We start from the raw sequence: 54,157 nt of genomic DNA on the forward strand, positions 1-54,157 counted from the left end.
GGCCTGGCGCCCGGCGTGGGCATTGCGCGGTCCGGCCTGGCGCCCGGCGTGGGCATTGCGCGGTCCGGCCTGGCGCCCGGCGTGGGCATTGCGCGCGGCCCGACCCGGTGATCGGCTCCTCGTCCGGCCCTGGTTGGCTGCCCGCATGACCATGACCAGGGGCAGATCCGCGCGGGTGTGGGGTGGCGGCGCCGGGCACCGGTTCTACAGCGTCGTGGTCTTCGTGCTGCTCGCCTCGCTGGACAACGTGGCGATTGGTCTGGTGCCGCCGCTCTACGGCGCGATCGCCGACTCCTTCGCGGTGCCGCAGCGCCTGCTCGGCCTGGTCACCGCAGTCAGCTTCCTGGTCAGCGCGGTGGCAGCGGTCGGCTGGGCATACTTCGGTGACCGCACCAACCGCAAGCCGCTGCTCATGATCGGCACGTTGATCTGGGCGGCCGGCACCGGTGGCAGCGGCCTGGCCGGAAACTATTCCACGTTCCTCGCCGCGCAGTTGCTGGCGGCGATCGGGCTCGGCGCGGTCGGGTCGGTCGGCTTCTCGGTCGTCACCGACCTGATCTCGCCCCGCCGTCGGGGCCTGGTGATGAGCTTCTGGGGGCTCTCTCAGGGCATCGGCACCCTGGCCGGCACGCTGGTCGGCGGGCTGCTCGGCGCGACCGACTGGCGCCGGCCGTTCCTGCTGCTCACCGTCGTCGGCCTGGCCGCCACTGCGGCGTACCTGTTCACGTACGACATCCGGCGCGGGCAGAGCGAACCGGAACTGGCCGATGCGCTCGCCACCGGCGCCGAGTACGACCACCGGATCAGCCGGGGCGACCTGCCGGTCATCCTCGGGCGGCGGACCAACCGTTGGCTCGTTTTCCAGGGTCTCACCGCCCAGGCCGCGTTCGGCTCGTTGGTCTGGCTACCCGTGCTCTTTGCCGAACGGGCCCGGGACCAGGGTTACTCGTCGTCCACAGCGATCATGGTGGGCAGCGTCTTCGCCACCCTGTTCCAGCTCGGCGGGGTGCTCTCCATCGTGGGCGGCCTGGTCGGCGACGCGCTGCAACGGCGTACGCCCTCGGGTCGGGCCCTGGTCGCGGCGGTCGGCATCCTCGCCGCGGTCCCGTTCTACCTGGTCCTGTTCTTCGTGCCGATGCGCATCGACGTGCCCGACGGCGCCGGGACCGGCGCGGTGGTGCGAGCGGTGGTGAGCAGCGTGTTCACCGAGCCCACCGTCGGGCTGAGCCTGCTCGCCGCGCTCCTCGCATTGGCGCTGACCTCGGCCAACTCGCCGAACTGGTTCGCGTTGATCGCCGACGCGAACCCGCCCGAGCATCGCGGCACGGTCTACAGCCTGGGCAACCTGGTCAACGGGGTCGGCCGGGCCGCCGGCAACGGCCTGGTCGGGGTGGCCTTCCACGCCCTGCGGTCGGCGTTCCCACCGCCGCTGAACTACGCGGTCGGGCTGGCCGCGTTCCAGCTCTTCTTCATCCCCACCGGCATCATGTACTGGCTGGCCGCCCGTAGCTCGCCCAAGGACATCGCCGACGTGCGCCACCTCCTGCACACCCGCGCCCAAAAGCTGTAGGAGACGAAAGGAAGGGCCCCCTTTTAACGCCTCCGGTAGAGGAAGGGCCCCCTTTTAACAAAGTGCGTCCGGCACGCCGCCGTGTCGGCCGAATGTTAAAAAGGGGCCCCTGCTATACACCAGGCGTTAAAAAGGGGCCCTTCCTTACACCTCGACCCAGATGGTGGTGTCGGTGGGGACCTGGTTGTCGGGGTCGAGCGGGCCGCTGCTGTGCAGCAGTTTCCCGGCGGGCGGCGGTACGGCGGCGGCGCCGAAGTTGGTCAGTACGACCAGGTTGCCGTTGCGGAACGACAGCACCTCGTCGCCGGAGGAGAGCCACTCCAGGGTGCCCCGGCCCAGCCCGTGCTCGCGCCGCAGGTGAAGCGCGCTCCGGTACATGTCGTACGTCGAGCCGGGCACCCCGCGCTGGCGGTCCAGCGCGTACTCGGCCCAGATCGGTGGCTGCGGCAGCCAACTGGCGTCGGTCGGCCCGAAGCCGTACGACGGTGCGTCGGCCTCCCACGGGATCGGCACCCGGCAGCCGTCCCGGCCCCGCTGGGTGTGTCCGCTTCGCTCCCAGGTGGGGTCCTGGCGGGCCTCGTCGGGCAGCGTGGTGTGCTCCGGCAGGCCGAGTTCCTCACCCTGGTAGAGGTAGGCCGAGCCGGGCAGGGCGAGCATCAGCAGGGTGGCCGCCCGAGCGCGGCGCAGGCCGGTCGCCCCGTCCGGCTGCTCGTCGCCGATGCCGATGCCGTTGGGGCGGGCGGTGCCGATCGGCAGCCCGAGCCGGGAGGCGTGCCGCACCACGTCGTGGTTGGACAGCACCCAGGTGGTGGGGGCACCGACGGCGTCGGTGGCCTCCAGCGATCGGGTGATCACGGCGTACTGGGCGGGGGCCGTCCACGAGGCGAGCAGGTACTCGAAGTTGAACGCCTGGTGCATCTCGTCCGGGCGGACGTACCGGGCCAGCCGCTCGACCGGCTCCACCCATGCCTCGGCCACCAGGATCCGCTCGCCGGGGTAGCCGTCGAGCAGCCGCCGCCACTCCCGGTAGATCTCGTGTACGCCGTCCTGGTCCCACATCGGCGGGCGGGGCTTCTCCGCCTCCTGCCCGGAGAGGATCTCCTGCGGCTCGTGCCAGTCGGCCAGGTCGGCCTGCTTGACCAGGCCGTGCGCCACGTCGACCCGGAAGCCGTCGACGCCACGGTCCAGCCAGAACCGCAGCACGTCCAGGAACTCCGCCCGCACCTCGGAGTTGTCCCAGTTCAGGTCGGGCTGGCCGGGGTCGAACAGGTGCAGGTACCACTGCCCGTCGGCGACCCGGCTCCAGGCCGGCCCGCCGAAGACGCTCTGCCAGTCGTTGGGCGGTTCGGCGCCGTCCGTCCCACGACCGTCGCGGAAGATGTAGCGCTGCCGCTCGGCGCTGCCCGGCGCGGCGGCCAGGGCGGCCTGGAACCACCGGTGAGCGCTGGAGGTGTGGTTGGGCACCAGGTCGACGATGACCCGCAGACCACGGGCCCGAGCCTGGGCGATGAGGTGGTCGGCGTCGGCGAGCGTGCCGAAGAGCGGGTCGACGTCCCGGTAGTCGGCCACGTCGTAGCCGGCGTCGGCCTGCGGTGAGGGGTAGAACGGGGAGAGCCAGATCGCGTCGACTCCCAACTCGACCAGGTGGTCGAGGCGGGCGGTGATGCCGGGCAGGTCACCGATGCCGTCGCCGCCGGAGTCGGCGAACGAGCGTGGGTAGATCTGGTAGATCACCGCCTCGGTCCACCAGCCGGTGGCAGGGGCGGCGGGCTGTTCCTGGTGCGTCGCGGTGTCGTTCAGGGCGTGCTCCCATGCTCGAGCCGGCAGGTCCGCCGGGCTGCTGTCGTTCAGTGTGCCCGCGCCGGTGCGGTCGATTCACGCACGACGAGCCGAGTGGGCAGGATCACCGGTGCCGCCGTTGTGCTCATGCCGGCCTCGGGGCTCCGCCCGGCGAGCGGATCCAGCAGCATCTTCGCCGCGAGCCGGCCCTGCTCGGCGGCGGGCTGGGCGATGGTGCTCAGGCCGAGTACGCCGGAGAGAGCGTGATCGTCGATGCCGATCACGCTGACGTCCTGCGGGACCCGCAGACCGGCCTCCCGCAGCGCGGTCAGCGCCCCCATCGCCATTTCGTCGCAGGAGGCGAAGATGGCCGTCGGCGGGTCCCCGCGGCGCAGCAGTTCCTCGGTGGCCCGGGTGCCGCCGTCGATGTCGAAGCTGGATTCCACGTCGAGCGCCGGGTCCGGCCGCAGTCCGGCCGCGCGCAGCGCCTCCTGATAACCCCGGCGTCGGTCCAGGTGCGCGCTGAAGGCGAGTTCGTCGTCGGGGTCGCCGGAGATGTGCGCGATCCGCCGGTGGCCCAGCTCCAGCAGATGCCGGGTCGCGGTCCGCGCCGCGGCCACATCGTCGATGCGTACGCAGGGCCAGCCCGGCACCTCGGTGCCGGAGCTGATGGTGACCCCGGGCAGGTCGAGTGCGGCCAGGGCACTCATCTCCGCGGCGCGCAGCGGGGTGGCGACCAGCATGATTGCGTCCACCCGCTTGTGCAGGGCGGCGGTGCGCAGCAGTCGCTGCCGGTTTCGCTCCCGCCCGCCGAGGTTGTGCAGCAGCAGGTCGTAGCCGGCCTCGTGGAGGAAGTCCTCGACCGCCTCGACGACCACACCGAAGAACCATCGGGTGATCCGGGGGACCACCACGGCGACGCTGCCGGTCCGGCCACCGGCCAGCCGCGAGGCGCTCGGCGACACGGCGTACTGCAACTGCTCGGCTGCGGCCAGCACCCGACGGCGGGTGGCCGCCGACACCGTCGGCAGTCCGCGTAGCGCCCGGGAGACGGTGGCCGTGGAGACTCCGGCCAGCCGGGCGACGTCGTCGATCTTCGTCACACCAACCCCGATCACGCCCGTGTGGTGCCGCCGCCGCGTCGGCGGCGGCACCACGAGGGATCAACCCTTGACGCTGCCGGCGAGCAGCCCACGAACGAAGTAGCGCTGCAGGGACAGGAACACGAGCAGCGGTACGACGATCGAGACGAACGCTCCCGCGGTCAACCGTTGCCACTCGTTGCCCCGGGTGCCGGCCAGTTCGGCCAGGCGGACGGTGAGTGGCGCGGTGACGTCGCTGCCGCCAGCGAAGATGAGCGCGACCAGCAGGTCGTTCCAGACCCAGAGGAACTGGAAGATGCCGAACGCGGCCAGGGCCGGCGCGACCAGGGGCAGGACGATGGTGCGGAAGATCCTGGGGTGGGTGGCCCCGTCGACCCGGGCCGCCTCCATCAGGTCCTTCGGTAGCTGCGATATGAAGTTGTGCAGCAGGAACACAGCGAACGGCAGTGCGAAGCAGGTGTGCGCGAACCACACCTGCGCGAAGTTCTGCGCGCCGTCGAGGTTCCAGGCGGGCAGCAGGGTGACGCCGCCCAGGCTGACTCCGCGCGAGAAGAAGCTCAGCAGCGGCACCAGGGCCATCTGCAGCGGCACGATCTGTAGCGCGAAGATGCTGATGTACACCCAGTCCCGGCCCCGGAAGTTCATCCACGCCAGCGCGTACGCGGCCAGGGACGCGAAGGCGAGCGGGAACAACACCGACGGCAGGGTGATCACCAGCGAGTTGATGAAGTAGCTGGCGAGCTGCCCGGACGAGGAGGACTGCCCGAACAGTACGTCCTGGTAGTTCTCGAGGGTGAATTCCGGGTTGCCGAAGAAGTTCCACCAGCCGGTGGTCTTGATCTCCGCCTCGGGGCGAAGCGATGAGACGAACAGACCGAAGGTCGGGATGGTCCAGACGATCGCGATCACGATCGCGACCAGGGTGGCGATGCGACTGTTCAGCCGCCTGCTCACCCGGGCGGCCCGGGTGGACCGCTGCTCGGTGGCCTGGGTGCCGATGGCAGCCGGGGGAGTGGTGGTGGTCATCTCAGCCCTCCCGGCGCTGTTGACGCAGGTTGCGGATCTGGAAGATCACGATCGGTACCACCAGGACGAAGAGGAAGACCGCGAGCGCGGAGCCCTGCCCGTTCTCGCCGTACCGGAACGCCTGGTTGTACATCTCGTTGGCGATCACGCTGGTGTCGTAGTTGCCGTTGGTCGCGGTACGGACGATGTCGAAGACCTTCAGCGTGGCGATCGAGATGGTGACCACCACCACGATCAGCGCGGGTCGGATGCTGGGCAGGGTGATCTGCCGGAACATCTGCCACGGGTTGACCCCGTCGAGGCGGGCCGCCTCGATGATGTCGGACGGGATGGCCTTGATCGCCGCGGAGAGCACCACCATGGCGAAACCGGCCTGGATCCACACCATGATCACGATGAGCAGCAGTGTGTTCAGCGGTGAGTCGAGCAGCCACTGCCGGGGTTCGCCGCCGAGGCTGACCACGATCTGGTTGAGCAGGCCGATCTGTTCCTGGTCCTCGCCCCGGTAGGCGTACACGAACCGCCAGATGATGCTGGCACCGACGAACGAGATCGCCATCGGCATGAAGATCAGTGACTTTGCCAGCGACTCCAGCCGGGCCTTGTCGACCAGTACGGCGTAGAGCAGGCCCATGGCGGTGGCCACCAGCGGGACCAGGGTCACCCAGACCAGCGTGTTGAGCAGCACCCGTACGATCGCGTCCTCGGCGAACATCCAGCGGTAGTTGTCCAGGCCGACCCAGTTCTGGCTGCTGCTGTCCATGAACGACAGCAGGGTGGTCCGGATCGCCGGGACGACCAGGCCGATCAGGAGCAGCAGCACCGTCGGTAGCAGGAAGAAGAGCGCGAACAGCCCCTCCCGGGGCTTGGTTCGGCGAGGCAGTGGGGCCCCGCTGACGGACGCCGCGACGAGTTGCGCCTCCCGACGCCGGGCGAAGAACGCCGGTACCGCGTCGAGCAGGACGAGCAGGCCGCCGACCACCACCGCGAAGGCGACCAGCCCCCACAGCAGCATCATGAGTTTCGGGGCCTGGTCGGCGAAGTCGAAGTTCATCAACCCTCCCAGGGAATGGAGCCGGCGGGCCGGTCCGCGCGCGCGGACCGGCCCCCCACTGGGCTCACTTCCAGCTGCCCTCGATGCCCTGGAGCACGGTGGCGGTGTCCTTGCCGTTGATCCAGTCGACCATGCCCTTCCAGAAGGTCCCGGCGCCGACGGCGGCGGGCATCAGGTCGGAACCGTCGAACCGGAAGACCGACTTCTCGTCCTGGAGGATCTCCACGGAGAGCTTGTCGATCGGGTTGGCGACGTTGGCCAGGTCGAGCTTCTTGTTCGCCGAGACCCAGTCGCCGATCTTCGCGCGGCTGTTGGCGTGCTCACCCGAGGCGAGGTAGGTCTGCACCGCCTGCACCTCCGGGCGGTCGCTGAAGGCGACCACGAACTCGCCGCCGCCGAGCACCGGCTTGCCCTTGGCCGGGTCGATGGCCGGGAAGTAGAAGGCGAAGACGTCGCCGTCCTCGGCCACCCTGGTGCCCGACGGCCACTGGTTGGCGTAGAACGACGCCTGCCGGTGCAGCGCGCACTTGCCCTGCGTGATCGGTACGCCGGCCTCCTGGAAGGCGGTGGTGGCGATGCTGCGTACCCCACCGAAGCCGCCGTTGACGTACTTCTCGTTCTTCAGGATGGTGCCGGCGCGGTCCACCGCCTCGGCGATCCGCGAGTCGTTGAACGGGATCTCGTGGGTGGTCCACTGGTCGTAGACCTCGGGGCCCTGCGTACGCAGCAGCACGTCCTCGATCCAGTCCGTGGCCGGCCAGCCGGTGGCGTCCTGGGATTCGATGCCGGCGCACCACGGCTTGACGCCGCTGTCCGCGATCGTGTCGCTGAGCTTGATCATCTCGTCCCAGGTGGTCGGGACGGTCCAACCCTTCTCCTGGAACATCTTCGGCGAGTACCAGACGAACGACTTCACGTTCGACCCGAGCGGCGCGCCGTAGAAGGTGCCGCCGACGGTGCTGTACTTCAGCCAGTCGGCCGGGTAGTTCTCCTCGGCCATCGCCTTGGTCTCGGCGCTGGCCGCCTTGATCTGGCCGCGCTCGGCGAACCGCTGAAGCAGACCCGGCTGCGGGATGAAGGCGATGTCCGGGGCGTTGCCGCCGTCGGCGCGTACGGGCAGCTGGGCCTCGAACTCGCCACTGCCTTCGTGGTTGATGTCGATCCCGGTGCACTCCTCGAACTGCTTCCAGGACTGGTCGAGCCGATCGGCCTCGATCTCCCGGATCGACGAGTAGATGCTGACCTTCTTGCCGTCGTGGCCCTGGTACTTCTCATAGGGGGCGCACTCGGCGGAACCGGCGTTGCTGCTGCCACCCTTGTCGTTGCTTCCGGTGCCGCACGCGGTGGCGGCGAGCGCCAGCCCGATCGCGCCAGCGATCGCGAGGGCCTGGCGTGGCCTGGCGTGGAACGCCATGCCGTCCTCCTTCCTAGCCGGCGCTGGCCAGGGTTGCATCCGGTTGACCTCGCGCCGGTCCGATGGGCGTTTCCACATGTAAGCGCTTGCATGAGGCGTGGTCCAGCCCTAGACGGACACGACCGAGTAACAATCCGGAGACCCGCTGGCTGTGGCTGAGCACGCTCCCACAGGCGGAAGGGTGCCCGTCGATGGGGTCGGGCAGTCGATGCGGCTGGCCGCGACGGGGACCACCACCGGCCGCCCTCTCGCCGGGTTCGCTGGCTGAGGTCAGCGGTTCAGCTGCCGCACCGAGTAGTTGAGCGCGGCGGCGAAGGTGACCCAGGCCCAGTAGGGCGGCATGAGGGCCGCTGCGGGCCGGCTGGTCCGCCGGTCACGACGCCAGAGACGCCGAGGCCGCCGTGCCGGTGGCTCCGGTCGGGAGGACGGAGATCCGGTCACGACGACCCCGGCGGTCCGGTACGCCGCGGCGCCCTGCGCCGCAGCGTCAATTGAAGATGCTGACACCACCCGGGCCGACCAACAGCCCGACCACGATGAGGACGATGCCCCACAGGATCTGCCGGCGGAACAGCGCGAGCACGCCGGCGACCACCAGTACTACTGCGAGAATCCAGAGAATCAGCTCCATGTTTGCGAAATACCCCCGGCCCCGATTCCGGAAACCTGGGCCTGATCAAGGTGATCGCCCAGATGGAAGATGCTGTACGCCTGCTTGATCACCGGGTGGGCGACGTTGCGCACCCGTACTCCGCCGGGGGTGGTGCCCCGCTCCGAGCCGTGATGCGCGTGTCCGTGCAGAGCCAGCGCGGTCGGCGCCGAGTCGATCGCCTGCCCGAGCTGGTAGCTGCCCAGGAAGGGGTAGATCTCCAACGGTTCACCGGCGAGGGTGTCCGGCACGGGCGAGTAGTGTGTCAGCGCCACCAGCAGGTCACAGTCCAGCGAGTGCAGCGCCTGGGCCAGCCGGTCGGCGCTCTCGGTCGTGGTGCGGACGAACGCCTTCATCTCCGGCTCACCGAAGTCGCTGGCGCAGCGGCCGGCGAAGCCGCCGCCAAAGCCCTTGACCCCCGCCACGCCGAGTCGCCCGCCGGGGGTGTCGAGCACCACGCCGCTGCCCTCCAGCACGGTGATGCCGGCCTCCTCCAGCACCCCGACCACCTGCGGCACCTGGTCGCACTGGTGTTCGTGGTTGCCCAGCACGGCGATGACCGGCACGCCCAGGCCGCCGAACTCCCGCGCCACGCAGCGCGCCTCGGCCTCGGTCCCGTGCCGGGTCAGATCACCGGCGAGCAGCAGTACGTCGGCGTTGCCGGGCAGTTCCTCCAGTGCCGGCCGGAACCGACCGACCACGTCCTCGTCCAGATGCACGTCGCCCACGGCGGCGATCCGGATAACCATCGAACCTCCCTCAGGGCAGTTGCTCGATCTCCGTGGGCGCCTGCGTACGGATCACCCCGATATCGCTGGTGATCGGCACGTCCGGGAAACGTTCGGAGACCCGGCGCAGGATCTCGTCCCGCCGATGAACGCTCTCGACCTCGCCGTACAGCACGAGGGCACGTTCGGTGCGGACCACGCTGATGCCCTGTTCGGCGACGGCCGGATCCTCGGTGAGCAGCCGGTGGATCTCCGCCTCGACGTACTCGTCAGGTGGCCCGGTGCCGAGGTCGCGGTGCCTGGTCACGGTAATCCCCTCCCGTCGGCGGTGCCCGGTTGCGGCACGACCTCCAGCCTCTCCAGCAGCACCAGAAATGCCTCGGCGTACGGCGAGTGCTGCGTTTCCTTGCGTACCCGTTCCCAGTCGATCTGCTCTCGCAAGGACCGGGCGAGCGGCAGCCCGCGCGCGAAGTCGCAGTAGTGCTGGGAGAAGCTGAGCAGTTTGTGCACCATCAGCTGGGTGGCCGACAGCACCGGCATGTGGATGGCGTCGACCGAGCGGACCACCGTGTCGGCGAAGGTCTCCTCGGTCACCGGCGTCTCGATCGGCCGGTGGATCAGGTCCACCATCCGGCCGCCGTCGTAGACCTTGACGAGCCAGTCCTCCGGCGGCCGCTCGGCGGTGAAACCGGCCGCCACCAGCGCCTCCAGCGCGGCCTCCACGTCCGGCTCCCGGATCAGGAAATCGACGTCGTGTTCGCTGGAGTGCCCGCCGTGCGCGTAGACGGCGAAGCTGCCGCCGAGCGCGAACGGGATGTCGGCCTGTTTGAGCACCGCGGCGACCTTCTTCAGGGTGTGCAGGAGAGTCTCGTCGTCGCGCTCGGCCATCTCGCCTCTCCCGTCGACTCGTCACCGGGTGGATGACCGACCGGTACCCGGCATTCCGGTCGTCCACACCTGAGCGGCTTGCGGAAGGGCGCGAACAGCATCTGAAGGGATTAACCACGCGGGTTGCGTGCGTCGGCCCGATAGCCTGTCGAGAGTGGCCAGATCAACGCGAGTCAGGCGGTCGGTGCGGGCAGGCGTGACAGGCAACAGACCGCGACTTCGCACGGTGGCGCTGATCGGCATCGACGGCTCGGGCAAGACCACCCAGGCGCGTCACCTCGCCCAGATGCTCACCGTGGCCGGGCACCCCGCCACCTACCATCGCAACGCTGGCGGCCGGCGCTGGTTGGGCCGGGCGGCGTACCGACTGGGACGGCCGGACGCCCAGGCGCTGCTCGGGCGGACCGGGATGCTCGTGGTGGAGTCCGTGTTGCGCTGGCTGGCCATCGCGAGCGCGCTGCTCGGCGGCCTGCTGAGCGGCCGGGTGGCGGTGATGGACCGCTACGCCGCCTGCCAGTACGCCAGCCTGCGGGCACACGGCGGGACGCAGCGCTGGGAAGGGCTGGTCCGTGCCGCGTACCGGCTCTTTCCGCGACCGCAGGTGACGTTCCTGCTCGCGGTGGACCCGACGGAGGCGTACCGGCGGATCGAGCGGCGCGGCACCGACCACGAGAGCCTGGGTTACCTGACCGCCGCCGACCTCGCCTACCGCACCCTGCCGGAGTACCCCACCTTCGTGGTGATCGACGCGGGCCGGTCGGTGCAGGAGGTGGCCCGGGAGATCCAGGGCTATCTGGCCGGCTGGCTGGCGGCCGGCGGCGGGCCGGTCGGCCGGCCCTCGGGGTGCGACAGGTCGCGGATGGTCGTCCCGGCGCCGCCGGGACTGATCCCGGCTCAGGCCCGACCGTAGACCGGCACGGCAGCGCCGCTGGTCGGCGCGGACTCGTCCGAGGCCAGGAAATGGATCACCGACGCGATCTCGGCCGGCTCGACCCAGCGAGAGTGATCGGCGTCGGGCATGGCGGCCCGGTTCGCCGGGGTGTCGATGACGCTGGGCAGGACCGTGTTGCAGCGTACGCCGGTCGCCTTGTACTCCACCGCCACGGCGGAGGCGAAGGCGAGCACCGCGGCCTTGGCGGTCACGTAGCCGGCGACGCCGGGAAAGGGATTGAGCGCGGCGCGGGCCGCGACGCAGACCACCGCGCCGCCACCGGCGGCGACCAGGTGCGGCAGCGCCGCCCGGGTGACCAGATGGGTCGGGCGCAGGTTGAGGGTGAGCATCCGGTCGAACTCGTCGACCGGGGTCTCGTGCACCAGGCCGGTGCTGGCGTACCCGCCGACCAGGTTGATCACGGCGCGCAGCGGCGCCTCCGGGTCGCGGGCGGCCACCTCGGCCGCCCGCGCCGCGTCGGTCGGGTCGGTGAGGTCCGCGACCAGCCGGACCGGCGCGTTGGCGCCCGGGTCGGTGGTCACCGTCGGCGGTCGGCGCTGTGGTGCGACCACCCGCCAGCCCGCCTCGACGAACACGGCGCTGACCGCCGCGCCGAGCCCGCCCGTACCCCCGGTTATCAGCACACTGCGATCCGCCATGGACACACGCTATTACGTGACGGTGCCGACATCTCGCCCGGAGCCCACCTGGCCCCGCCATCGCGACCATCGGGCCCACCGATGCGACTGGTGTGCCGGAGCGGGCATAGGAGCGGGCCGTCGATTGTTCAACTGGGCGTGGGGTATTACCACCGGCGTGGATGAACCAAGCGGTCCCCGTACGCGTATTTGGCAGTGACCAGGATCGCAGCACGGCGGGTGACCCGGGTCGCTGTGCCCGTGACCAGGCAATGTTGCCATGGAAATGGGACGGCCGGCGATCCGCGTCGACCCGTCGACCTCACGGATTACCTGTCAGCGTCGGCGGGCAGGGTGACAGCAAACATGGACCGTACTCTCAGCTGATTATCAGGCATTCGTGACACTTTCGAACCATGACATGGAATCCCCGACACGTCTCATCTGTTGTGTAGGTGTCAGCACCGGTGGGCACAGCGGAGGTTACGGGGGAGGGCTGATGAGCGTGGAGACGGCTAGGAACCGGGCAACCGGCGCGAGCGAGGGGACCGTGGGCAACGTGGACAAGAACATCGGTATGCGAACCGACGAGGTCGCCGAGGAGCGCGACCTGGTCGGAGTCTACCTGCACGAGATCTCCCGGACGCCGCTGCTGGACGCCGCCAAGGAGGTCGACCTCTCCAAGGCCATCGAGGCGGGCCTCTACGCCGAGCACCTGCTCGGCGAGGACCGCGTCCCTGACGATGCCACCCGGACCGAACTGGCCTGGCTGGTGGCCGAGGGGGAGCGGGCCAAGGACCTGTTCATCCGGGCCAACCTGCGGCTGGTCGTCTCGATCGCCCGGCGCTACGTCCGGTCGGGCATGCCCATGCTGGACCTGATCCAGGAGGGCAACACCGGCCTGGTGCGGGCGGTGGAGAAGTTCGACTACGAGCGTGGCTACAAGTTCTCCACCTACGCGACATGGTGGATCCGGCAGGCGATCAGCCGGGCCATCGCCCAGCAGGAGCGCACCGTGCGACTGCCGGTGCACCTGGTGGAGGACGTCAACCGGATGCGCAACATGGCCCGCCAGCTCACCCGTGAGCTGGGCAGCGACCCGGAGCCGGAGCAGATCGCGGCGGCCCTCGGGGTGACCGTCGAGCGGGTCAACGAGCTGGTCCGCTGGTCGCAGGACACCGTGTCGCTGGACACGCCGGTCGGCGACGACGGCGACACCAACCTCGGCGACCTGGTCGCCGACAGCGACGCGCCGTCGCCGGAGGACATTGTTCTCACCGGGCTGGAGCGGCAGCGGATCGAAGGGCTGCTCAACCACCTGGACGACCGCTCCGCCGGCATCATGCGGGCCCGCTACGGGCTCGAGGACGGCCGGGAGCACTCGCTGACCGAGGTGGCTTCGCGGTTCTCGCTGTCCCGGGAGCGGATCCGGCAGCTGGAGATCCAGGCGCTCGGCCGGCTCCGGGAGCTGGCCCGTGCGGAGGGTCTGCAGGCGGCCTGACCTGATACTCATGACGACGAACGGCCGGCGTCCCACAGGGGACGCCGGCCGCTCGTCGCTCTGCTGGGAGGGCTCAGCGGACCCGGCCGTAGCCGTACGGCGTCATCAGATCCACGTTCCGCTTCTCCACGTTGCGCCCGAAGGTGGGCGCGTGGATGACCTGCCCGTCGCCCACGTAGATCGCCACATGGCCGAGACTGCGGTAGAAGACGAGGTCCCCGGGGCGTAGCTCGCTGCGGCTGATGTGTGCCACCACGCCCCACTGCATCCGGGTGTTGTGCGGCAGCTGCTTGCCCGCGGCCCGCCAAGCGGCCGAGGTCAGTCCCGAGCAGTCGTAGCCATTCGGCCCGTCCTGACCCCAGGCGTACGGCTTGCCGAGCGCACCGTAGGCGTACCGGACGGCGGTGCCGGCCCGGCCGGAGACGGCTGGTGCGTCCTCAACGCTGTTCGACCGGTTGGCCGGGCGCTCGGTGGCCCGGCCGTACGCCTGCCGGCGCAGTTCGTACAGCCTGTCCAGGTCGCGCTCGATCCGTCGCTTGGTCGCGCTCAGTTCCTTGGAGCGCGCCGCCTGCTGGCTGAGCGTTACGTCGAGCCGGGTCTTCTCCTCGAGCAGCCGCTGCTGGTCGGCCGTGTAACCGGCGATGCTCGCCTGGCGCTGCCGGGTGAGGTGATCCAGCGTGCCGAGCCGGTCGAGCACCGACACCGCGTCGCCGCCGTGCAACAGCGCGTCGACGGTGCCGAGGTTGCCGGTCTTGTACGCGGTGGCGGCCATCTCGCCCACGTCCGCCCGGCTCTGCGCGGCCTGCTGCTCGAGCGGGCCGATCCGCTCCCGCAGCCGATCCACGGCGACCCGGTTCTCCTTGATCTTTTCGCGTAGCTCGTTGTGGGCCTCCACCACCCGTTCCAACTCGGCGGAGGACTTTTCGATCCGCCGGGTGAGTTCGGCGGGGGACGGCTCGGCCCTGGCCACCGTCGCTGGCGCGACCAGCACCAGCGTGAAGGCGGCGAGCGTCAGAGCACGCAGCGTGTGTATCAGGGGCGACAAGAGCTCGAGTGCTCCTCTCCCAGGGCCGTCGCGGGCTGCTGAGGCCCGGCGGCGGCACCGACCCGGTGCCGTCCGGATGGACGGCGGCCGACCGGGCCGACCCGCCCAAGGTAGTACGGGGCAGGTGTCATCCGCAGGGAAAGGCGAGACCGGTGGGAACCCTGAGACGAAGCTCATTCGGTTACGGTGGATAGATCCGGTTATCAACCAAATGCCGGAAGGGTCGCTCTCGACACATGACGCCGGTCCGCTGACGCCGATGACCGACAAGCCGGACTTGGGTCCCGAATCCTCACCGAGCCGGTCCGCCGAGAAGGCCGGTGACCACGGGAAATGTCCCGGCGCAGGTGGCGAACGGTGCACACAATGAATCGCACGGCCGCACATTCCCGTCCATCCGGCATTCGATGGGCAGGCGGGCGGGACCGGCCCGGCCTCACCGAGCGTGAAGGGAGGGGCCGTGGATCCTGACGGTACGACGACGCGAACGCCTCGCTCACCGCGCGGCACCGCCGGCCGAGGGCCGGCGCTGATCTACGCCCGACCGGGCATCATCGTCACGGCGGACCGGTTCACCGTGGGCAGCACCAGTTGGCGGATCGCCGAACTGACCCACCTGCACACCACCCGGGGACCACACGACCGGGTGGCGGTCCGCGCCGTCCTGGTCTCGACAGCGATGATCGTCGGTGCCGGCCTGGTGCTCGGCTTCACCGGAGGGCTGCAACGGCTCACCGCCGGGGCGTACCTCCTGCTCGGCGCCGTGTTTCTGGTGCCGGTGCTGCTCGCCGCCGCCGGCGACCGGTGGCGCCCGCCGGCCTACGAGCTGTGGGGCCGACGCGGCGACACGGAGGAGCTGCTGTTCAGCAGCGACGACGAGCAGCAGTTCGGCCAGGTGACCCGGGCGTTGCGCCGGGCGCGGGAGATGAACAGCTACGGCGGCTGGGACGACCCGCTCGCCACCGCGCGCCCGTGGCGGCCGCAGCGCTGAACGGTCGGCGATGCTGACCGCTCCCGTTGGCCTGCCGGCTAGCCGGCGACCGGCTCCGGGGCCTGCTCGCGTTCCCGCTGCTCGGCGATGACCAGGGAGCTCACCCGGCGCTCGGCCCAGAACGAGAGGAACGGCACGGTGCCGGCCAGCATCACCAGGACCATGCGCTTGAGCGGCCAGTTGGCTCGCCGGGACAGATCGAAGGCGGCGACCAGGTAGACCATGTACAGGAAGCCGTGCGCCTGGCCCACGGTCTCCACCACGACCGGGTTGTCGAAGCCGTACTTCAGCGGCATGCCGATCACGACCAGCAGGATCAGCACCACACCGACGATCCAGGCGATCACTCGGTAGCGGGTGAGGGCAGCACGCACTTCTCGTCCGTCCTTCCGGGCCGGCTCAGCCGGGGTAGTCGCCGGGCTTGGCGCCCGGGTTGGCGTTCAACCATGACAGGTAACGGTTGTAGGCAGCCACGTCGGCGTCCTCCCCGCCGTCGTCGACGGCGACCCGGGTGACGCGTACCGGCCGGCGGACCACCGGTCGCGGCCGGCCCGCACCGCCGCCCTGCTCGGTGGCGGTCGGGCCGGTGCCCGAGGCGTGCGACTCGCCGGTCGTCGTCGCCCCGCGCAGCGCGTGCTTGACCTCACGCCACCAGACGAACACCACGAATCCCGCGAAGATGGGCCATTCCACCGCGTAGCCCCAGCTGATCGCGTTCCCCGCGGCGGCCCGGCTGACCTGCCACCAGCCGAGCCCGAGGAAGGACGCCACCAGCACGACCATGGCCACGTGGCGAGCTATCCACGCCGGGGTCCAGAGCCGCTTCATGCGACGAGGGTACCGCCCACGGCCGCTGCTCTCCGACGACGTGTCGTAGTGGTGGCGTTGGTTTGGCCGCAGCCGGTGTGGGCAACCGTACAGACGCCAGCCCATGACGCACGAGGGGGCGCGAGATGACGGCATCGGGACGACAGGACGGATTTCCCGCCGGCGGCACCGAGGTGAGCCCCGAGCAGCGGATCCCCGAATGGAGCGGAGACCGGGTGGCGACCCCGGCGCTCGACGAAGACCTGCCCGGCATCGACCCGGTCGAGCTGGCCGACGAGGATCTCATCCGCGAGATGCAGAGCCTGCACCGCACCCGGCTCGACACGCTGCGGCACGCCACCGACTCGGCGCTGGCCAACCACCTACGCCGTACCGCCGATCTGGAAACCGAGTACCTCGCTCGGCACCCCGGGCGGGAGGTCGACCCGAGCCGGCTGCGGGACGTGTGATGGCGTACGCGGAGCAGGGGATGTCGGCCCCGCCCGAGGTCGTGTTCAACACGGCGATCGACCCGGACCGGGTCGGCGCATGGCTGCCCGAGCCGCTGTTGTCCGCGATCGGCAACGGCGACACCGCGCGGTTGCGGGCCCGCTGGGACGCGCCGGACACGGACTGGTCGGCCGAGCTGAGGGTGGAGCCGGTCGACGCCGGCGGTGCCCGGCTCCGGCTCGATCTCGCCGGCGGCGGCCAGGAGGCCGGCCGGCTGGCCGAGGAGGCCCTCACCAACCTCGTCCGGGCGGTGGCCGACAACCTGCAGGCCGGCTGACCCGGCCGTGCCCGTCCCGCTGGCGGGGCGACCGATCACGCATGACCCGAAGGAGGCCGGGTGGGCGAACTCAAGCAGAAGGTGACACGGCTGCGCCAGGCGTACGCTCCGCACGAGCACCGCCCGCTCGGCGGCTACCTGGCGTCGATGGGCACCTACGCCGGGGTGACCGCTGCCATCGCCACGCTGGTCAAGGCGGCCGGCCGCACGGTGCCGGAGCGGCCCGCCACCTCCGACGTGGTGCTCCTCTCCATCGCCACCCACAAGCTCAGCCGGCTGCTGTCCAAGGACGCGGTGACCAGTCCGCTGCGCGCACCCTTCACCCGCTACGACCGACCGATCGGCAGTGGCGAGGTGATGGAGCAGGTCCGCGACTCGGGCAGTGCCACCCGACACGCCATCGGCGAGCTGCTCAGCTGCCCGTTCTGCCTGGCGGTCTGGGTGGCCACGGGATTCACCGGCGGCCTCGTGCTCGCGCCGCGACTGACGCGCCTGGTCGCCACCGCGCTGACCGCGGTCGCCGCGTCGGACTTCCTTCAGATGGCGTACGCGAAGGCCCAGCAGAGTGCGGAGGGCCGCAGGGACTGACCAGCCGACCCAGCCGGCTCGGGTTTTCCCGACCGGCGGCATCGGGTTTTCTGACCGGCGGCATCGCCGTGCCGCAGTTGGCGGAGAGCCAGGGTCAGCGTTGCATGCCGGACCAGCCGCGCGGCGACTCCGGCTCACGCTCGTCCTGATCCGCCCCGGTGATGATGTCCCGGTCGACGGCGGTGCGGTCGTGTTCGTTGGCGAAGTCCGGCTCGGGCAAGGTGTCCGTACCTTCCGGTGGCTGGCCGAGCGCCGGCCTCCGCTCGTGGTGGTGCTGTTCCTCGGGCTGCGACATGGTGCTCCTCTTCTGTGCTTTCCCGCCGGGCGCGTGAGATGCAGCGCTTCGGAGGTCAGCCTGCCGAGCCGCCCAGCAGGTCGGCCAGCTCGTCGACCGCGTACTCGCCCTGAGGCACCGCGTTCAGCCGGGAGAGCAGCTGTGCCGGCAGCTCCGCGGCGACCGCGCGACGGTAGATGTCGACCTGGCTGATCCGCTCCTGGCCGTGGTAGAGCTCATCGAGCAGTTCGTCGAGCGGCCGGGTGTCCACCTCCTCGGTCCCTACCTCGTCGGGCACGGCGGCGGCCGTGCCGGGCAGGTCGGTGACGGGTGGGTCGATCGCGGCGGTGTCGACCACGGGCACGTCGGCCAGGATGGCGTCCGGTAGCCGCACGTCACGCGTGGCCGCCGAGGGCGCCGTGTCTGCCGGGGGTGCCTTGGTCACGGGTAGGTCGTCACTCACCCCCGTCAGCTACCCGCACCCCCACCCAGCAAACCCCACCCACTCCGCCCCTTCCCACCCCGCCCCCTCCCACCCCTGATCCCGTCGATCATGAAGTTGTTGTGCTGGAAAGCGTGTTCCCATGGCAACAACTTCATGATCAACGCGACGCCTGTCTGACGTGGACACAGCCCGGATCGCCGAGGGCGGGAGGGGGAAGGTGTGGTCAGGCGAGGGTGGGGTCCAGGCGGGCCGCGTGGGCCCGGCGGGCGCGTACGGCGGTGGCGAGGTGAGTGAGGACCTCCTCGGTGGTGTCCCAGCCGATGCAGGCGTCGGTGATCGACTGGCCGTAGGTCAGATCCCGGGTGGGGTCGAGATCCTGCCGGCCGGGTACGAGGAAGCTCTCCAGCATGAGCCCGACGATGCCGAACTGCCCGGCGGCGATCTGCGCGGCCACGTCGGCGGCCACCGTGGGCTGGTTGCGGTGGTCCTTGCCGCTGTTGCCGTGGCTGACGTCCACCACCAGCCGCTCCGGCAGCCCGGCGGCGCGCAGCAGGTCGAGTGCGCCCGCCACCGACGCCGCGTCGTAGTTCGGCTGCCCGCCACCGCCGCGCAGCACCAGGTGGCCGTCCGCGTTGCCCCGGGTGTGCATGATCGCCGGGGTGCCGGAGACGTCGATGCCGGGGAAGACGTGCGGCACGCCGGCGGCCCGGATCGCGTCCACCGCCGTGGCGATGCTGCCGTCGGGGCGGTTCTTCATGCCGATCGGCATGGACAGGCCCGAGGCGAGCTGGCGGTGCACCTGGCTCTCCACGGTGCGGGCCCCGATCGCGCCCCACGCCACGGTGTCCGCGATGTACTGCGGGGTGATCGGGTCGAGGAACTCGCAGCCCACCGGCAGGCCGAGGCGCAGCACGTCGAGCAGCAGCGCCCGGGCCATCCGCAGGCCGTTGTTGACGTCACCGGAGCCGTCCAGCCCGGGGTCGTTGATCAGGCCCTTCCAACCCACCGTGGAGCGCGGCTTCTCGAAGTAGACCCGCATCACCACCAGCAGATCCTCGGAAACCCGCGCGGCCGCCTCGCGCAGTCGGTGGGCGTACTCAAGGGCGGCGGCCGGGTCGTGCACCGAGCAGGGGCCGACCACCACCAGCAACCGGTCGTCGTCCCGGTCCAGCACCCGACCGACGGCGCGCCGGCCGGCCAGCACGGCCGAGGTCAGGCTGTCGTCGAGGGGTAGTTCGTGATGCAGCAGGGCCGGGGTGGTCAGCGGTACGACACGGTCGATCCGCTGGTCGATGACCCGGTGATTGTCCGGGGTCGTCACGGTGGGCATCCTTTCGCCGACCGCACCCGGGGCCGGTGCCCGGGTCGAGCCGGCTGCTCGTACGCGAAAGGGCAGGAACGAAAGCTCCTGCCCGGCCGGCTCGAAAACGGTGACGTCAGATCATGGTGAGGTCACCGGCCTGCGAGCCGGCTGCCTAAACCATCGATACGACCTTGTCACGCCGGTAAGCGTACCCGACGGTGGCCGAGTCCTCACCCCCTCGTCGGCGCCGCCTCGTTCCGCGTTCATCCCGGTCGATGAGTCTGCCGGTAGTTCCCATCGAACGTCATCGACCGGAGGTCTCGATGGACCGTCGTACCCTGCTGCGTGCCGCCGTCGCCGGTGGCGCTGCCGCTTTCTCCGGCAGCCTGTGGGCCGGTGCGGCCGTGGCCGCCCCCGCGCAGCCTGGCCCCAGCCCGTACGGGCCGCTCGGCACCGCCGACGCCAACGGAATCCGACTGCCCGCCGGATTCACCAGCCGGATCATCGCCCGCTCCCGCCAGACGGTGGCCGGCACGTCGTACACCTGGCACGACGCGCCCGACGGCGGCGCCTGCTTCCCCGCCGGCACGGGCTGGATCTACGTCTCGAATTCCGAGATCACCCCGAATGGTGGTGCGTCGGCGGTCCGTTTCAACGCGGACGGCAGCATCGCCTCGGCGTACCGCATCCTCTCCGGCACCAACCAGAACTGTGCCGGCGGCGCCACCCCGTGGGCGACCTGGCTGTCCTGCGAGGAGGTCAGCCTCGGGTACGTGTACGAGACGTACCCGCAGGGCGGCACGACGGCGGTGCGCCGGGCGGCAATGGGGCGGTTCAAGCACGAAGCGGCGGCGTGCGACCCCGACCGCAAGGTGATCTACCTGACCGAGGACGAGACAAACGGCTGCTTCTACCGCTTCCGGCCGACGAACTGGGGCGACCTCTCCGCCGGCACGCTGGAGGTGCTGGTCGCGGGCACCGCCACCAGCGGTCCGGTGACCTGGGCGCCGGTGCCCGATCCTTCGGCGGCGAGCACGCTGACCCGCAGCCAGGTCTCCGGTGCCAAGCGCTTCAACGGCGGCGAGGGTTGCTGGTACGCCGACGGCACCTGCTGGTTCACCACGAAGGGCGACAACCGGGTCTGGGCGTACGACGCCGTCAACCAGCGCATTTCCCTGGCGTACGACGATTCGCTGGTCTCCGGTACCGCGCCGCTGACCGGGGTGGACAACATCACCGGTGCCCGCTCCGGCGACCTCTACGTCGCCGAGGACGGCGGTGACATGGAGATCTGCCTGATCACGCCCGACGAGGTGGTCGCACCATTCTTGAAGATCACCGGCCAGTCCTCCTCGGAGATCTGCGGGCCGGCCTTCTCGCCGGACGGCACCCGGTTCTACTTCTCCTCGCAGCGCGGCACGTCCGGATCGTCCTCCGGCGGGATCACCTACGAGGTCCGCGGCCCGTTCCGCTGAAGGTGAAAGGAAGGGCCCCTTTTTAACGCAGCGCGTTAAAAAGGGGCCCTTCCTCTACCGGAGGCGTTAAGAGGGGGCCCTTCCTTTCCCGTCCCTTGCGGCGTGCGGGTGGGTGGGGTGGGGTATGGGAGCGGTTATGACTGATGGACTGAGCGACCAGGAACGGATGGAGTCCCGCGCCCACCTGCTGCCCGAGGAGGCGGCTGCCGGCAGCGAAGACGCGCAGGCGCAGGCCGAGGCGATCCTCACCGAATCCGATGTCCGGGAGACCGACCGCAACGCCGCCCCGGACACCGTGCTGGAGCGGCGCACCTCGGATCAGACGGTGACCCCGGTCGAACCCCCCGACTGAGCGCTGGCTTTACGCGCCCGGCGGGATCCCCGGTACGAATACTCCCGCAGCCAGCGCAGCGGTCCCGCCAAGCACAGGTCCTCCGGCGCGTTGCCCACCGGGTCGTAGGCCAGCGCGGTGTCCTCCCGCGCGCCGAGCTGGTCGCCGAGCGTGACCTGCCCGAAGAGCTGCCACGGTCCGAGGGCGGAGGCGACCGCGAGCAGCAGCCGGGGCGCGTCCGCCCGGGCCGACGCGGTCAGTTCGGTCAGGTCGCACCCGAGGTCGGGCGATTCCGGGTCGGCCAGGGCGGCGAACCAGAGCCGTTGCCGGGCCGACCGGTACGACATGATCGAGCTGTACGTGCCGGCGAACCGGCGCCGTGGCAACGGCAGGTGTCGCAGCAGCGGCGCCGCAGCGCTGGAGCTGACCAGCAGGTCGAACGGGCGCCCCGACGGGCGGTGCAACCGGACGGCCAGGCCCAGCACGTCGGGCCAGCCGGCCGGGGTGGGCACTCCCTTGGAGAGCCGGACGGTCGCCGGATAGCGTCCCGGCTCGTCGAGCAGCCGGACACCGGTCGGGGCCGGCACACCCCAGACGAACACCTCGCCGGAGAAGGACCGGCCGGCCGGGTGCAGCAGGCGGCCCCGGCGCAGCCGCGCCAGCACTCTGGCCGCGCGTTCAACGAGGGCAGCGGCGCGCGATGGAGTGGATGTCCTCGACACCCTCCACGTCTACCCAGGCCGAACCGATCGATACCGCCCACCCCACCCCGGGTTGATCAGCCGATGTTGATCGCAACCGCCGTCGCTGACTTGATGATCAACAGGGGTGGGGGTGGGGCGGCGCGCGGGGAAGGGGTGGGAGATCGGATAGCGTCGGGGCCATGCCCGACAGCGGTTACCCCTGGCCCATCTCGATGACTCGACTGGACAACGGCCTGCGTGTGGTGGTCAGCGAGGATCGCACCGCCCCGGCGGTGGCGGTCAACCTCTGGTACGACGTCGGCTCGCGGCACGAGCCGGCCGGACAGACCGGCTTCGCGCACCTCTTCGAGCACCTGATGTTCGAGGGCTCGATGAATGTGGCGAAGACCGAGCACATGAAACTGGTGCAGGGGGCGGGTGGGTCGCTGAACGCGACCACCAACCCGGACCGCACCAACTACTTCGAGACGGTCCCCGCCGAGCACCTCGAGCTGGCGCTCTGGCTGGAGGCCGACCGAATGGGCGGGCTGGTGCCGGCGCTGACCCAGGAGACGCTGGACAACCAGCGGGACGTGGTCAAGAACGAGCGCCGCCAGCGTTACGAGAACGTGCCCTACGGCGACGCCTGGTTGCGGTTGCTGCCCCTGCTCTATCCGCCGGGCCACCCGTACCACCACGCCACCATCGGCTCCATGGCCGACCTGAACGCCGCCGACCTGGCCACCTTCCAGGCGTTCCACCAGACCTACTACGCGCCGAACAACGCGGTGCTCACCGTGGTCGGCGACACCAGCGTCGACGAGGTCGTCGCGCTGGCCGAGAAGTACTTCGGCGCCATCCCGGCCCGGGCGGAGATCCCGCCCGCGCCGGACGGCCGGGTGGTGCCGTCCACCGGTGTGCCGGCCACCGAGACGGTGGTCGCCGACGTGCCGGCGCCCCGGGTGTACGTCGCGCACCGGACCCACCCGTTCGGCAGCCCGGGTTACGACGTGGTGACCGTGCTCGCCGCCGTGCTCGGCAGCGGCCGGGGCAGCCGGCTCTACCAGCGGCTCGCCGATGGTGAGCGGATCGCCCAGCCGGATCTGGTCGGGGCGTACGGGGTGGACCTGGCGCACGCGCCGGCGCCGCTGATCGCCACCGTCACCGCCCGCCCCGGAGTGAGCGGCCAGCGGCTGGCCGCCGGGCTGGCCGAGGTGGTCGACGAGCTGGTCACGGTGCCGGTGACCGCCGCCGAGCTGGACCGCGCGAAGGCGCTGCTGACCACCGCCTGGTGGCGGCAGATGTCCACGGTGGACGGTCGAGCGGACGCGCTGGGCAGGTACGCCACCCAGTTCGGCGACCCGGCCACCGTCGCTGACCGCCTGCCGGCCTGGCTGGCGGTGACCGCCGACCAGATCGCCGAGGCGGCGGCCGAGGTGCTCGCCGCCGACGATCGGGTGACCCTGATCTACCACCCTGAGGAGAAGCCGTGACTCTGATCGCCGATCGTCCCGGTCCGGGTGCGGCCCGCCCGTACCGCTTCCCGCAGGTGGTCCGCCGGACCGTCGCGGGCGGCCAGGTCGTCGCCGCGCACCTGCCCGGGCAGAACCTCGCGGTGGCGTTGCTGCTGCTCGACGCGGGGGCCGGCCGGGAGCCGGTGGGCTCCGAAGGGCTCGGTGGGGTGCTGGCCAAGGCGTTGGAGGAGGGCACCGTCGAGCGCGACGCCACCGCGTACGCGCTCGCCATCGAGGCGCTCGGCACCGAACTGGTGACCGGGCTGGACTGGGACACCTTCCAGGCCAGCGTGCAGGTGCCGGTGGACCGGCTGGGGGCGGCCGTGGAACTGCTCGCCGAGGCGGTACGCACTCCGAAGCTGGACCCGGAGGACGTACGGCGGGTCCGTGACGACGAGGCGACCGCGCTGCGGATGGACTGGGCCAACCCCGGGCCCCGCGCCGACGCGGTGCTGCGCGCCGACCTGTTCGGCGTCGACAACCGGTGGGGCCGCCCGATGTACGGCACCCCGGACTCGGTGGCCGCCCTGGACGCGGAGGACGTCACCGTCTTCCACTCCGAGTGGTTCATCCGGCCCGGGGCCCTGGTGGTCGCCGGTGACCTGGACCGGATCGACCTGGACGCGTTGGCCGCGGCGGCGTTCGCCGGCACCGTCGGCGGGCCGGTGGACCGGGGTGCGCCGATCGAGGTGCCGCTGCACGCCAACCGCCGGATCATCCTGGTCGACCGGCCCGGCTCGGTGCAGTCCACGCTGCGCCTCGGCCACCCCGCACCACACCGCGCCCACCCGGACTACGTGCCGATCGCCCTGGCCGGCACGGTGCTCGGCGGTGCCTTCACCTCCCGGCTCAACCACCTCATCCGGGAGGTACGCGGCTACACGTACGGCATCCGAGGCGACTTCGCCTCGTCCCGCCGGTTCGGCCGGTTCGCGGTCAGCTCCGGTGTGCAGACCGCCGTCACCGCGCCCGCCCTGGTGGAGGCGGTCGGGGAGATCGCCCGTACCCAGGCCGGCGGGGTGACCGAGGACGAGTTGGCGGTGGCCCGGTCCTGGCGGGCGGGGCAGCTCTCGGTCGAGTTGCAGAGCCCACGGGCGATCGCCGGGGCGCTGACCACGCTGGTGGTGCACGACCTGCCCGACGACTACCACGCCCGGTTGCGAGAGTCCCTGCTCGCCGCCGACGTGGCGCAGGTCTCGGCGGCCGCCGCCGCGCACCTGCACCCGGAGTCGCTGACCCTGGTGGTGGAGGGGGACGCCGCGCTGATCCGGGACGATCTGGCCGCCACCGACCTCGGCGAACTGGTCGACCACACCCCCTGACCCCCGACTCGATGTCGATCAAGAAGTTTGCGTCGGACATCGGCGGGATCCAGACGCAAATTTCTTGATCAACTGCAGAAGGCGGGTGAGTGTGATGTTGGTCGCGGTGGTGATGGAGTGGGACTGAGAAGTTGCGGCGGGGGAGGGTGACGAGGCCGGTTCTTCCGTCGGATCCGACCGATCGCGGGCCGGCTGTCCGTCGGGCGGCGGCCCGAGCCGACCGGTTACGGGCCCGGGCGGTGGGAAACCGTTCCCGGTCCACCTGCCGGGCTGGGTAGCCTCGCGGGCATGAGGATCGGCATTGTGGGGGCCACCGGCCAGGTCGGTGGCGTCATTCGACAGGTGTTGGCGGATCGGGAGTTCCCGGCGGAGCAGCTGCGGCTGTTCGCCTCGGCCCGTTCGGTAGGGCGTACGCTGCCGTGGCGCGGCGAGGAAATCACCGTCGAGGACGCGGCCACCGCCGACTACTCGGGGTTGGACATCGTGCTCTTCTCCGCCGGCAAGAGCACCGCGAAGGAGCTGTCGGCGCGGGTGGCCGCCACCGGGGCGGTGGTCATCGACAACTCGTCGGCCTTCCGGATGGACCCGGACGTGCCGCTGGTCGTCGCCGAGGTCAACCCGCAGGCCGCCCTCCGCCGCCCGAAGGGCATCATCGCCAACCCGAACTGCACCACGATGGCCGCGATGCCGGTGCTGCGCCCGTTGCACGCCGAGGCGGGGCTGGTCAGCCTGGTCGTCTCGACGTACCAGGCGGTCTCCGGTGCCGGGCTGTCCGGCGTCGCCGAGCTGGACGAGCAGGTCCGCAAGGTCGCCGAGAGCGCCTCGGGGCTGGCCTTCGACGGCACCGCGGTGGAATTCCCCGCCCCCCGCTCGTTCGCCCGGCCGATCGCGTTCAACGTGCTCCCGCTCGCCGGCTCCATCGTCGATGACTCCTCGGCGGAGACCGACGAGGAGCAGAAGCTTCGCCACGAGAGCCGCAAGATCCTGGAGATTCCCGACCTGAAGGTCTCCGGCACCTGCGTCCGGGTCCCCGTCTTCACCGGGCACTCGCTCCAGATCAACGCCCGGTTCGCCCGCCCGATCAGCCCGCAGCGGGCCCACGAGCTGCTCGCCGACGCGCCCGGCGTGGCGCTGTCGGAGGTGCCGACACCGTTGCAGGCCGCCGGGCAGGACCCGACCTTCGTCGGCCGGATCCGCGCCGACGAAACCGTCGAGCACGGGCTCGCGCTGTTCTGCTCGAACGACAACCTGCGCAAGGGCGCCGCGCTCAACGCCGTGCAACTGGCCGAGTTGGTGGCCGCCGAGAGCTGACCTGGAGGAGAAGCCGTGACCGACGACCGTACCCGGCAGGCGCTGGGTGATCTCATCGCGAACGGGTCGCTGGGCGTACTGGCGACCATCAAGCGCGACGGGCGACCGCAGTTGTCGAACGTGGTGTACGCGTTCGACCGGGCCCACGACCTGATCCGGGTGTCGGTGACCGACGGTCGGGCGAAGACCGCCAATCTGCGCCGCGATCCACGGGCCAGCTTCCACGTCAGCAGCGAGGACGGTTGGGCGTACGCGGTGGCCGAGGCGCGGGCCGAGCTGACCGCGGTCGCGGCGGAACCGGGCGACGCGACGGTCTCCGAACTCGTCGAGCTCTACCAGGCCGTACGGGGTGAGGAACATCCGGACTGGGACGACTACCGCCGGGCCATGGTCAGCGAGCGGCGGCTGGTGCTGCGGCTGCACGTCGAACGCCTCTACGGCCTCCCGCCGCGAGGCTGACGTTACTGGTCGTGGCCGTCGGGTAGACGCATGGCTGCCCTACACCCGAGAGGGAGGCACCATGACAACGGTCGGAGAGTTCATGACGACCCGGTTGGTGACCATGGACGGCAACGACACGCTGGTCGCGGCGGCCCAGGAGATGCGTGACTCCGCGATCGGCGACGTGGTGGTGACCGACGGCGACAAGGTGGTCGGCATCGTCACGGACCGGGACATCACGGTCCGGGGCGTGGCGGAGAACATGGATCCGGACACCACCCGGCTGAACCAGATCACCACCAAGGACGTGGTGACGGTCAGCCGGTACGACGACGCCGTCGCCGCCGCCGACCTGATGCGGACATACGCCGTACGGCGGCTGCCGGTGACCGAGGACGGACGGTTGATCGGCCTCGTGTCAATGGGCGACCTGGCGGTCGAGCGCGAGCCGCAGTCGGTGCTCGCCGACATCAGCGCCGACGAGCCCAACAACTGACCTGTGTCGCAGGCGAGCCGGCTTCCCGATCCCGGGAAGCCGGCTCTCGTCGCTTCCGCCCGGCGGCAGGGACTCACCCGATCCGGGCGAGATTGACTCCGCGCCGGGCGGGCACCCGTCGTCGGACGCGAGGAACCGGTCGGCCGAGCAGACGCGGTCGCGGCTGGTGGCCGGAACCGACGGGGAGGACAGGAACCGATGGCGGACGCCACCACGCGGTTCTTCGAGGACCTCGACCACCGGGGGTACGAACCCCTGCTGGCGAAGACCTCGGGAGTTCTGCGCTTCGACCTGCACGACGGGCCGCAGACCACGCACTGGCTGCTGCGCATCGACCGGGGTGACATCCGGGTCAGCCAGGAGGAGGCGGAATCGGACGCCGTCCTCCACGCGAGCCAGGACCTGTTCGAGAAACTGGTCACCGGCCGGGAGCACGGGCTGGCGGCGCTGCTGCGGGGGGACCTGACGGTCACCGGGAACCCCCGCCTGGTGGTGCGGGTGGAACGCCTCTTTCCTTCGTCGCCGCATGCGAGGGGGCCGCTCTACTACCGCGAGGGGGCCCGCTGATGGCACCGAGACACAATGTCCGGATCCTGGACGGCAGCACCTTCGTCGTCTCGGAGACCACCGGGGACATCGAGGCGACGCCGAGCGAACCGACCGGCTTCTTCTCCCTCGACACCCGTTTCCTGTCGAAGTGGGTGCTCACGGTCAACGGTGAGCGGCTCACCGAACTCTCCTACGACGACCTCCAGTACTACGAGGCACGTTTCTTCCTGGTGCCCGGTCCGGCCACGCACTACATCGACGCAAAGCTGTCGATCATCCGCGAGCGGGTCATCGGCGGGAGTTTCCGGGAGTGCCTCACCATCCTCAACCACGACGAGAAGGCGGTCGACCTGGAGATCAGAATGGACGCCGCCGCCGACTTCGCCGACCTGTTCGAGGTCAAGGACGAGATCCTGAACAAGAAAGGCGAGTTCTACACCGAGGTGGAGCCGGATCGGCTGCGCCTGGGCTACCGGCGCGGCAACTTCAGGCGGGAGACGATCATCTCCTCCTTGGAGCCGGCCCGCTACGACCGCAACGGCTTCGCCCACACCATCCACCTGGAACCGAACGAACAGTGGCAGAACGCCATCGACGTGCGGACCGCGGCGCTCGGCCCCGGCGGACGGGAGTTGCGCATGGGGCTCCGGGTGCAGCGCAGGGAGCGGCCGGCCCTGCAGGCGGATCTGGCAGAGTGGCTCGCCAACGCGCCGACGGTGAACAGCGAGCACGATCACATCTCCGCGACGTACCGGCGGAGCCTGATCGACCTGGCCGCACTGCGCTTCTCGCCGCTGTCACTCGGCGGCCAGACGCTCCCGGCCGCCGGTCTGCCCTGGTTCATGACCATGTTCGGTCGGGACAGCATCCTGACCTGTCTGCAGACGCTGCCGTTCACGCCGGATCTGAGCATGACCACGCTGCGGATCCTGGCCGCGTTGCAGGGCACCCGGTTCGACGACTTCCGGGAGGAGGATCCGGGCCGGATCCTGCACGAGATGCGCTACGGCGAGACCGTCGCGTTCGAGGAACAGCCGCACTCGCCGTACTACGGTTCGGTGGACGCCACGCCGCTGTTCGTGGTGCTGCTCGACGAGTACCAGCGGTGGAGCGGGGACGTGGCGCTGGTCAAGGAGTTGGAGCAGGAGTGCCGCCGGGCGTTGCGGTGGATCGACGAGTACGCCGATCTGGTCGGCACCGGCTACATCTGGTACCAGCGGCGCAACACCGAGACCGGGCTGGACAACCAGTGCTGGAAGGACTCCTGGGACTCGATCTCGTACGCCGACGGCACGCTGCCGCCGTTCCCCCGGGCCACCTGCGAGGTGCAGGGGTACGCGTACGACGCGAAGGTGCGCGCGGCGCGAATGGCCCGCGAGTTCTGGGACGACCCGGCGTACGCCGATGAGTTGGAGCGGGAGGCCGCGGCGCTGAAGGAACGGTTCAACCGGGACTGGTGGGTTGCCGACGGCGGCTACTACGCGCTCGCGCTCGACCCGGACGGACGGCAGTGCGACATCCTCAGCTCCAACATCGGCCACCTGCTGTGGAGCGGAATCGTCGACTCCGACCGGGCCGAGCAGGTCGCGCAGCATCTGGTCGGTGAGCGGCTCTTCTCCGGCTGGGGGGTGCGGACGCTGGCCGAGGGGGAGGTCCGCTACAACCCCATCGGGTACCACAACGGCGCGGTCTGGCCCTTCGACACCTCCTTCTGCGCCTGGGGGCTGCGCCGGTACGGCTTCGCCGAGGAGGCGGCCATCATCGCCAACGGGATCCTCGACGCCGCCCGCTACTTCGACGGCCGGCTGCCGGAGGCTTTCGGTGGCTACCCACGTGAGCTGACGAAGTTCCCGGTGGAGTACCCGACGGCATGCAGTCCGCAGGCGTGGTCGACCGGCGCGCCGCTGCTGTTGCTGCGTACGATGCTCGGCTTGGAGCCGCACGAGGGGCACCTGGCGGTCGAGCCCCGGCTGCCGGTGGGCATGGGCCGGATCGAGGTGCTGGACATCCCAGGCCACTGGGGCCGGATGGACGCCTTCGCCCGGGGCCGCCTGGACCTGCACAAACTCGCCTAGTGATCGTGCTCCCCCCGGCGTCACGTTCCCTACCGGGGCGTAACCTACCCGGGATAAGGTCCCGGCATGCCGGAACTCGTGTATCCGCCCGTGATCGCCGCCGCCAAGATGATGTTCCGGGTTCTCGACCTGAAGCTCACCGTTGAGGGTGCCCATCACGTGCCGCGCGCCGGCGGGGCGGTGCTGGCCAGCAACCACGTGAGCTACCTGGATTTCATCTTCTGCGGCCTGGGCGCGCTGGAGTCGGGGCGGCGGGTCCGGTTCATGGCGAAGGACTCGGTGTTCCGGCACCGGGTGTCCGGGCCGCTGATGCGCGGGATGCGGCACATTCCGGTGGACCGGCGCGCGGGCGCCGAGTCGTACGGCGCCGCGGTGGCCGCGCTGCGGGCCGGCGAGGTGGTCGGGGTCTTCCCGGAGGCGACGATCAGTCGTTCCTTCACGGTCAAGGAACTCAAGAGCGGGGCCAGCCGGATGGCCCGCGAGGCCGCCGTTCCGGTGCTGCCGGTGGCGCTCTGGGGAACGCAGCGGCTGTGGACCAAGGGGCGTCCGCGTACGCTCACCCGCCGGCACACGCCGATCACCGTGCTGGTCGGTGAGCCGATGGATCCCGCCGCCTACCCGGACGCCGCCGCGATGAGCGTGGAGTTGGGCAAGCGGCTGCACGCGTTGGTCGACCAGGCCCAGCGGGAGTATCCGGACCGGCCGACCGGGCCGACGGACCGCTGGTGGCTCCCGGCGCACCTCGGCGGCACCGCGCCCACCCCCGAGCAAGCCGCCGCCCTAGACACCCCCTAAAACCACCCCCCTGCCCCTCACCCCCTCACCCTTCACCCCGCACCGTCCTCCACCCCGTCGATCTTGGACTTTGTGTCGCCGCATAAGGGACATAAGGCCCGAAACGGCGACCGAAACTCCATGATCGGCGGGGCGGATGGGGTGGGGTGGGGTGGGTTATTGCTGGCCTGATGCGGCGTCGTAGGACAGGTGGTCGGCGTGCCGTGGGCGGTAGTAGTCGTCCCGGGAGTGGAACTCGACCGGCAGCGAGCCGGGCAGCACCACCCGCGCCTGGCCGGGGTGCGGCGCGACGAGGGTGAGCCGCGACAGCGCGTCGCGCTCCGGTGGAGACAGGTCCACCAGCTCGGGCCGGGTCAACCGGAACGAGGCCACTGCCCGGCGCACCTGCTGGGTCAGCTCGTTGACCTGCGCGCTCGGACCGATCAGCGCGAGCGCGGGCTGCTGGATGGTGCGCAGCGCGTCGCAGACCACCAGCAATCGGGCGTCACCGTCCTCGGTGGCCGGCACCGACTCCAGCCGGGACGGCCACTGCCAGCGGAGCTGTCCGCTCACCAGGGCCGGCCTCCGCAGTCCGCGGCGTCGGGCGCCGACGAGCGCCAGCTGCGAGCCGGTGCCGACGTACGCCATCCTGCGATCGGTGACGGTGAGGGCGACCGGGGCGGGCAGCGTCCAGCGCAGCCAGGCCTGGCTCGGGCCGAGCAGGTGGCCCGCCACGTGCAGCCGGTGGCGCCCGAGCACCCGCTCACCGCCCTCCGGCACCAGTTCGTGCCGCCGGTCCAGCAGCGGGCCGGTGCCGTCGTCGGCCGCATCGAAGCGATGCGGCGCGATGAAGAAGGGGGACGCGTCATCGTGCATCGTCACGGACCTCCGGGGCGGACGGCATCTACGGACGAGCTTTGCCCAGGCCGACATCCGTGTCATGACGCCCGTTAGGGGGTCGGCCAATCGGTCGCCGCGTGTGACCGGTAGATGCCGATCTCCTCCGGTCGGATGAGCCCGTCCTCGATCGCACGCGCCAGCAGCGCCGCCTTCGTCGCCGCCGGCCTGCCCACCCGGCTGTATTTGATCCTCGCCCGGTCCACGTACTGCTTGACGGTGTGCTCGCTGATCCGCATCCGCCGGGCCACCGACGCCTTCGACATGGACTGAAACCACAGCAGCAGGGCTTCGCGTTCCTTGTCGGACAGCACCGGCCGGTCCGGCCGCGAATCACCGACCATCGCTCCGGCCAGCGCGGGTGCCACGTAGGGGCGGTCAGCCGCCGCGTCCAGGACGGTCGCCACACAGTGTTCCCGTCCCTCGTGCTTGGCGAGGAAAGCCACTGCGCCGGCATCCAGGGCGGCCAGCATCGTCTGCGGGTCGGAGTGTTCGGAGTAGACCACCACCCGCCGGCCGGCGGCGCTCAGCTCGGCCAGCTTGTCCAGCACGGTCCGGCCGTGCAGCCGCAGGTCGAGCAGGATGACGTCGGCGGCCGGGTCGGCCCGTAGCACCTCGTCGGGGTCGTCCCCCGTGGCCAGTACGGTCAGCCGCGGCTCGGTGGCCAGCCAGGCGCGTACCCCGTCGATGACCACCGGGTGATCGTCCACGATCGCCACGCCGACGGGCCGCTCCGGCTTCACCTGTGCCAGCGAGTCTGCGTCCATCTGATCTTCCCGTCCCGTTCATAGCGGTGCTCGACCCGTCCATCACCATCCCCCGCCGGGGGCGCGTTGGCCTCGGGACCCGCTGCGTCGGGGGTGACCAGCGCGACCACCACCTCGTCCGAGCTGGAGACGACGGTCAGCCGGGCCCAGTCCCGCGCGTCGGCGAGAACGGCGATGAGCGGGTCGGTCAGACTCCGGCGGACCTGCACCGGCAGCGGCGGGGGAGTGCCGATCGTGACCAGCTCGATCGGGAGGCCGTTGCGTTCGGCCAGGTCTGCCGCGGCTCGCAGCTCGTGCAGCAGTGGATGGGGCACGTCGTCGGATTCGGCGATCAGCCGGCGTAGCCGGGCGGCGGCGTGGGTGCAGCGCCGCTGTACCTGCGGGTCGGCCGGATCGGCCCGGCCCTGCGCCAACTCGGTCAGGACCTCCCCGGCGGCGGCGCTGACCAGTGCCAGCCGTTCGCGCCGGTCCCGCCTCGCCTGCTCGGCGGCCTCGCGTTCGGCCACCATCGCGTTGGTGGTGGCGGCGGTGGCGGCGCGGTCCCGGGAGAGCGCGGTGAGCGTGGCGCCCCCGGCGAAGACGGCCGCCGGCAACGAGGACGTTGCGTAGAGGGCCATGATGGCGCGGGCCAGATCCGGGGCCTCGGTGGCGCCGTACAGCACGACGGCGGCCACCCCGGTGCACGCGTGGGCGGCCAGCAGGGCGAACAGCCAGTGCACCGGCCGTCGCCAGAGCACCACCACGAAGAACCAGGCGAGCCCGCCCCAGACCCAGTTGGCCGGGCCGAACAGCTGCGACCGGCCCGCCGCGGCGAAGACCGCCACGTCCACGGCGAGCAGCAGCGCGGCCAACGGGAGTGCGGGCAGCGCAGCGTCGCGCAGCAGCCAAGCTCCGGCGAGCCCGCCGAGCGCCGCCACCAGCAGCCAGGCACCGACCACCACCTGCGGCGCCGCCAGCTGCGACCGGGCCGCCAGCACCGCGGGCAGCCCGATCGCCAGGTGCCAGACCAGCGCGATGGTCACCACCGCGATCCGGGCACCCCGATCGGAGATGCGCACCACCGCGGCCGCCGCCCGTCCGGCCCGGGTCGCCATGACCAGTTCGGGGGTACGCGGCACCGGAACGTGCTGCGTCTGGGTGCCGGCGGTGCCCGGTTCAGTCGACATCGGACCACTCCAGCCGGATCCGGGTACCGTGACCGGGCGCGGAGTGGATGTCGGCCCGCCCGTCGACCGTCGCCATCCGGCCGCGTACCGCCTCCCGTAGGCCGTACCGATGTGCGGGAACCGCGGCCGGATCGAAGCCGGGGCCGTCGTCGATCACCTCGACCGAGACGGTGCCGGCGAGGCGTCGCAGCCGCAGCAGGGTCGAGGCGCCGGGTGCGTGACGGGCCACGTTGGCGAGCGCGGCGTGCGCGCTCTCCGCGATCGCCTCGGCGACCGGCGGCGGCACCGTGCACGGCGGAAGATCGGCGTTGACGGGCAGGTGGGGCAGGCGCTTCAGCACCGCCCGCAGCCGTTCGTCCACCCGGGCCGTACCCGGCATCGACCGCGCCTCGGCCAGCGCGGCGAGGGTACGCAGGTCGGCCGCGCACCGCTCGCGCAGTGCCACGGTGGGGCCGGCCACCGCACCCTGCCCGACCATGGTGAGCGTGGCCAGGACGGTGTCGTGCAGGTCGCGGTTCTGCTGCCGCTCCGCCTCCCGGGCGGTGCGCGCGATCAGCGCCTCCCGGGTGGCTCGCTGGTTGGTCAGGAAGGCGGCGTCGGCCCGGGCGATGCGCCGCCGCATCACCGTGGTCAACATCGCCGCGCAGCCGGTCTGCGTCAGCAGGGTCGCCGCGTGGGCGGTGGCCTCGGCGCTGGCGCCGGCCGTGTGAGCGCCGATCACGTACGCGACGGTGACCAGCAGCCCTGCCGGGATCGACCAGCGCACCGGTGCAGCCGCCTGCGCGTTGATCACGGTGGTGCTGGCCAGCACCGCGATCCAACTGGCCTCGCCGGGCAGCACCTCCGGTGCGACCAGGACCGGGATCGCCAGGCAGGCGACGCTGGTCAGCATCACGTCCCCGGCGACCAGCGCCGGGCCGATGCCCTGCCGCCAGGCGCGCAGTGCGTACCAGATCGACCATGCCGCCAGCGCCGCCGTCGCCGGCAGCAGCAATTCGGTCCGCACCGGCGGGGTGCGCACGGCGAGCGCCACCGCCGCACCGACCAGGCCGCAGGAGAGCCGCAACAGCGCCGGCAGCCGGGTGAACGCGAACGCGAACGCGCTGGCGGCCGGACGCTCCACCATGTGGGGTGCTGACCGGGCCGGCAGCGCCGGTCCGAGCGGCGGCGCGCTCAGGTGGGGCAAGGCCGGCATCGGGGTAGGCGTCCTTTGCGACAATCGACCCGATCCGGGTCCGCGCTGCGGAGATCGACGCCGGAGAATAACACGGGCAGGGGCGTCGGCAACGCTGGGTGATGGTCGTGTCGGCGATGCGTTTCCCCGCCCGGACCGGTCAGCCGGCCTTTTCCTTGCGCAGCCCGACGCAGTCCTGCGCCCAGAAGGTGGCCGAGTACACGAGTGTGCCGGTCATCCACGGCTCGTACCCGGACAACGTGGCCACCTGGAACGCGGGCGGCGGGATGCGCAGCGACGGCCGGCGGAAGCCGAGATCGCCGGCCGGGGAGAAGCCGAGACGGAGGTAGTACCCGGGGTCGCCCTCCAGGAAGACCGCCGGCATGCCCCGTTCGTCGAGCAGCCGTAGACCATGTCGTACCAGGGCGCCGCCGACACCTCGCCGCTGCCGGTCGGGGCGGACCGCGAGCGGGCTGAGCACCTGCACCGGTACGAGCCGACGCGGTGCATCGAGCAGGCTGCGACTGAACATCACGTGCCCGACGACCTCGCCGCCCGCCTCCGCGACCAGGCCGAGAGCGTCCGGGTCGTCCGCACGCAGCGCATCCACCAGGCTGGCCACCACACTCCCGTGGTCGCCGAAGGCTCGCCGATGAAGCTCGTCGATGGTGTCGTGGTCGGCCGTCCGCTCGTTGCGTAGGTGCATGGCGGTGACCGTACGGCGGGGGTTCGGCCCGCTCCAGCGGTATCTGTCGCCGGCTCGCCGGACGTTCGGAGCATCCCGGCGGTATGGTATCCATCAACATCTATGCATGAGAGGGTGGCATGAAGATCCGACTCGCGCTCGGTGCCGCACTCGCCGCCGGGCTGGTCGCCGGCGTCGGCGGTCTCGCCAGCGCCACACCGACCACCGATGCGCCGCCCGCCACCGTCGGCGACCCGATGCCGGCTGTCGCGGCCGGTAAGCCGATGCCGGGTGTCGCGGCCGACCAGCCGCCCGGGGCGCTCGCCGTTGGCGACTTCGACTTCACCCGGCCGGAGACGGTCGCCACCGGGCTCCAGGTGCCGTGGGGAATGGACTTCCTGCCCGACGGCAGCGCCCTGGTCGCCCAACGCCCCGGCCAGGTGGTACGGGTACGCCCAGGGCAGCCACCCGAGCCGGTGGCGATGATCTCCGGCGTGACCGCCACCGGCGAGGGCGGCCTGCTCGGCCTCGCCGTCTCACCGAGCTACGCGCAGGACGGCTGGATCTACGTCTACTTCACCACCGCGACCGACAACCGGATCGCCCGCTTCCGGCTCACCGCGCCGCAGAACCAGGAGCCCATCCTCACCGGCCTGGCCCGGGCGTCGATCCACGACGGTGGCCGGATCGCCTTCGGGCCGGACGGGTTGCTTTACGTCGGCGTCGGTGACGCCGGGCAGACGGCCAGCGCGCAGGACCCGCAGAGCCGCAACGGCAAAATCCTGCGAATCCGGCCGGACGGCTCGATCCCGCCCGGCAACCCGATGGCCGGCTCGCCGGTCTACAGTTTGGGGCACCGCAACGTGCAGGGCCTGGCCTGGGACGCCCAGGGCCGGCTGTACGCCACCGAGTTCGGCCAGAACACCTGGGACGAGATCAACCTGATCGTCGCGGGCGGAAACTACGGCTGGCCCACGGTCGAGGGACGGGCGGGCGACCCACGGTTCCGTGACCCGCTGCTCACCTGGACCCCGGCCGAGGCGTCGCCCAGCGGTGCCGCCATCGCCGGCAACCGGCTCTTCGTGGCCGCCCTACGGGGCACCCGACTGTGGAACGTACCGCTGAACGGTTCCGGTGGCGTCGGCACGCCCACCGCCGAACTGCTCGGCACGTACGGTCGCCTGCGCACGGTGGAGCACGGCCCGGACGGCTGGCTCTGGGTGACCACGAGCAACCGCGACGGCCGGGGCACCCCGGCGGCGAACGACGACCGCATCCTGCGCTTCCCGCCCCGCGACGGCACCACGCAGCCCCCGACGCCGACGCCCACGCGGACGCCCACCATGCTGCCCTCGACCACTCAGCCGCCGACGTTCGGACCGGACGCCTGCGCGGTCACCTGGACGGTCAACCAGTGGAACAACGGCTTCACCGCCGAAGTCCGCGTCACCAACCGCGGGCCCGCCCTGACCAGTTGGACACTGACCTGGTCGTTCAGCGGCAACCAGCAGGTCACCGGCGGGTGGAACGCCCAGATCACCCAGTCCGGGCAGAACGTGACTGCCCGCAACGCGGCGTGGAACGGCAACGTGCCGACCCTCGGCACGGCCAGCTTCGGCCTCCAGGCCACGTACTCCGGCACCAACAACCGGCCGGCCAATTTCCGCCTCAACAACAACCCCTGCCAAACCGCCTGACCGGCCCGGGCGCCGCCGCGGCCATGTCCTTCCGGCCCGCGCTGCCGCCTCGGCAGCGCCAGGTTTCGTGGTCAGAACCCAGTCAGAGGCCCACTGGCGTCATAGGGATCATCCGGGTCATCGGGGTCATCGTTGACGTCCTGCCGGCCGCGCTCCTCCGAGGCGCGCGGCCGGTCAACGTCGATGTCGTGCCGGCGCTCCTCTGAGGTGCGTGGCGGCTTCGGGATGTGAATCCAGCCCTTCCGCTGCTCGCGACGAGCAGACACGGCCGCGAACGCGACCAAGGCCGCAAAGAAGCCGATGAAGATCAAGACGTACGTGATTGGCGAGATGTGCATGGCCACCCCTGACGCCGAACGTACCTCTACGCTAACGGTGCGCATCAATGGCTGGTAGTCGGCCGAATCGTTGATAAGGCGGTCGGCGCAAGCAGGGCTGCGGGGCAGCGGGCCAGGTCCGGAGCGTGAACCGGCGACCTCCACTACCGAATGGCACAGGATTCAAGACCCACCCTCCCCTCACCCCCTCCAGTGCTTCCTTTGCTCTGCTTCAATCCATGCAATGGGTTCGGCGGCAAACCGTTGCGTAGGTTGAAGCAGAGCAAAGCGGCCACAACAAACACAGGTGAGGACCGGGCCGGCAGCGCTGCCGCTCACCCCCAGCGCCGATTACGGTTCATGGGGCGACTGGACAAGGACCGGGTGCCCTGGTCAGTGACACCGGCAGGTCTCTGCTGCTACGCCCCGGCGGTACCGGCTGGATCGATGTCAAGCTGCGCCTCGAATGCACGACCGCGTTCGGGAGTGAGCCGTTGCCGATACGACTTTCGGTCGAGACCGCCGATCGACAGATCAGAGAGGTCAGCTACCCCATCGCCCTGACGGGGAGCATCTGGCACGTTAGTACTGAGCAGCCGTGCGCGCGCTACCGTGAGATGGAGAAGCGTGGCGGCTAGCGCTGTTTCCTTGGCTGTATCGATGGCTGTACGACCGTCCGGCGCTGACCGTCTGATCCGTAGATTCTGAACACCCGATCGCCGCTTGGCCAAGAGCGCGGACGCCTGTGGTTCTTGGCTCGTGAGCTTGCCACCGGCGTCCGTGGCGATCCTTTCCAGCCGGGGCAACCTCGCCGGTCAGCCGTACCGTTCACCAGATATGAGACCGACAAGAGGTGCGGCGCGGTGAACCGCGCCGACGAGGACGAGTACCGGCAGTTCGTGGCGGCCCGCCTGGAACCGTTACGAGTGGCGGCGTACCTGCTCTGCCATAACTGGCACACCGCCGACGACCTCGTGTCAATCACGATCGGGAAACTCTACCGGCACTGGCGCCGAATCAGCGTGATCGAAAACCCGGATGCCTACATCCGGGGGATGCTCACCAATGCCTGGCTGGACGAGCGACGCCGGCCGTGGCGGCGCGAACGGAGCACCGACGAGGTGCCTGACCGAGCGGACGCGGCGCACTCCGAGGATCTGCTGGCCGACCGGGAACACCTCCTCGACCTGCTGTCCCAACTGCCGCCCCGCAGGCGGGCGGTGGTCGTCCTGCGGTTCTGGTGCGACCTATCGGTCGAGGAGACGGCGCGGGTCCTGGGCATCAGCACCGGCACGGTGAAGAGCCAGGCAGCACGGGGTTGGAGAGCCTACGCCTGCTGGCAACGTTGGATCGCGCGGGGAGTCGCGCGGGGAACGGGGAGGAAGCATGAGCTATCAGACGTTCTTCCGGGAGGCGGTCGGCGAGATCCCGCCCACCTCCATCGACGTAGAGCAGGTCATCCGCCGGCAGCGCCGCCGGCACCGGCTGAACCGAACCGGGCTGGCGGCGATGGTGGGCGCTGCGGTCCTCGGGGTCACCGTCCCGCTCGCCATCGCTGGCGGGTCCGGGCCGGACCTACCGGCATTGTCGCCTTCCCCGAGCCTGTCTGCACAGTCGGCGCGGACCCCACGCCCGGAACCGGGGGCGACCTTCAGCGCGACGGACCTGGCCGTGTTCGCGGCGCTGGCGCGCGAGGCACCCGACGTCGAGTGGATCACCGAAGGTTGGCCGTCGGATGGCGACCTGGTGATGTGGCACCCTGTTGACTCGGCGAAACTTTACTTCGGGCAGGGTCCGATCCGGGCTGGCGAGCGGACCGGATACTTCAAGCTGCAGCTGCAGCAGGACTGGGACCGTCGGGTCGCCTTCTGCAATGCGGAGAAGAGCCAGGAAAACGGCTGCGTCAACAGCACGGGACCGGCCGGCGAGAAGATCCAGACGTGGTCGAACCAGGCTCCGATCACGTCGTCGGACAAGAACCGGATGCTCCACGGGAAGCCCGCCGCACCGACCAGCGACAGGTTCTCGACCCATTACGGCGTCGCGGTCGAGCGGCCGGACGGGACCTTCCTGATCGTGAGCATGTCGGCCGACGGGGAGAACTCACCCCTCACCCTCGCGCAGCTAACCGCGGTGGCCCTGAATTCCGCGATCACGCTGGGCTGAACGGCGGGCCGTCCGGCGATGCGTGCATCGCTGTCCATCAACAACGTCAAGAGCGAAGGATCTCTGAGGAGGGCCGGGGCCACGGCAAGACGGAGCGGGAGATGTTCGGCAAGATCGACTCGACCGGGACCGGCGCGCCGCTGAGCTGGGGAAGTGTCTGCGCGCCCGGCAGGATTCGAACCTGCGGCCTTGGGATTAGAAGTCCCCTGCTCTATCCGCTGAGCTACGGGCGCCGTGGTACCGCGCGAGAAGGGTACCGCCGCACCGGGCCGGCGCGCTGAAACGGGTGGCCGGGTCAGCGTCGCATGCGGGGGATTTCGGGCTGGTCGGGCGTCGGGCCGGCGGCGAGGAACGCCTCGGCCCAGCGTCCGACCTCGGCGAAGACTTTTTCCCGTACGGCGGGGCCGGAGAGCGTCAGGTCGTGCAGGCCGCCGTCGAAGCGGGCCAGCGTGACGTGCCGGCCGAGGCGGGGTGCCCAGCGGACCATGTGCTCGACGTCGAGGACGGCGTCGGCGAGCGTCGCCGACTCGTGCCATTTGCTGCCCCGGAACGAGCGGGTCGAGCAGGCGAGCAGCACCGGCACCGGGATGTCCAACCCGGCGCGCAGCCGCCGCTGACCGGTGCGGATGGCGTTCAGCCAGCCGGCCCGGACGGGAAAGCCGGCGAGCGGCTTCCAGGCCAGGTCGTACGTCCATTCGCCGCGATGGTCGGCGTGGAGGCTTTCGCCGTACACCGTGGGAAGTTGGAGCGGCAGGACCCGGTGCGGCGCCCTGCGGCCCAGGCGCGCGACGGCGGCCGCGAGGGGGCGACGCACGAACCAGGGGGCGTTGAGATCGAAGAAGGGGCTGTTGAGAAAGAGCCCGTCGACCAGGCCGGCGTCCCGACGGGCGTGTGCCCAGAGCGAGACGATCAGGCCGCCGGTGGAGTGGCCCATGGCCAGCAGGGTGTCGTGCCCGTCCTCGGTGCGGACGATCCGTGCGGCGGCGTCCAGTTCGGGAAAGTAGTCGCCGAGGTCGCGGCAGAAGTTGGCGGTCTGGTGCGGCAGCAGGCTGCGGCCGTACTTGCGCAGGTCGAGGGCGTAGAAGTCCCAGCCCCGGGCGGCGAAGAAGTCGGCCACGTGGGTCTGGAAGAAGTAGTCGACGAAGCCGTGCACGTAGAGCACGGCCCGGCCGGTGGGGCGCTCGGCCCGGCGGCGCACCAGGGTGGCGATCACCGGACCCTCGTCGTCGCTGCCCAGGTCGATGGTGTGCCGCTCGTAGGGCGGGCCCAGCAGGTCCGGTTCCATTTCGGGAACGGTACGCCGGCAAGCTACCGAGTGGTAGCCCCTGCCCGCCGCGATCCAGCGGGCAGGGGCCTGGGGACTGCGGTCACCTCTCGTCGGTCGTCGTCCCGGCGCCGGCCGGGTCATCGGCGGGCGTCCCCGTCTGGCCGGGTGGGGTGTTGACCCGCAGGTGCTTGTTGTTGCGCGGCTCCTTCCGGGTCTTCGCGTCGTTGAGCTTGCGGCGCAGGTCGTCGCGGACGCCGTTGAGCGCGGCGCGCAGATCCTCCTCGCTCGACGTGGTGACGATCTTGGGCCAGCCGGCGATCCGGCACTCCAGGGTGACTCGCTGTCCCTTCGCCTCGCGGTCCTTGATCGAGAGTTCGAGGTCGGTGGCGTCGGCGTCGAAGGTGGCCAGGCGGGCGTCGAGCGTGGCGAACTGCGCGACGATCCAGTCCCGGTCGGCCTGTGTGAAGCCGGCGTTGAACCGGAGGCACTTCGCCGCGGTGGCCGGGTTCGCGCTCATCGCCGCACCTGACCGGGGGACATGGGTGGAACGGATGGCGGTCATCTTCATGATCGTTGACCTTTCGTTCGACGTCATGTTCACAGGTGCGGTTGGAAGATCCCTACCCAGGTCGGATCCGTCCGGAACGTGACCATTCCCGCTGCCTTTCTTTGATCATCGGTCACCGGCTGGCGGCGCTCCAGGGCCGCAAGCCCTACCACATCGGGACCTTGATCAGGCGTTTGTCCACAGTCGGTCCGGTTGTCCACAGGTGCGGGGTGTGGGGCTGCCGCTGGGTGGTGCGGCGGTGCACGCTCGGTCCCGAGCCGGCTCGCGAAGGCAGGACCCCGATCCCCTTGGAGGGGCGATGTTCGATACTTATGTAACAATTGTCGGTAACGTTCTCACGGCGCCGGAGTGGCGTCGCACCACCCAGAGCAACACTCTGGTGGCCAATTTCAAGGTCGCGTCGACCGCCCGGCGTCTCGACCGCGACAGCGGGCGCTGGGTGGACGGCAACAGCCTGCGGGTACGCGTGAACTGCTGGCGCAAGCTCGCCGAGGGGGTGGCCGCCTCGGTCGCGCTCGGCGACCCGGTGGTGGTCTGCGGGCGGCTCTACACCCGGGACTGGACCGACGATGCCGGCAACCACCGCACGCTCTACGAGCTGGAGGCGGTCGCGGTCGGCCACGACCTGTCCCGAGGACGCGGGCGGTTCCTGCGCAACCGGCCCACTCTGAGCACGAGTGTCGTCTCCGACGCTGAGGCCGAGCAGCGGGTGCACGGCGAGACCACCGAGCCGGTGCCGGACGTCGAGGCGCCTGCCCGGCTCGACGACCAGCCGATCGACGACGACTTCGAGCTGCCGGCCTCCATGCCGTCGCCGGTCGACGCGGCACGGCGCAGTCCCGCCCGCGACGGCATCTTCCCGAGCGATCCGTTCGACGACCTGATCAACGGTGGGCAAGCCGGCGTTGACGAGCTGGCCCCGGTCGATGCCGAATCCCGGCAGACGTCCTCGGACGAGCTGGCCGCGATCGATGCCGAGGACCAGCAGGAGGCGTCGGTCGATGAGTTGGCTGCCGTGGGCACCGACGGCCGGGCGGCGTCTGCGGACGAGCCGGCGTCGATGGACACCGAAACGAGCGTGACCGGCGGCGGATCGGTGGGACGCCCGGAGGAATCGGGGGCGGGCGTCGTCGGCACCGGTCGAGGTCGGCGGGGACGCGGACGGCAGCCGCAGCCGGTCTGAGCATTGGGCGTGGTCCGCCAGCCATCCGCCGAAGTCGTCGGCCTCCGGGTCGCTCGTCGGCTGGCTGGCGGCCCCTGATCCGCCGACTCGGGACGATCAACCCTGGACCAGAGGCAGCCGCGCGGTACGGATGGCAGTGACCGGGGCGGGCGTCTAGTCGGACCGGACAGGGACCCAGTCGGTGAAGCGCCGGTGCAGGTTCGCCGGGAGTTCGCCGGAGTTCAGCTCGGCCAGTTGTGTGGCGGCCTCTTCGCGCAGGGCCACCAGGTGGACCATGAGCCCCGGCATGTTGCCCCTGTATTGCGCCAGCAGCAGCAACTTCGCCGGAGAGCACGGCCACCCGGCGCCGCACGCCCGGCATCGCCACGTCGGGCGGGTCGCGACGGGATCCCGTACGTGCGGGCGGGGCGTCACCGGTCGGCCCTCGCGGCGTTGGTGCGGCCACGCGGACGTTCGGCGTACGGGACTGGTGGCACCCGAACCGGGCGCAGTCCGGCCGGCATCACGAACAACTGTCGCTTGTCGGTCGCGTCGCCGTGCCGGTCGAGCACGTAACAGTCGACCCAGGTCCATCCGTGGTACGTGCGTCGCTCGGTCAGCTCACGGATCACGCGGACCAGGGTCGGCCGGCGGAACTGCACCGACGCCTCCCGGGTCAGCAGATACACGCCGGGCGTGACCCGGGGTGTCCCGTCGTCGCGCGGATCGTAGGCGCGCCCCGGCGTCCGGGGGTATGCCATCGGGCGTCAGGAATGGCATTCGTCGGTCTCTGCGCGGGCACAGGGCGCCTCCTCCGTCCGTGTAGGAGGGGACCGCCCCGCGAAAGGTGCTCGCCCGTGGCGGGGCGGTCCCTGCAAGCACCCGCGAGGGTTTGCCGATCCGCCCGCAGATGCCGCTTAGTGACACTCTGGTGTGGAGGTCGCTACTCTCGGAAGGTGTCTCCGGCGTCCGGGCGGAGTTGGCTGAGCTGCCCGGGATTCTGCGGCAGCCTGGGTAGTCGATCTCCAGTTTGAGGAGTCCTGAATGCCTGATGTACCGAACCCCGTGGCGGCCTTCATCGTTCGCGAGATCCGTCGTGGCCGAGGGGCAGCAGGCATGACGCAGGAGGCCTTTGGTCGTGGCGCGGGTTTTAGCGCGTCCCATGTCAGCGCCGTTGAAGGCGGCACTCGGGCATTGACGGTGGACTTCATCCGAGGAGCCGACCGCGCGCTGAGCAACGGTGGACTGTTCGAGCGCCTAGCAGGAGAACTTGGCACCCCATCCTGGTTTCTGCCCTGGCTCGACGCTGAACGCGGAGCGACACAGCTTCGCTATTTCGAGCCGAACCTGATTCCGGGGCTGTTGCAGAGTGAGGCGTACGCTCGCGCCGTACTACGGCTTGACCCCTGCCTCACCGATGAAGAAGTAGACCGCCGGGTCGCCAGTAGACTTGAACGGCAAGCCATCCTCACGCGTGAGTCCCCGCCTCGACTCGTGGTCGTCGTTGACGAAGGTGCGATTCGTCGAGTTGGTGACGAGGCCGAGAAGCTGATGGCCGAGCAGTTGTGCCACGTTTTAGCATGCGCAGAGCGACCCAACATCAGAATTCACGTCATCCCGGCGGACGCTGGCCTCCATGCCGGGCTGTCCGGCCCGCTGTCGTTGGCGCACATGCCAGATGGGAGCTGGATAGGACACCTTGAAAGCCAGCTAGGCGGCGATGTCGTGGACCGGCCAGCCGATCTGGATACGCTCTTCGAGCGATGGGAGAGCGTCCGGACCGAGGCCCTGCCCTGGAAGCAGTCTCTAGACCTGATCAAGGAAGTGGCGAACCAATGGACTTGAACGGCGCGCAGTGGCGGAAGGCCACCCGTAGCGGTACCAGCGGCGGCAACTGTGTCGAGGTTGCCGACAACCTTCCCGGCGTGGTCCTCGTCCGGGACACGAAGGACCGCGACGGCGGAACCCTGACCTTCGATCCGATGGCATGGAAGGCGTTCGTCGCCCAGGTCGCCGAGCGGGCCTGACCGAGACGCGCGGGAGCGCCCGTCCCCATGCCGGGGCGGGCGCTCTGTCTATCTCGGCCCTCCATCACTGCCGCCCACCCCCTTGGCCGGATCACCCCAGCCGGCAATCTTGGACGCTCGCTGCCCCCAGAGGGGCCTTCCGAGTCCAAGATCTACTGAAGTGGGGGTGATCTTTCGGGTGTATCGGGCGAAGTGGTTCGGTCTGTCGGTCAGATGTGCTCGCCAGGTCGACCGGGGACAGCCTGGGCTGGCCGTCGCACGCCCTGCCAGCCCACCGCCCGAGGTCAGCGGTTGCCGGTGTCCTCCGGCCCCGTCAGATCTTGGTGCGTTAGCGCCCTCCTGGGGGCGCTTTCGGACCAAGATCTGCTGCTCTCGAGATGCGGGCAGCGAGCGGGGGGCAGCGAGCAGGGGCGGGGAGTGGGGGCGGGGGCGGGGAGTGGGGGCGGGGCGGCAGTAGGCTGGCGGGTCGGGGGTGGTGCGGGTGCGGTACGCGGGTGCGGCGGCCAATGCAGCGGGACTGGTGGCCGGGTACGCGCTGGACGCGGTGCTCGGTGACCCGCGTCGTGGGCATCCGGTTGCCGGGTTCGGTCGTGCCGCTGCCGCCCTGGAACGCCGTCTCTACCGGCCCGATCGGCTCTCCGGGGCCGCCTTCACCGTGCTCGCCGTCGGTGGGCCGGTGCTGGTCGGGGCTGCTGCCGCGTTCGGCACCCGGCGTCGGCCGGTGGCTCGGGCGGTGCTGGTCGCGGCCGGCACCTGGGCGGTGCTCGGTGGACGTAGTCTGCGCCGCGAGGCGGAAACGATGGGCCGGGCGCTGCGCGCCGGTGACGTGCCGGCCGCTCGGCAGCGGCTCGGGAATCTCTGCGGGCGGGACCCGTCGGCCCTGGACGAGCCCGAACTGGCCCGGGCGACCGTCGAGTCGGTCGCGGAGAACACCTCCGATGCCGTGGTCGCCCCGCTGGTCTGGGGTGCGGTCGCCGGGCTGCCTGGTCTGCTCGGCTATCGCGCGGCGAACACGCTCGACGCGATGATCGGTCATCGGTCGGCCCGCTACGCCCGCTTCGGCACGCCGGCTGCCCGCCTGGACGACCTGCTCAACCTGGTGCCGGCGCGACTGACCGGCCTTCTGATCGTGGCCCTGGCGCCGGTCGTGCACGGCGACCGGGAGCGGGCCTGGCAGATCTGGCAGCGGGATCGGGCCGATCATCCCAGCCCCAACGCCGGGCAGTGCGAGGCGGCGATGGCGGGAGCCCTGGGCGTACGGCTGGGTGGGCGCAACGTCTACTTCGGCCGCTCGGAGGTGCGCCCGTTCCTCGGCGACGGCCCCCGTCCGGAGGCGCGCCACCTGAAACGGGCGGCCCGGCTCTCCGGGGCGGTCGGGCTGGCCGCGCTCGGGCTCGCCGCGGCGTACCCCCTGACCGTCGGCCGCCTGGCCGGCGCCCTCACCCAACGGACCGCTGGAACCCTCACCCGCCGGGCCGCTGGGACCCTCACCCGCCGGGCGGCTGGCGCCCTCACCCGCCGCGCCGCCCGGGCCGCTGCCGATCGGGCAGGGCGCTGACGGTGAGCGGGGGGCTGCTGGTCGCCGGGACCACCTCGGATGCCGGCAAGAGCGTGCTCACCGCCGGCATCTGCCGTTGGCTGCATCGCCAGGGTGTCAAGGTGGCGCCGTTCAAGGCGCAGAACATGTCCAACAACTCCGCCGTCGTCCTCGGGCCCGACGGCCGGGGCGGGGAGATCGGCCGGGCCCAGGCGATGCAGGCGGCGGCCTGCGGAATCGCCCCGGACCTGCGGTTCAATCCGGTGCTGCTGAAGCCGGGCAGCGACCTGTCCAGCCAGGTGGTGTTGCTGGGCGAGGCGGTCGACACCATCACCGCCGACACGTTCCGGTCGCTGCGACCCCGGCTGGCCGAGACGGCGTACGCCGCGTTAGCGGAGCTGCGGGAAGCGTACGATGTGGTGATCTGTGAGGGTGCCGGCAGCCCCGCGGAGATCAACCTGCGCGACGGCGACTACGTGAACATGGGCCTGGCCCGGCAGGCCCGGCTGCCCACCATCGTGGTGGGCGACATCGACCGGGGTGGGGTGTTCGCCGCCATGTTCGGCACCCTGGCCCTGCTCAACCCGGCCGACCAGGCGCTGCTCGCCGGCTTCGTGGTCAACAAGTTCCGGGGCGACCGTGGCCTGCTCGCCCCCGGGCTGGAGATGCTGCGTCAGCTCACCGGGCGACCGACGTACGGCGTGCTGCCCTGGGCGCTGGACCTGTGGCTGGACGCGGAGGACTCGCTCGCCTACGGGCGGGTGCTCGGCCGCCCGGCCGCCCCGCACGGCACCGAGTGGCTGGACGTGGCCGTGATCCGGCTGCCGCGGATCAGCAACGCCACCGACGTCGAGGCCCTCGCGACCGAGCCCGGGGTGCGGGTGCGGCTCACCGTCGAGCCGGCCGAGTTGGCCGCCGCCGACCTGGTGGTGCTGCCCGGCTCCAAGTCGACCGTGGCCGACCTGACCTGGCTGCGCGAGACCGGCCTGGCCGACGCGGTCGCCGCACACGCGGCGGCGGGCCGGCCGCTGCTGGGCATCTGCGGCGGCTTCCAGATGCTGGCCCGTGCCATCCACGATCCGGTGGAGAGCGGGCAGGGCAGCGTTCCCGGCCTCGGCCTGCTCCCCATCGAGATCACCTTCGACCCGCGAAAAACCGTCCGGCCCTCGGTGGGCAGCGCCGCCGGCGATCTTCCGGTCCGCGGTTACGAGATCCACCACGGGTACGTCTCGGCCGCCGACCCGGAGTTGTCCCCGCTGCTGCACGAGGTCGGCGGTGCCGTAGAGGGCGCGATCCACGGCGTGGTGCACGGCACCCACTGGCACGGCACCTTCGAGTCCGACGAGTTCCGCCGCTGGTTCCTGACCCGGGTGGCCCGCCTCGCGGGGCGTACCGGATTCCGGGTCGCGCCGGGCAACTCGTTCGCCGCCGCCCGCGAAGGCACCCTCGACCTGCTCGGTGATCTGGTCGAGGAACACCTGGACACGACGGCGCTGTGGCGGCTGATCGAGTCCGGACCCCCCGCCGACCTGCCGTTCGTCCCACCCGGCGTCCCACCACGTTGAGCCCGCCCGTCGGGTCAGTAGCGGACGTCCGCCGGCTGATCGGAGAAGGGCAGGCCAGCCGAGCGCCAGGCGTCCACCCCGCCGATCATGTCGGTGGCGCGGTGCAGGCCGAGGGCGCGCAGGCTCGCCGCGGCAAGGCTGGAGCTGTAGCCCTGGCGGCACACCACCACGATCTCGATGTCGTACCCGGTGGCCTCGGGGATGCGCCAGTCGCTGGCCGGGTCGAGCCGCCACTCCAGCACGGTCCGGTCGATCACGATGACGCCGGGCAACTCGCCCTGCTCCCGGCGCTGCGCGTCGGTGCGGGTGTCGATCACCAGTGCACCCCGGCCGGCGGCCTGCACCGTCTCCTGCGGGGACAACCGGGTCATGCCCGCGCGGGCCTGTTCCAGCAACGCCTCGACGCCGGGACTCATCACGGAATGGGACACGGCACGATCATGCCCGCCCGCCCTCCGAATTGCGCTCCGAAGCGGCGCGGGACAACCCGATCGGTAACGTCGGTGCCCGTGGTGGTGGCGGTCTTCGAGGCGTACGCCGGATTGGCGCGTCGGGTGCTGGCCCGGCCGGCACGGCTGGGGCGTACGCGGTTGGTGGCGGTCGACGGGCCCAGCGGCGCGGGCAAGACCGTTTTCGCCGCGCGCCTGGCCGACGCCCTCGCCCGCCTCGGCGGCGACCGGCCGCCGGTGGTGAACACCGACGACCTGCTCGACGGGTGGGACGACCAGTTCACCTTCTGGCCCCGGCTGGAGGAGTCGGTGCTGGCGCCGGTACGCGCCGGGCGGGCCGGGGCTTACCACCGGTACAGCTGGGTACGTCGCCGTTTCCTGCCCTGTCCGGTGCCGGTGCCGGCCGCGCCGGTGCTGATCCTGGAGGGGGTCAGCGTGGCCCGCGCCGCAGCCGACCCCGAGCTGTCCCTGGCGGTCTTCGTCACCGCCCCGGCAGCGCTGCGGCTTGACCGGGCGGTGGCGCGTGACGGCCCGGCGATCCTGCCGGAGCTACGCCGCTGGCACGACGGCGAACGGGCCCACTTCGCCGCCGACCAGACCGAGGCCCGCGCCGACCTGATCGTCGACGGCGCTCCCACGCTGCCCCACGACACCGCCCGCTACTACCTGCGCCTCTCCTGCCATCCCCGGCCGGCTTGAAAGCCCCGGCGGTGGCGGCCGGGCTGCCAACCCGGAGGTACCACCCGGTACGACCGGCATACGATGCCGGGCATGACCACACCGATCATGACCGAGGCCGAGCTGCGGGCCGCCGTCGCACGGGAGCTGCCCGGCGTCCGGGCCGACCTGGAGCGGCTCGTCCGTATTCCCGGCATCGCCTTTGACGGTTTCGATCACGCGCACGTGGAACGGTCCGCCGAGGCGGTGGCCGAGCTGCTGCGCGGCTGCGGGCTCGACGTGCAGATCGTGCGGGCCGGTGGACAGCCGGCGGTGATCGGCCGGAAGGCGGCGCCGCCCGGGGCACCGACGGTCATGCTCTACGCCCATCACGACGTGCAGCCGGTCGGAGATCGGACGCTGTGGGACTCCGACCCGTTCGAGCCGGTCGAGCGGGATGGTCGGCTCTACGGTCGGGGAGCCGCCGACGACAAGGCCGGCATCATGGCGCACGTCGCGGCGCTGCGCGCGTTCGGCGACCAACTGCCGGTCGGCGTGGTGGTGTTCGTCGAGGGCGAGGAGGAGTACGGCTCCGACTCGCTGGAGCGGCTGCTCGCCGAGCACCGGGAGGCGATCGCCTCGGACGTCATCGTGATCGCCGACTCGGCCAACTGGGACGTCGGCGTACCGGCGCTGACCACGTCGCTGCGCGGCATCGTCAACTGCTTCGTCGAGGTGCGCACCCTGGACCACGCGGTGCACAGCGGCATGTTCGGCGGTCCGGTGCCCGACGCGCTCATCACCCTGGTCCGGCTGCTCGCCACGCTGCACGACGACGCGGGGAACGTCGCGGTGGCGGGGCTGGTCAGCCGGGAGACCGCCGAGGTCGACTACCCCGAGTCCCGGTTCCGCGCCGAGGCCGGGCTGGCCCCGGGCACACGGCTGATCGGCACCGGCCGGATCACCGACCGGCTCTGGACCAAGCCGGCGCTGGCGGTGCTCGGCATCGACGCCCCAACCACGGCGGAGGCAGCGAACGCCCTGGTCCCGGCGGCCAAGGCCAAGCTGAGCGTACGACTGGCGCCGGGCGACGACCCGACCCGGGCGTACGCGGCGCTGCGCGAGCACCTGGAGCGGCACGTCCCGTGGGGCGCGGAGGTGAGCGTCACCTTCGAGCATGACGGCGCTCCGTGCGTCATCGACGCGACCGGGCCGATGTTCGACGCGGCCCGGTCGGCCTTCCGCACCGCCTGGGACGGCACCGACCCGGTGGACATCGGCGTCGGTGGGTCCATTCCGTTCATCGCCACGTTCCAGGAGATGTTCCCCCGGGCGGCGATCCTGGTGACCGGTGTGGAGGACCCGCACGCCCGGGCGCACGGGCCGAACGAGAGCCTGCATCTGGGCGAGTTCGCCAAGGTCTGCCTGGCCGAGGCGCTGCTGCTGGCGAAGGTGGCCGAGGTGGGGCGTGGCTGAGCTGGCGGTTTTCGGCGTGTCGGGCGGAAGCCTGTTGTAGCCTCTCGAACATGCGTACGAATGAGGTGATGGCCCGCCTGCAGGCCGCCGTCAGTGCACTGGGGGACGTCGATGTCTCCGCGTGGCCCGAGGACACGCTCAAGGAACAGCTCGGTGAGCTGTCCGCCGCCCTGGTCGCCCTGGACACGTCGCTGTCCCGCATCGCCGAGGAGGTTCGTGCCCGCGGCCTGCGCGTCGAGGAACCGGTGCCGGCCTGACTCCCGTCCCAGACCCCGGCCGGATGTTAAAAGGGGCCCCCTCCTATACACGAGGCGTTAAGAGGGGGCCCTTCCTTACACCTCGGCGGCGCGGTCGCGGGGGCGGTCGTCGGTCACGCCGGCCAGGCGGCGGGCCTCCCGGCGGGCGACCCAGCCGTAGCCGAAGAGGGTCATCACGGCGAAGATCCACCACTGTACGACGTAGCCGAGGTTCTGCCAGTTGTTGGCGTGCCCGACCGGCACCGCCTTGAAGACCGGGTCGGCGGCCGGGGTCTGTTCGTCGAGCAGCAGGTAGGCGCCGTGCACCGGGTACGGCAGTTCCCGGGCGAGGTGGTCAAGGGCGATGCGACGGGTCTCCAACCGGCCGTCGCGCCGGGTCACCCTGCCGGCGCCGCTCTCGCTCACGTGCACCCGCCCCTCGACGGTCACCTCGCCCGCCGGTGCCACCGGCACCTCCGGCTGCGCCGTCGCCCCGCCGGGTGCGGGCGGAATCCAGCCCCGGTTCACCAGCACGGCGGTGCCGTCGGCCAGCACCAGCGGGGTGACCACCTCGAAGCCGACGTTCCTGTCGACCGTGCGACCCCGGACCAAAACGACGTGGTCGCTGTCGTACCGGCCGGTCACGGTGACCCGGGTGAAGGTCCGCTCCTCGGCCGGTGGCGGACCGACCGTGCCGGGCCCGGCGGCCGGCGCGGGCAACGCGTCGCGCAGCGGCACCGGCGCCATCCGCAGGCCCGCGTCGATGCGTTCGTTGACCGCCGTACGACCGTGGTAGCGGTCCAGCTGCCAGTTGCCGAGCAGCACCATGACCGTGGCGGCGACCAGGGTCAGCGCGAGGATGCCCAGCCAGCGTGGCGTCAGCAGGAACCGGTACACACCTGCGAGGTTACCGCTGTGGCCGTCGCCACGCCGATCGGGCGGCCGCGCGCCGGTGTGGGAGGGGGACCGGGCGGCTGTGGGAGGGGGACCGGGCGGCGCGACCGCATCGCGAGGGTCGGCTATCGTCACGCGGGCGGAGCGCGCCGACGGTCGGCACGCCGTCCGCTCGCGAGGAGTCGATGATGACCGTCGTGCCGCGTCTGGTGCTCAGCGCTCCCTCCTCCGGACACGGCAAGAACGCCTTGGCGATCGGCCTGCTCGCCGCACTCGCTGACCGAGGGCTGGAGGTGGCCGGGTTCAAGGTCGGGCCGGACCAGGTCGATGCGGCCTATCTCGGGCTCGCCGCCGGCCGGCCCGGGCGCACCCTGGATCCGCGGCTGGTGGGCACCGAACGGCTCGCCCCGCTGCTGTTGCACGGCGCGGCCGGGACCGGCCTGGCGGTGGTGCAGGGCAGCATGGGCCTTTACGACAGCCTCACCGGCCGCTGCGAGACCGAGTCGACCGCCGCGGTGGCCACCGCGCTGCGCAGCCCGGTCGTGCTGGTCGTCGATGTCGCCGCGATGGGTCAGTCGGTGGCCGCCCTGGTGCACGGCTTCCGAGCGTACGACGAGCAACTGTGGCTCGGCGGGGTGATCCTCAACCGGGTCGCCTCCGCCCGGCACGAGGCGCTGCTGCGCGAGGCGCTCGACGATATCGGCGTGCCGGTCTACGGCGCGCTGCGCCGCCAGGATCTGCCCTCGGTGCTGCCGGCACGCCGGCACGGGGTGGTGCCCGTGCTCGCCGGGGCCGGCGAGGCCACCCGGGCGGTACGCCGCCTGGGCGAGGCGGTGACCGCCACCGTGGACCTGGACCGGCTGCTCGGGTTGGCCAACTCCGCCCCGCCGCTGGGCGGGCAGCCGTGGTCGCCGGAGCCGCCGTCGGGCCTTCCCGTCGGTGCCGCTGGGCCGATCGTGGCGGTGGTCGGCGGACCGGGGGGCAGCTTCGGCCACGTCGAGGCGACCGAGTTGCTGCGGGCCGCCGGTGCGCAGGTGGTGACCCTCGACCCGTTCGCCGACGAGGTGCTGCCGGCCGGCACCCGGGCGCTGGTGGTCGGTGGTGCTCTGCCGGAGTCGTACGTCGAGCAGCTTTCCGCCAACCGCCGGCTCTGCATCGCCGTCGCCGAGCTGGCGCGGACCGGCCGTCCGGTGGTCGCCGAGGGCGCCGGTCTGCTCTGGTTGGCCCGGGAGGTGGACGGGCTGCCCATGTGCGGCGTGCTCGACGCGATCGGCAGCATCCGCGACGGCCTGGTCGTCGGGTACCGGGACGCGATCGCCCAGAGCGACAGCGTGATCGTCAGGCGGGGCGAGGTGGTCACCGGGCACAAGGAGCACCGGACGGTGCTCAGCCCTCGGGGCGGGCAGCGGCCGGCGTGGAGTTGGCCGGGCGGGGCGCCGGAGGGGTTCGTCTGGCGTGGGGTGCAGGCCTCGCAGCTCGTGTCGCACTGGGCCGCGTACCCGCGGTTCGCGCAGCGGCTGGTGGCCGCAGCGGTGGCCGAGCCGGTGCCGATCCCGACCGGTGCGGACCAGGCAGCCGAGGTCACGCCGACCAGCCCGGCCGAGGTGGGGTCGGCCGGGCCGTCGGCGTGAACTCACGAGGCGCGGTAGGGCGGGCGGGTCAGCCGACTATCCGGTCCGACGGAGGGGTGAAGTCCCGGACCGGTCTTTTCTTGAGCGCGTCGCGGAGCGTGTTCGCGACCGCCGCGATCGGGACCTCCGACTGGCCGTCACCGACGGCGTTGAACGGGTTGTCCGGGTCGGCGATGAAGCTCGCCGCCGCCAGTTCCGGCGTGTAGCCGACGAACCAGGCCGACCGGGTGCTGTCGGTGGTACCCGTCTTGCCGGCCACCGGGCGGCCCACCGTGCCGCGGACGCTGTCCGCGGTCGACCAGCCGCCGCAGCCGCCCTTGGCCGGGCTGTCGCCGGTGGGGCAGCGCGCGGCGTCGGTCGCGGCGCGCGCGGCATCGGCGCTGACCACCTGGCGGCAGCGGGGTTTGGCGACCTCCCGCTCGATGCCTCCGGCGGTGGTGTACGTGGCCGGCGTGCCGTCCCGGTTGTAGATCGCGGAGACCGGCATCGCCTCGCAGTACCGCCCCTCGGCGGCGACGGCGGCGTACGCGTTGGCCATCTCCAGCGGGGTGGCGTCCGAGACGCCCAGCGTGAACGCGCCCCACTTGTTGGCCTTCGACGGGGAGGCGTGTTCCCGGTCCACGTCGGTACGCCAGCGCAACCCCAACTGCTCGGCGAGGCGTACCGCCTTCTCTGCCCCGACCTGCTCCTCCAGCCAGACGAAGTAGGTGTTGACGGACTTGCCGAAGCCGGACCACATGGTCTGCGGGCCGCTCATCGCGCCGCTGGCGTTGGTCGGCGCCCAGCCGTCGTAGATCTCCGACTGGTACCGGTGCGGCGCGTTGAAGGTGGTGTTCAGGGTCATCCCGGAGTCCAGCGCGGCCAGCATGGGAAACATCTTGAACGTCGACCCGGCCTGGTAGCCCGGCAGGTCGCCACCGCCCATCAGGGGTGCCACGGTGTTCGGGTAGTTGGCGCGCACGTTGGGCCCGGCCTCGGGGTTGGAGCTGAGCGGGTTCTCGTCCACCTCCAGTGAGTAGGTGCGGTTCACCGCCATTGCCTTCACCCGCCCGGTGCCCGGTTCGACGACCGCGATCCCGTTGGCGAAGGGGCTGCCGGTGTTGCCCTCGGTGCCGACGTTCTGCTCCGCCACCTTCTGGATCTTCGGGTCCATGCCGAGCACGATGCGATAGCCGCCGCGGCGCAGTTTGTCCATCCGTTCCAGCCGGTTCTCCCCGAACGCGGGCTGCGCGCTCCACCAGTTCTTCAGGTAGTCGCAGAGGAAGCCCCAGCTGTTCCACTTCTCTCCCACGGCAGCGCAGTCGTTGGGCGGGTAGCTCAGCTTGAG

At 71.1% G+C, this 54,157-nt stretch carries 57 protein-coding genes, 1 tRNA gene and 3 pseudogenes (1 of these 61 cut by a window edge); 29 read left to right on the plus strand and 32 right to left on the minus strand.

Going from position 1 to position 54,157, the window contains the following annotated elements; genetic code table 11:
* The first annotated feature begins 145 nt into the window (after window positions 1–145).
* Complete coding sequence (locus Vqi01_RS13295) at window positions 146–1,570, plus strand: MFS transporter (RefSeq protein ID WP_204035080.1); 1,425 nt, start codon at window positions 146–148, stop codon at window positions 1,568–1,570.
* Window positions 1,571–1,714: 144 nt separating this feature from the next.
* Here Vqi01_RS13295 and Vqi01_RS13300 read toward each other — a convergent pair whose 3' ends face one another.
* The 10 genes and pseudogenes from Vqi01_RS13300 to Vqi01_RS13345 all read right to left on the minus strand — a co-directional run bounded on the left by Vqi01_RS13300 (window position 1,715) and on the right by Vqi01_RS13345 (window position 10,211).
* Window positions 1,715–3,370 carry a glycoside hydrolase family 13 protein gene (locus Vqi01_RS13300; protein WP_204035167.1) on the minus strand — a complete coding sequence of 552 codons (1,656 nt, stop codon included), beginning with the start codon at window positions 3,368–3,370 and terminating at the stop codon, window positions 1,715–1,717.
* A 47-nt stretch (window positions 3,371–3,417) separates the two neighbouring features.
* Complete coding sequence (locus tag Vqi01_RS13305; protein WP_204035168.1) at window positions 3,418–4,452, minus strand: LacI family DNA-binding transcriptional regulator; 1,035 nt, start codon at window positions 4,450–4,452, stop codon at window positions 3,418–3,420.
* Between the two features lie 60 nt (window positions 4,453–4,512).
* Entirely contained in the window at window positions 4,513–5,478 is a 966-nt protein-coding gene (locus tag Vqi01_RS13310; protein WP_204035081.1) for a carbohydrate ABC transporter permease, read from the minus strand.
* A 1-nt stretch (window position 5,479) separates the two neighbouring features.
* The gene (locus tag Vqi01_RS13315; RefSeq protein ID WP_204035082.1) at window positions 5,480–6,532 is read right to left on the minus strand and encodes a carbohydrate ABC transporter permease; all 1,053 of its coding nucleotides are present in this window, start codon (window positions 6,530–6,532) and stop codon (window positions 5,480–5,482) included.
* Between the two features lie 64 nt (window positions 6,533–6,596).
* Window positions 6,597–7,946, minus strand: a complete 1,350-nt coding sequence (locus tag Vqi01_RS13320) for an ABC transporter substrate-binding protein (protein ID WP_204035083.1) — start codon at window positions 7,944–7,946, stop codon at window positions 6,597–6,599.
* A 270-nt stretch (window positions 7,947–8,216) separates the two neighbouring features.
* Window positions 8,217–8,315, minus strand: a pseudogene (locus Vqi01_RS13325) (tryptophan-rich sensory protein); the annotation flags it as partial.
* Between the two features lie 118 nt (window positions 8,316–8,433).
* Complete coding sequence (locus Vqi01_RS13330; RefSeq protein WP_189045814.1) at window positions 8,434–8,577, minus strand: GPGG-motif small membrane protein; 144 nt, start codon at window positions 8,575–8,577, stop codon at window positions 8,434–8,436.
* On the minus strand, window positions 8,568–9,344 hold the full coding sequence (locus tag Vqi01_RS13335; protein WP_204035084.1) for a metallophosphoesterase family protein: 777 nt from the start codon (window positions 9,342–9,344) through the stop codon (window positions 8,568–8,570). Before Vqi01_RS13335 ends, Vqi01_RS13330 begins: the two co-directional genes overlap by 10 nt.
* A 10-nt stretch (window positions 9,345–9,354) precedes the next feature.
* The gene (locus tag Vqi01_RS13340; protein ID WP_204035085.1) at window positions 9,355–9,630 is read right to left on the minus strand and encodes a hypothetical protein; all 276 of its coding nucleotides are present in this window, start codon (window positions 9,628–9,630) and stop codon (window positions 9,355–9,357) included.
* Window positions 9,627–10,211: a nucleotidyltransferase gene (locus Vqi01_RS13345; RefSeq protein ID WP_204035086.1), complete on the minus strand. Its 585-nt coding sequence runs from the start codon at window positions 10,209–10,211 to the stop codon at window positions 9,627–9,629. Before Vqi01_RS13345 ends, Vqi01_RS13340 begins: the two co-directional genes overlap by 4 nt.
* A 154-nt stretch (window positions 10,212–10,365) precedes the next feature.
* On the opposite strand from Vqi01_RS13345, the gene Vqi01_RS13350 reads away from it, so the two are divergent.
* Entirely contained in the window at window positions 10,366–11,121 is a 756-nt protein-coding gene (locus tag Vqi01_RS13350; protein WP_372444353.1) for a dTMP kinase, read from the plus strand.
* On the opposite strand, the gene Vqi01_RS13355 is transcribed toward Vqi01_RS13350, so the two are convergent.
* Window positions 11,106–11,801 (minus strand): SDR family NAD(P)-dependent oxidoreductase, encoded by a 696-nt coding sequence (locus tag Vqi01_RS13355; protein WP_204035088.1) that lies wholly within the window; start codon window positions 11,799–11,801, stop codon window positions 11,106–11,108. The two genes, Vqi01_RS13350 and Vqi01_RS13355, sit on opposite strands and share 16 nt — an antisense overlap.
* A 478-nt stretch (window positions 11,802–12,279) precedes the next feature.
* Here Vqi01_RS13355 and Vqi01_RS13360 point away from each other — a divergent pair, with 478 nt between their 5' ends.
* Window positions 12,280–13,281, plus strand: a complete 1,002-nt coding sequence (locus Vqi01_RS13360; protein WP_204035089.1) for a sigma-70 family RNA polymerase sigma factor — start codon at window positions 12,280–12,282, stop codon at window positions 13,279–13,281.
* A 73-nt stretch (window positions 13,282–13,354) separates the two neighbouring features.
* Here Vqi01_RS13360 and Vqi01_RS13365 read toward each other — a convergent pair whose 3' ends face one another.
* Complete coding sequence (locus tag Vqi01_RS13365) at window positions 13,355–14,326, minus strand: C40 family peptidase (RefSeq protein ID WP_204035090.1); 972 nt, start codon at window positions 14,324–14,326, stop codon at window positions 13,355–13,357.
* A 460-nt stretch (window positions 14,327–14,786) separates the two neighbouring features.
* Here Vqi01_RS13365 and Vqi01_RS13370 point away from each other — a divergent pair, with 460 nt between their 5' ends.
* Window positions 14,787–15,317 (plus strand): DUF6232 family protein, encoded by a 531-nt coding sequence (locus tag Vqi01_RS13370; RefSeq protein WP_204035091.1) that lies wholly within the window; start codon window positions 14,787–14,789, stop codon window positions 15,315–15,317.
* A gap of 38 nt (window positions 15,318–15,355) precedes the next feature.
* Here the strand turns inward: Vqi01_RS13370 and Vqi01_RS13375 are convergent, their stop codons facing one another.
* Together Vqi01_RS13375 and Vqi01_RS13380 are read right to left on the minus strand one after the other, a co-directional pair.
* Window positions 15,356–15,691 (minus strand): DUF3817 domain-containing protein, encoded by a 336-nt coding sequence (locus tag Vqi01_RS13375; protein WP_204035092.1) that lies wholly within the window; start codon window positions 15,689–15,691, stop codon window positions 15,356–15,358.
* A 25-nt stretch (window positions 15,692–15,716) separates the two neighbouring features.
* Window positions 15,717–16,145 carry a hypothetical protein gene (locus tag Vqi01_RS13380; protein ID WP_204035093.1) on the minus strand — a complete coding sequence of 143 codons (429 nt, stop codon included), beginning with the start codon at window positions 16,143–16,145 and terminating at the stop codon, window positions 15,717–15,719.
* A gap of 125 nt (window positions 16,146–16,270) precedes the next feature.
* Here Vqi01_RS13380 and Vqi01_RS13385 point away from each other — a divergent pair, with 125 nt between their 5' ends.
* From Vqi01_RS13385 to Vqi01_RS13395, 3 genes are read left to right on the plus strand one after another with little or no spacing between them, the layout of a single operon-like run.
* Window positions 16,271–16,594 (plus strand): DUF6158 family protein, encoded by a 324-nt coding sequence (locus tag Vqi01_RS13385; protein ID WP_204035094.1) that lies wholly within the window; start codon window positions 16,271–16,273, stop codon window positions 16,592–16,594.
* Complete coding sequence (locus Vqi01_RS13390) at window positions 16,594–16,911, plus strand: hypothetical protein (protein WP_204035095.1); 318 nt, start codon at window positions 16,594–16,596, stop codon at window positions 16,909–16,911. Before Vqi01_RS13385 ends, Vqi01_RS13390 begins: the two co-directional genes overlap by 1 nt.
* A 60-nt stretch (window positions 16,912–16,971) precedes the next feature.
* Entirely contained in the window at window positions 16,972–17,499 is a 528-nt protein-coding gene (locus Vqi01_RS13395) for a DUF1360 domain-containing protein (protein ID WP_204035096.1), read from the plus strand.
* A 94-nt stretch (window positions 17,500–17,593) separates the two neighbouring features.
* Here the strand turns inward: Vqi01_RS13395 and Vqi01_RS13400 are convergent, their stop codons facing one another.
* The 3 genes from Vqi01_RS13400 to Vqi01_RS13410 all read right to left on the minus strand — a co-directional run bounded on the left by Vqi01_RS13400 (window position 17,594) and on the right by Vqi01_RS13410 (window position 19,548).
* Entirely contained in the window at window positions 17,594–17,794 is a 201-nt protein-coding gene (locus tag Vqi01_RS13400; protein ID WP_204035097.1) for a hypothetical protein, read from the minus strand.
* Between the two features lie 55 nt (window positions 17,795–17,849).
* Window positions 17,850–18,113, minus strand: coding sequence for a hypothetical protein (locus Vqi01_RS13405; RefSeq protein ID WP_372444354.1), 264 nt, complete (start codon window positions 18,111–18,113; stop codon window positions 17,850–17,852).
* A gap of 328 nt (window positions 18,114–18,441) precedes the next feature.
* Window positions 18,442–19,548 (minus strand): 3-deoxy-7-phosphoheptulonate synthase, encoded by a 1,107-nt coding sequence (locus tag Vqi01_RS13410; protein ID WP_204035098.1) that lies wholly within the window; start codon window positions 19,546–19,548, stop codon window positions 18,442–18,444.
* Between the two features lie 296 nt (window positions 19,549–19,844).
* Here Vqi01_RS13410 and Vqi01_RS13415 point away from each other — a divergent pair, with 296 nt between their 5' ends.
* Together Vqi01_RS13415 and Vqi01_RS13420 are read left to right on the plus strand one after the other, a co-directional pair.
* Window positions 19,845–20,996 carry an alkaline phosphatase PhoX gene (locus tag Vqi01_RS13415; protein WP_204035099.1) on the plus strand — a complete coding sequence of 384 codons (1,152 nt, stop codon included), beginning with the start codon at window positions 19,845–19,847 and terminating at the stop codon, window positions 20,994–20,996.
* Between the two features lie 136 nt (window positions 20,997–21,132).
* The gene (locus Vqi01_RS13420; protein ID WP_204035100.1) at window positions 21,133–21,348 is read left to right on the plus strand and encodes a hypothetical protein; all 216 of its coding nucleotides are present in this window, start codon (window positions 21,133–21,135) and stop codon (window positions 21,346–21,348) included.
* Here Vqi01_RS13420 and Vqi01_RS13425 read toward each other — a convergent pair.
* Window positions 21,315–22,049, minus strand: a complete 735-nt coding sequence (locus Vqi01_RS13425; protein ID WP_204035101.1) for a phosphodiesterase — start codon at window positions 22,047–22,049, stop codon at window positions 21,315–21,317. The two genes, Vqi01_RS13420 and Vqi01_RS13425, sit on opposite strands and share 34 nt — an antisense overlap.
* Before the next feature lie 161 nt (window positions 22,050–22,210).
* Here Vqi01_RS13425 and Vqi01_RS13430 point away from each other — a divergent pair, with 161 nt between their 5' ends.
* The 8 genes from Vqi01_RS13430 (at window position 22,211) to Vqi01_RS13465 (ending at window position 30,513) form a co-directional block, all read left to right on the plus strand.
* Window positions 22,211–23,503, plus strand: a complete 1,293-nt coding sequence (locus Vqi01_RS13430) for a M16 family metallopeptidase (protein WP_204035102.1) — start codon at window positions 22,211–22,213, stop codon at window positions 23,501–23,503.
* Entirely contained in the window at window positions 23,500–24,846 is a 1,347-nt protein-coding gene (locus Vqi01_RS13435; RefSeq protein ID WP_204035103.1) for a M16 family metallopeptidase, read from the plus strand. Before Vqi01_RS13430 ends, Vqi01_RS13435 begins: the two co-directional genes overlap by 4 nt.
* A 288-nt stretch (window positions 24,847–25,134) precedes the next feature.
* Window positions 25,135–26,157, plus strand: a complete 1,023-nt coding sequence (locus tag Vqi01_RS13440) for an aspartate-semialdehyde dehydrogenase (protein WP_204035104.1) — start codon at window positions 25,135–25,137, stop codon at window positions 26,155–26,157.
* A gap of 15 nt (window positions 26,158–26,172) precedes the next feature.
* Complete coding sequence (locus Vqi01_RS13445) at window positions 26,173–26,616, plus strand: PPOX class F420-dependent oxidoreductase (protein ID WP_204035105.1); 444 nt, start codon at window positions 26,173–26,175, stop codon at window positions 26,614–26,616.
* Window positions 26,617–26,677: 61 nt separating this feature from the next.
* Window positions 26,678–27,094: a CBS domain-containing protein gene (locus Vqi01_RS13450; protein WP_204035106.1), complete on the plus strand. Its 417-nt coding sequence runs from the start codon at window positions 26,678–26,680 to the stop codon at window positions 27,092–27,094.
* A gap of 198 nt (window positions 27,095–27,292) precedes the next feature.
* Window positions 27,293–27,661, plus strand: coding sequence for an SCP2 sterol-binding domain-containing protein (locus Vqi01_RS13455; protein ID WP_204035107.1), 369 nt, complete (start codon window positions 27,293–27,295; stop codon window positions 27,659–27,661).
* Window positions 27,661–29,718, plus strand: a complete 2,058-nt coding sequence (locus tag Vqi01_RS13460) for an amylo-alpha-1,6-glucosidase (protein ID WP_204035108.1) — start codon at window positions 27,661–27,663, stop codon at window positions 29,716–29,718. The genes Vqi01_RS13455 and Vqi01_RS13460 overlap by 1 nt, the downstream gene beginning before the upstream one ends.
* Before the next feature lie 66 nt (window positions 29,719–29,784).
* Entirely contained in the window at window positions 29,785–30,513 is a 729-nt protein-coding gene (locus Vqi01_RS13465) for a lysophospholipid acyltransferase family protein (RefSeq protein ID WP_204035109.1), read from the plus strand.
* Window positions 30,514–30,669: 156 nt separating this feature from the next.
* On the opposite strand, the gene Vqi01_RS13470 is transcribed toward Vqi01_RS13465, so the two are convergent.
* From Vqi01_RS13470 to Vqi01_RS13490, 5 genes are all read right to left on the minus strand, one after another.
* Entirely contained in the window at window positions 30,670–31,368 is a 699-nt protein-coding gene (locus Vqi01_RS13470) for a hypothetical protein (RefSeq protein WP_204035171.1), read from the minus strand.
* A 74-nt stretch (window positions 31,369–31,442) separates the two neighbouring features.
* Window positions 31,443–32,156, minus strand: coding sequence for a response regulator transcription factor (locus Vqi01_RS13475; RefSeq protein WP_204035110.1), 714 nt, complete (start codon window positions 32,154–32,156; stop codon window positions 31,443–31,445).
* Window positions 32,129–33,250 carry a hypothetical protein gene (locus Vqi01_RS13480; protein WP_239098382.1) on the minus strand — a complete coding sequence of 374 codons (1,122 nt, stop codon included), beginning with the start codon at window positions 33,248–33,250 and terminating at the stop codon, window positions 32,129–32,131. The genes Vqi01_RS13475 and Vqi01_RS13480 overlap by 28 nt, the downstream gene beginning before the upstream one ends.
* A gap of 61 nt (window positions 33,251–33,311) precedes the next feature.
* Window positions 33,312–34,508 (minus strand): sensor histidine kinase, encoded by a 1,197-nt coding sequence (locus tag Vqi01_RS13485; RefSeq protein ID WP_372444355.1) that lies wholly within the window; start codon window positions 34,506–34,508, stop codon window positions 33,312–33,314.
* Window positions 34,509–34,656: 148 nt separating this feature from the next.
* A complete protein-coding gene (locus Vqi01_RS13490) occupies window positions 34,657–35,202 on the minus strand; it encodes a GNAT family N-acetyltransferase (protein ID WP_204035113.1) in 546 nt (181 codons plus the stop codon).
* A 119-nt stretch (window positions 35,203–35,321) separates the two neighbouring features.
* Between Vqi01_RS13490 and Vqi01_RS31290 the strand changes: the two genes are divergently transcribed.
* On the plus strand, window positions 35,322–36,878 hold the full coding sequence (locus Vqi01_RS31290) for a PQQ-dependent sugar dehydrogenase (protein ID WP_204035114.1): 1,557 nt from the start codon (window positions 35,322–35,324) through the stop codon (window positions 36,876–36,878).
* 71 nt (window positions 36,879–36,949) lie between these two features.
* Here Vqi01_RS31290 and Vqi01_RS13500 read toward each other — a convergent pair whose 3' ends face one another.
* Entirely contained in the window at window positions 36,950–37,222 is a 273-nt protein-coding gene (locus Vqi01_RS13500) for a hypothetical protein (protein ID WP_204035115.1), read from the minus strand.
* A gap of 899 nt (window positions 37,223–38,121) precedes the next feature.
* Here Vqi01_RS13500 and Vqi01_RS30725 point away from each other — a divergent pair.
* Window positions 38,122–38,460 (plus strand): annotated as a pseudogene (locus Vqi01_RS30725) (sigma factor); the annotation flags it as partial.
* A gap of 121 nt (window positions 38,461–38,581) precedes the next feature.
* Window positions 38,582–39,361, plus strand: a complete 780-nt coding sequence (locus tag Vqi01_RS30730) for a hypothetical protein (protein WP_239098385.1) — start codon at window positions 38,582–38,584, stop codon at window positions 39,359–39,361.
* Window positions 39,362–39,521: 160 nt separating this feature from the next.
* Here Vqi01_RS30730 and Vqi01_RS13515 read toward each other — a convergent pair.
* From Vqi01_RS13515 to Vqi01_RS13525, 3 genes are all read right to left on the minus strand, one after another.
* Window positions 39,522–39,594 (minus strand) — tRNA-Arg (locus Vqi01_RS13515).
* A gap of 62 nt (window positions 39,595–39,656) precedes the next feature.
* Window positions 39,657–40,646, minus strand: coding sequence for an alpha/beta hydrolase (locus tag Vqi01_RS13520; RefSeq protein WP_204035118.1), 990 nt, complete (start codon window positions 40,644–40,646; stop codon window positions 39,657–39,659).
* A gap of 82 nt (window positions 40,647–40,728) precedes the next feature.
* Window positions 40,729–41,145 (minus strand): HPF/RaiA family ribosome-associated protein, encoded by a 417-nt coding sequence (locus tag Vqi01_RS13525; RefSeq protein WP_204035119.1) that lies wholly within the window; start codon window positions 41,143–41,145, stop codon window positions 40,729–40,731.
* Window positions 41,146–41,494: 349 nt separating this feature from the next.
* Between Vqi01_RS13525 and Vqi01_RS13530 the strand changes: the two genes are divergently transcribed.
* Entirely contained in the window at window positions 41,495–42,379 is an 885-nt protein-coding gene (locus Vqi01_RS13530; RefSeq protein WP_204035120.1) for a single-stranded DNA-binding protein, read from the plus strand.
* A gap of 153 nt (window positions 42,380–42,532) precedes the next feature.
* On the opposite strand, the gene Vqi01_RS31295 is transcribed toward Vqi01_RS13530, so the two are convergent.
* Both Vqi01_RS31295 and Vqi01_RS13540 read right to left on the minus strand, forming a co-directional pair.
* Window positions 42,533–42,667, minus strand: coding sequence for a hypothetical protein (locus Vqi01_RS31295; RefSeq protein ID WP_275408793.1), 135 nt, complete (start codon window positions 42,665–42,667; stop codon window positions 42,533–42,535).
* Between the two features lie 122 nt (window positions 42,668–42,789).
* Window positions 42,790–43,119: a hypothetical protein gene (locus Vqi01_RS13540; protein WP_204035122.1), complete on the minus strand. Its 330-nt coding sequence runs from the start codon at window positions 43,117–43,119 to the stop codon at window positions 42,790–42,792.
* Between the two features lie 283 nt (window positions 43,120–43,402).
* Between Vqi01_RS13540 and Vqi01_RS13545 the strand changes: the two genes are divergently transcribed.
* The 4 genes from Vqi01_RS13545 to Vqi01_RS13560 all read left to right on the plus strand — a co-directional run bounded on the left by Vqi01_RS13545 (window position 43,403) and on the right by Vqi01_RS13560 (window position 47,487).
* A complete protein-coding gene (locus tag Vqi01_RS13545) occupies window positions 43,403–44,203 on the plus strand; it encodes a helix-turn-helix domain-containing protein (RefSeq protein WP_204035123.1) in 801 nt (266 codons plus the stop codon).
* Window positions 44,194–44,385 (plus strand): DUF397 domain-containing protein, encoded by a 192-nt coding sequence (locus Vqi01_RS13550; RefSeq protein WP_204035124.1) that lies wholly within the window; start codon window positions 44,194–44,196, stop codon window positions 44,383–44,385. The genes Vqi01_RS13545 and Vqi01_RS13550 overlap by 10 nt, the downstream gene beginning before the upstream one ends.
* A 481-nt stretch (window positions 44,386–44,866) precedes the next feature.
* Window positions 44,867–45,943: a cobalamin biosynthesis protein gene (locus Vqi01_RS13555; RefSeq protein ID WP_204035125.1), complete on the plus strand. Its 1,077-nt coding sequence runs from the start codon at window positions 44,867–44,869 to the stop codon at window positions 45,941–45,943.
* A gap of 2 nt (window positions 45,944–45,945) precedes the next feature.
* Complete coding sequence (locus tag Vqi01_RS13560) at window positions 45,946–47,487, plus strand: cobyric acid synthase (RefSeq protein ID WP_204035126.1); 1,542 nt, start codon at window positions 45,946–45,948, stop codon at window positions 47,485–47,487.
* Between the two features lie 14 nt (window positions 47,488–47,501).
* Here Vqi01_RS13560 and Vqi01_RS13565 read toward each other — a convergent pair whose 3' ends face one another.
* A complete protein-coding gene (locus Vqi01_RS13565; RefSeq protein ID WP_239098383.1) occupies window positions 47,502–47,903 on the minus strand; it encodes a rhodanese-like domain-containing protein in 402 nt (133 codons plus the stop codon).
* 6 nt (window positions 47,904–47,909) lie between these two features.
* Between Vqi01_RS13565 and Vqi01_RS13570 the strand changes: the two are divergent.
* The 3 genes and pseudogenes from Vqi01_RS13570 to Vqi01_RS13580 all read left to right on the plus strand — a co-directional run.
* Window positions 47,910–48,730 (plus strand): annotated as a pseudogene (locus tag Vqi01_RS13570) (uridine kinase family protein); the annotation flags it as partial.
* Window positions 48,723–50,069, plus strand: coding sequence for a dipeptidase (locus Vqi01_RS13575; protein ID WP_204035172.1), 1,347 nt, complete (start codon window positions 48,723–48,725; stop codon window positions 50,067–50,069). The pseudogene Vqi01_RS13570 and the gene Vqi01_RS13575, both read left to right, overlap by 8 nt.
* Window positions 50,070–50,119: 50 nt before the next feature.
* Complete coding sequence (locus tag Vqi01_RS13580; RefSeq protein WP_204035127.1) at window positions 50,120–50,326, plus strand: hypothetical protein; 207 nt, start codon at window positions 50,120–50,122, stop codon at window positions 50,324–50,326.
* Window positions 50,327–50,401: 75 nt separating this feature from the next.
* On the opposite strand, the gene Vqi01_RS13585 is transcribed toward Vqi01_RS13580, so the two are convergent.
* Complete coding sequence (locus Vqi01_RS13585) at window positions 50,402–51,202, minus strand: SURF1 family cytochrome oxidase biogenesis protein (RefSeq protein ID WP_204035128.1); 801 nt, start codon at window positions 51,200–51,202, stop codon at window positions 50,402–50,404.
* Window positions 51,203–51,387: 185 nt separating this feature from the next.
* Here Vqi01_RS13585 and Vqi01_RS13590 point away from each other — a divergent pair, with 185 nt between their 5' ends.
* Window positions 51,388–52,830 (plus strand): cobyrinic acid a,c-diamide synthase CobB, encoded by a 1,443-nt coding sequence (locus tag Vqi01_RS13590; RefSeq protein WP_204035129.1) that lies wholly within the window; start codon window positions 51,388–51,390, stop codon window positions 52,828–52,830.
* Between the two features lie 28 nt (window positions 52,831–52,858).
* Here Vqi01_RS13590 and Vqi01_RS13595 read toward each other — a convergent pair whose 3' ends face one another.
* Window positions 52,859–54,157 carry the 3' portion of a transglycosylase domain-containing protein gene (locus tag Vqi01_RS13595; protein ID WP_204035130.1) on the minus strand. Its footprint extends 834 nt past the window's final position, so 1,299 of the gene's 2,133 nt are visible here — the last part of the coding sequence; its start codon lies beyond the right edge, outside the window; the stop codon is at window positions 52,859–52,861.

The sequence above is a fragment of the Micromonospora qiuiae genome, assembly GCF_016863555.1.
Taxonomy (GTDB): Bacteria; Actinomycetota; Actinomycetes; order Mycobacteriales; family Micromonosporaceae; genus Micromonospora; species Micromonospora qiuiae.

Bases quoted from the DNA above. Each gene is read 5' to 3' on its own strand.
- Vqi01_RS13360 (WP_204035089.1), top strand. From the start codon at position 12,280: ATGAGCGTGGAGACGGCTAGGAACCGGGCAACCGGCGCGAGCGAGGGG.
- Vqi01_RS13310 (WP_204035081.1), bottom strand. From the start codon at position 5,478: ATGACCACCACCACTCCCCCGGCTGCCATCGGCACCCAGGCCACCGAG.
- Vqi01_RS13590 (WP_204035129.1), top strand. From the start codon at position 51,388: ATGACCGTCGTGCCGCGTCTGGTGCTCAGCGCTCCCTCCTCCGGACAC.
- Vqi01_RS13550 (WP_204035124.1), top strand. From the start codon at position 44,194: ATGGACTTGAACGGCGCGCAGTGGCGGAAGGCCACCCGTAGCGGTACC.
- Vqi01_RS13545 (WP_204035123.1), top strand. From the start codon at position 43,403: ATGCCTGATGTACCGAACCCCGTGGCGGCCTTCATCGTTCGCGAGATC.
- Vqi01_RS13530 (WP_204035120.1), top strand. From the start codon at position 41,495: ATGTTCGATACTTATGTAACAATTGTCGGTAACGTTCTCACGGCGCCG.
- Vqi01_RS13455 (WP_204035107.1), top strand. From the start codon at position 27,293: ATGGCGGACGCCACCACGCGGTTCTTCGAGGACCTCGACCACCGGGGG.
- Vqi01_RS13450 (WP_204035106.1), top strand. From the start codon at position 26,678: ATGACAACGGTCGGAGAGTTCATGACGACCCGGTTGGTGACCATGGAC.
- Vqi01_RS13420 (WP_204035100.1), top strand. From the start codon at position 21,133: ATGACTGATGGACTGAGCGACCAGGAACGGATGGAGTCCCGCGCCCAC.
- Vqi01_RS13295 (WP_204035080.1), top strand. From the start codon at position 146: ATGACCATGACCAGGGGCAGATCCGCGCGGGTGTGGGGTGGCGGCGCC.
- Vqi01_RS13430 (WP_204035102.1), top strand. From the start codon at position 22,211: ATGCCCGACAGCGGTTACCCCTGGCCCATCTCGATGACTCGACTGGAC.
- Vqi01_RS13565 (WP_239098383.1), bottom strand. From the start codon at position 47,903: ATGAGTCCCGGCGTCGAGGCGTTGCTGGAACAGGCCCGCGCGGGCATG.
- Vqi01_RS13320 (WP_204035083.1), bottom strand. From the start codon at position 7,946: ATGGCGTTCCACGCCAGGCCACGCCAGGCCCTCGCGATCGCTGGCGCG.
- Vqi01_RS13525 (WP_204035119.1), bottom strand. From the start codon at position 41,145: ATGAGCGCGAACCCGGCCACCGCGGCGAAGTGCCTCCGGTTCAACGCC.
- Vqi01_RS13385 (WP_204035094.1), top strand. From the start codon at position 16,271: ATGACGGCATCGGGACGACAGGACGGATTTCCCGCCGGCGGCACCGAG.
- Vqi01_RS13575 (WP_204035172.1), top strand. From the start codon at position 48,723: ATGACCGAGGCCGAGCTGCGGGCCGCCGTCGCACGGGAGCTGCCCGGC.
- Vqi01_RS13315 (WP_204035082.1), bottom strand. From the start codon at position 6,532: ATGAACTTCGACTTCGCCGACCAGGCCCCGAAACTCATGATGCTGCTG.
- Vqi01_RS13580 (WP_204035127.1), top strand. From the start codon at position 50,120: ATGCGTACGAATGAGGTGATGGCCCGCCTGCAGGCCGCCGTCAGTGCA.
- Vqi01_RS13520 (WP_204035118.1), bottom strand. From the start codon at position 40,646: ATGGAACCGGACCTGCTGGGCCCGCCCTACGAGCGGCACACCATCGAC.
- Vqi01_RS31290 (WP_204035114.1), top strand. From the start codon at position 35,322: ATGAAGATCCGACTCGCGCTCGGTGCCGCACTCGCCGCCGGGCTGGTC.
- Vqi01_RS13475 (WP_204035110.1), bottom strand. From the start codon at position 32,156: ATGGACGCAGACTCGCTGGCACAGGTGAAGCCGGAGCGGCCCGTCGGC.
- Vqi01_RS13355 (WP_204035088.1), bottom strand. From the start codon at position 11,801: ATGGCGGATCGCAGTGTGCTGATAACCGGGGGTACGGGCGGGCTCGGC.
- Vqi01_RS13345 (WP_204035086.1), bottom strand. From the start codon at position 10,211: ATGGCCGAGCGCGACGACGAGACTCTCCTGCACACCCTGAAGAAGGTC.
- Vqi01_RS13540 (WP_204035122.1), bottom strand. From the start codon at position 43,119: ATGGCATACCCCCGGACGCCGGGGCGCGCCTACGATCCGCGCGACGAC.
- Vqi01_RS13400 (WP_204035097.1), bottom strand. From the start codon at position 17,794: ATGTCGCAGCCCGAGGAACAGCACCACCACGAGCGGAGGCCGGCGCTC.
- Vqi01_RS13415 (WP_204035099.1), top strand. From the start codon at position 19,845: ATGGACCGTCGTACCCTGCTGCGTGCCGCCGTCGCCGGTGGCGCTGCC.
- Vqi01_RS13335 (WP_204035084.1), bottom strand. From the start codon at position 9,344: ATGGTTATCCGGATCGCCGCCGTGGGCGACGTGCATCTGGACGAGGAC.
- Vqi01_RS13470 (WP_204035171.1), bottom strand. From the start codon at position 31,368: ATGCACGATGACGCGTCCCCCTTCTTCATCGCGCCGCATCGCTTCGAT.
- Vqi01_RS13330 (WP_189045814.1), bottom strand. From the start codon at position 8,577: ATGGAGCTGATTCTCTGGATTCTCGCAGTAGTACTGGTGGTCGCCGGC.
- Vqi01_RS13480 (WP_239098382.1), bottom strand. From the start codon at position 33,250: ATGGCGACCCGGGCCGGACGGGCGGCGGCCGCGGTGGTGCGCATCTCC.
- Vqi01_RS13490 (WP_204035113.1), bottom strand. From the start codon at position 35,202: ATGCACCTACGCAACGAGCGGACGGCCGACCACGACACCATCGACGAG.
- Vqi01_RS13380 (WP_204035093.1), bottom strand. From the start codon at position 16,145: ATGAAGCGGCTCTGGACCCCGGCGTGGATAGCTCGCCACGTGGCCATG.
- Vqi01_RS13390 (WP_204035095.1), top strand. From the start codon at position 16,594: ATGGCGTACGCGGAGCAGGGGATGTCGGCCCCGCCCGAGGTCGTGTTC.
- Vqi01_RS13410 (WP_204035098.1), bottom strand. From the start codon at position 19,548: ATGCCCACCGTGACGACCCCGGACAATCACCGGGTCATCGACCAGCGG.
- Vqi01_RS13465 (WP_204035109.1), top strand. From the start codon at position 29,785: ATGCCGGAACTCGTGTATCCGCCCGTGATCGCCGCCGCCAAGATGATG.
- Vqi01_RS30730 (WP_239098385.1), top strand. From the start codon at position 38,582: ATGAGCTATCAGACGTTCTTCCGGGAGGCGGTCGGCGAGATCCCGCCC.
- Vqi01_RS13460 (WP_204035108.1), top strand. From the start codon at position 27,661: ATGGCACCGAGACACAATGTCCGGATCCTGGACGGCAGCACCTTCGTC.
- Vqi01_RS13440 (WP_204035104.1), top strand. From the start codon at position 25,135: ATGAGGATCGGCATTGTGGGGGCCACCGGCCAGGTCGGTGGCGTCATT.
- Vqi01_RS31295 (WP_275408793.1), bottom strand. From the start codon at position 42,667: ATGCCGGGGCTCATGGTCCACCTGGTGGCCCTGCGCGAAGAGGCCGCC.